Origin of the sequence: Curtobacterium sp. MCBA15_007, assembly GCF_001864905.1 — a bacterium.
In the GTDB taxonomy this organism is placed as follows: Bacteria; Actinomycetota; Actinomycetes; order Actinomycetales; family Microbacteriaceae; genus Curtobacterium; species Curtobacterium poinsettiae.
This window is the reverse complement of record NZ_MJGM01000013.1, coordinates 852-58,522: the sequence shown is the minus strand read 5'-3', so window position 1 is coordinate 58,522 and position 57,671 is coordinate 852. Positions and strand designations below refer to the sequence as shown.

44 protein-coding genes, 2 tRNA genes and 1 pseudogene are annotated in these 57,671 nt (G+C 71.7%); 16 read left to right on the top strand and 31 right to left on the bottom strand.

Annotation, left to right across the window (positions count from 1 at the left end; translation table 11 throughout):
* Positions 1 to 243 precede the first annotated feature (243 nt).
* Both BIU95_RS07225 and BIU95_RS07220 read right to left on the bottom strand, forming a co-directional pair.
* A complete protein-coding gene (locus tag BIU95_RS07225) occupies positions 244 to 897 on the bottom strand; it encodes a hypothetical protein (RefSeq protein ID WP_017886998.1) in 654 nt (217 codons plus the stop codon).
* Between the two features lie 70 nt (positions 898 to 967).
* A complete protein-coding gene (locus BIU95_RS07220) occupies positions 968 to 1,921 on the bottom strand; it encodes a DUF3097 domain-containing protein (RefSeq protein ID WP_017886999.1) in 954 nt (317 codons plus the stop codon).
* A gap of 80 nt (positions 1,922 to 2,001) precedes the next feature.
* Here BIU95_RS07220 and BIU95_RS07215 point away from each other — a divergent pair, with 80 nt between their 5' ends.
* Positions 2,002 to 3,051, top strand: coding sequence for a zinc-dependent alcohol dehydrogenase family protein (locus BIU95_RS07215; protein ID WP_017887000.1), 1,050 nt, complete (start codon positions 2,002 to 2,004; stop codon positions 3,049 to 3,051).
* A gap of 108 nt (positions 3,052 to 3,159) precedes the next feature.
* On the opposite strand, the gene BIU95_RS07210 is transcribed toward BIU95_RS07215, so the two are convergent.
* The 9 genes from BIU95_RS07210 to mnmA form a co-directional block, all read right to left on the bottom strand.
* A complete protein-coding gene (locus tag BIU95_RS07210) occupies positions 3,160 to 3,882 on the bottom strand; it encodes a methyltransferase domain-containing protein (RefSeq protein WP_083389285.1) in 723 nt (240 codons plus the stop codon).
* Positions 3,879 to 5,009: a type III polyketide synthase gene (locus BIU95_RS07205; RefSeq protein WP_368086287.1), complete on the bottom strand. Its 1,131-nt coding sequence runs from the start codon at positions 5,007 to 5,009 to the stop codon at positions 3,879 to 3,881. The genes BIU95_RS07210 and BIU95_RS07205 overlap by 4 nt, the downstream gene beginning before the upstream one ends.
* A 119-nt stretch (positions 5,010 to 5,128) precedes the next feature.
* Positions 5,129 to 6,634 carry an Asp-tRNA(Asn)/Glu-tRNA(Gln) amidotransferase subunit GatB gene (gene gatB / locus BIU95_RS07200; RefSeq protein ID WP_017887003.1) on the bottom strand — a complete coding sequence of 502 codons (1,506 nt, stop codon included), beginning with the start codon at positions 6,632 to 6,634 and terminating at the stop codon, positions 5,129 to 5,131.
* A complete protein-coding gene (gatA, locus tag BIU95_RS07195; protein ID WP_017887004.1) occupies positions 6,634 to 8,181 on the bottom strand; it encodes an Asp-tRNA(Asn)/Glu-tRNA(Gln) amidotransferase subunit GatA in 1,548 nt (515 codons plus the stop codon). The genes gatB and gatA overlap by 1 nt, the downstream gene beginning before the upstream one ends.
* An 11-nt stretch (positions 8,182 to 8,192) precedes the next feature.
* Entirely contained in the window at positions 8,193 to 8,492 is a 300-nt protein-coding gene (gene gatC, locus BIU95_RS07190; RefSeq protein WP_017887005.1) for an Asp-tRNA(Asn)/Glu-tRNA(Gln) amidotransferase subunit GatC, read from the bottom strand.
* A 190-nt stretch (positions 8,493 to 8,682) separates the two neighbouring features.
* Entirely contained in the window at positions 8,683 to 11,022 is a 2,340-nt protein-coding gene (locus BIU95_RS07185; RefSeq protein ID WP_071251182.1) for a transglycosylase domain-containing protein, read from the bottom strand.
* 248 nt (positions 11,023 to 11,270) lie between these two features.
* Complete coding sequence (locus tag BIU95_RS07180; protein WP_139179687.1) at positions 11,271 to 12,611, bottom strand: alpha/beta hydrolase; 1,341 nt, start codon at positions 12,609 to 12,611, stop codon at positions 11,271 to 11,273.
* Positions 12,612 to 12,825: 214 nt separating this feature from the next.
* Positions 12,826 to 15,156: an NAD-dependent DNA ligase LigA gene (gene ligA / locus BIU95_RS07175; protein WP_071251174.1), complete on the bottom strand. Its 2,331-nt coding sequence runs from the start codon at positions 15,154 to 15,156 to the stop codon at positions 12,826 to 12,828.
* Between the two features lie 66 nt (positions 15,157 to 15,222).
* The gene (mnmA, locus tag BIU95_RS07170) at positions 15,223 to 16,329 is read right to left on the bottom strand and encodes a tRNA 2-thiouridine(34) synthase MnmA (RefSeq protein ID WP_027464605.1); all 1,107 of its coding nucleotides are present in this window, start codon (positions 16,327 to 16,329) and stop codon (positions 15,223 to 15,225) included.
* 56 nt (positions 16,330 to 16,385) lie between these two features.
* On the opposite strand from mnmA, the gene BIU95_RS07165 reads away from it, so the two are divergent.
* From BIU95_RS07165 to BIU95_RS07155, 3 genes are all read left to right on the top strand, one after another.
* On the top strand, positions 16,386 to 17,693 hold the full coding sequence (locus BIU95_RS07165; protein WP_071251172.1) for an MFS transporter: 1,308 nt from the start codon (positions 16,386 to 16,388) through the stop codon (positions 17,691 to 17,693).
* A gap of 174 nt (positions 17,694 to 17,867) precedes the next feature.
* Positions 17,868 to 17,948, top strand: a tRNA-Leu gene (locus BIU95_RS07160).
* 145 nt (positions 17,949 to 18,093) lie between these two features.
* Complete coding sequence (locus BIU95_RS07155; RefSeq protein WP_017887011.1) at positions 18,094 to 18,801, top strand: DedA family protein; 708 nt, start codon at positions 18,094 to 18,096, stop codon at positions 18,799 to 18,801.
* 118 nt (positions 18,802 to 18,919) lie between these two features.
* Here BIU95_RS07155 and rdgB read toward each other — a convergent pair whose 3' ends face one another.
* Genes rdgB through murI form a run of 3 tightly spaced genes read right to left on the bottom strand, consistent with a single transcriptional unit; the run spans position 18,920 to position 21,089 of the window.
* Entirely contained in the window at positions 18,920 to 19,513 is a 594-nt protein-coding gene (gene rdgB / locus BIU95_RS07150; RefSeq protein WP_017887012.1) for an RdgB/HAM1 family non-canonical purine NTP pyrophosphatase, read from the bottom strand.
* The gene (gene rph, locus BIU95_RS07145) at positions 19,510 to 20,247 is read right to left on the bottom strand and encodes a ribonuclease PH (RefSeq protein ID WP_071251170.1); all 738 of its coding nucleotides are present in this window, start codon (positions 20,245 to 20,247) and stop codon (positions 19,510 to 19,512) included. Before rph ends, rdgB begins: the two co-directional genes overlap by 4 nt.
* Positions 20,244 to 21,089, bottom strand: a complete 846-nt coding sequence (gene murI, locus BIU95_RS07140) for a glutamate racemase (RefSeq protein WP_031259647.1) — start codon at positions 21,087 to 21,089, stop codon at positions 20,244 to 20,246. The genes rph and murI overlap by 4 nt, the downstream gene beginning before the upstream one ends.
* 106 nt (positions 21,090 to 21,195) lie before the next feature.
* Here murI and BIU95_RS07135 point away from each other — a divergent pair.
* Positions 21,196 to 22,494 (top strand): annotated as a pseudogene (locus tag BIU95_RS07135) (nicotinate phosphoribosyltransferase); the annotation flags it as partial.
* 189 nt (positions 22,495 to 22,683) lie between these two features.
* Here BIU95_RS07135 and BIU95_RS07130 read toward each other — a convergent pair.
* The 3 genes from BIU95_RS07130 to BIU95_RS07120 all read right to left on the bottom strand — a co-directional run bounded on the left by BIU95_RS07130 (position 22,684) and on the right by BIU95_RS07120 (position 25,871).
* The gene (locus tag BIU95_RS07130) at positions 22,684 to 22,944 is read right to left on the bottom strand and encodes a DUF3039 domain-containing protein (protein WP_017887016.1); all 261 of its coding nucleotides are present in this window, start codon (positions 22,942 to 22,944) and stop codon (positions 22,684 to 22,686) included.
* A 105-nt stretch (positions 22,945 to 23,049) separates the two neighbouring features.
* Positions 23,050 to 24,621 (bottom strand): hypothetical protein, encoded by a 1,572-nt coding sequence (locus tag BIU95_RS07125; protein WP_071251168.1) that lies wholly within the window; start codon positions 24,619 to 24,621, stop codon positions 23,050 to 23,052.
* On the bottom strand, positions 24,597 to 25,871 hold the full coding sequence (locus tag BIU95_RS07120; RefSeq protein WP_254783308.1) for an ABC transporter ATP-binding protein: 1,275 nt from the start codon (positions 25,869 to 25,871) through the stop codon (positions 24,597 to 24,599). The genes BIU95_RS07125 and BIU95_RS07120 overlap by 25 nt, the downstream gene beginning before the upstream one ends.
* 297 nt (positions 25,872 to 26,168) lie before the next feature.
* Between BIU95_RS07120 and BIU95_RS07115 the strand changes: the two genes are divergently transcribed.
* The 4 genes from BIU95_RS07115 to BIU95_RS07100 all read left to right on the top strand — a co-directional run bounded on the left by BIU95_RS07115 (position 26,169) and on the right by BIU95_RS07100 (position 28,922).
* The gene (locus BIU95_RS07115) at positions 26,169 to 26,864 is read left to right on the top strand and encodes an NTP transferase domain-containing protein (protein ID WP_017887019.1); all 696 of its coding nucleotides are present in this window, start codon (positions 26,169 to 26,171) and stop codon (positions 26,862 to 26,864) included.
* 134 nt (positions 26,865 to 26,998) lie between these two features.
* Entirely contained in the window at positions 26,999 to 27,733 is a 735-nt protein-coding gene (locus BIU95_RS07110; RefSeq protein WP_228499504.1) for an ABC transporter permease, read from the top strand.
* Positions 27,733 to 28,503: an ABC transporter ATP-binding protein gene (locus tag BIU95_RS07105; protein ID WP_042539197.1), complete on the top strand. Its 771-nt coding sequence runs from the start codon at positions 27,733 to 27,735 to the stop codon at positions 28,501 to 28,503. The genes BIU95_RS07110 and BIU95_RS07105 overlap by 1 nt, the downstream gene beginning before the upstream one ends.
* 116 nt (positions 28,504 to 28,619) lie before the next feature.
* Positions 28,620 to 28,922 carry a hypothetical protein gene (locus BIU95_RS07100; protein ID WP_017887022.1) on the top strand — a complete coding sequence of 101 codons (303 nt, stop codon included), beginning with the start codon at positions 28,620 to 28,622 and terminating at the stop codon, positions 28,920 to 28,922.
* Positions 28,923 to 28,969: 47 nt separating this feature from the next.
* On the opposite strand, the gene BIU95_RS07095 is transcribed toward BIU95_RS07100, so the two are convergent.
* The 5 genes from BIU95_RS07095 to BIU95_RS07075 all read right to left on the bottom strand — a co-directional run bounded on the left by BIU95_RS07095 (position 28,970) and on the right by BIU95_RS07075 (position 35,305).
* Positions 28,970 to 30,202 (bottom strand): CDP-glycerol glycerophosphotransferase family protein, encoded by a 1,233-nt coding sequence (locus tag BIU95_RS07095; RefSeq protein ID WP_071251166.1) that lies wholly within the window; start codon positions 30,200 to 30,202, stop codon positions 28,970 to 28,972.
* A 43-nt stretch (positions 30,203 to 30,245) separates the two neighbouring features.
* Positions 30,246 to 31,121 carry a glycosyltransferase family 2 protein gene (locus tag BIU95_RS07090; protein WP_042539222.1) on the bottom strand — a complete coding sequence of 292 codons (876 nt, stop codon included), beginning with the start codon at positions 31,119 to 31,121 and terminating at the stop codon, positions 30,246 to 30,248.
* Between the two features lie 44 nt (positions 31,122 to 31,165).
* Positions 31,166 to 31,987, bottom strand: coding sequence for a CDP-alcohol phosphatidyltransferase family protein (locus BIU95_RS07085; RefSeq protein WP_071251162.1), 822 nt, complete (start codon positions 31,985 to 31,987; stop codon positions 31,166 to 31,168).
* Between the two features lie 4 nt (positions 31,988 to 31,991).
* Positions 31,992 to 33,035 (bottom strand): glycosyltransferase family 2 protein, encoded by a 1,044-nt coding sequence (locus tag BIU95_RS07080; RefSeq protein ID WP_017887026.1) that lies wholly within the window; start codon positions 33,033 to 33,035, stop codon positions 31,992 to 31,994.
* A 182-nt stretch (positions 33,036 to 33,217) separates the two neighbouring features.
* The gene (locus tag BIU95_RS07075; RefSeq protein WP_071251160.1) at positions 33,218 to 35,305 is read right to left on the bottom strand and encodes a S1C family serine protease; all 2,088 of its coding nucleotides are present in this window, start codon (positions 35,303 to 35,305) and stop codon (positions 33,218 to 33,220) included.
* A gap of 191 nt (positions 35,306 to 35,496) precedes the next feature.
* On the opposite strand from BIU95_RS07075, the gene BIU95_RS07070 reads away from it, so the two are divergent.
* Positions 35,497 to 36,705, top strand: coding sequence for an aminotransferase class I/II-fold pyridoxal phosphate-dependent enzyme (locus BIU95_RS07070; protein ID WP_071251158.1), 1,209 nt, complete (start codon positions 35,497 to 35,499; stop codon positions 36,703 to 36,705).
* A gap of 31 nt (positions 36,706 to 36,736) precedes the next feature.
* Here BIU95_RS07070 and BIU95_RS07065 read toward each other — a convergent pair whose 3' ends face one another.
* From BIU95_RS07065 to BIU95_RS07050, 4 genes are all read right to left on the bottom strand, one after another.
* Positions 36,737 to 37,576, bottom strand: a complete 840-nt coding sequence (locus BIU95_RS07065) for a carbon-nitrogen hydrolase family protein (protein WP_031259658.1) — start codon at positions 37,574 to 37,576, stop codon at positions 36,737 to 36,739.
* A gap of 74 nt (positions 37,577 to 37,650) precedes the next feature.
* Positions 37,651 to 37,727, bottom strand: a tRNA-Met gene (locus tag BIU95_RS07060).
* 63 nt (positions 37,728 to 37,790) lie between these two features.
* A complete protein-coding gene (locus BIU95_RS07055) occupies positions 37,791 to 40,832 on the bottom strand; it encodes a UPF0182 family protein (RefSeq protein WP_254783306.1) in 3,042 nt (1,013 codons plus the stop codon).
* Positions 40,833 to 40,946: 114 nt separating this feature from the next.
* Positions 40,947 to 42,056 (bottom strand): PDZ domain-containing protein, encoded by a 1,110-nt coding sequence (locus BIU95_RS07050; RefSeq protein WP_017887031.1) that lies wholly within the window; start codon positions 42,054 to 42,056, stop codon positions 40,947 to 40,949.
* A 151-nt stretch (positions 42,057 to 42,207) separates the two neighbouring features.
* Between BIU95_RS07050 and BIU95_RS07045 the strand changes: the two genes are divergently transcribed.
* Complete coding sequence (locus BIU95_RS07045) at positions 42,208 to 43,626, top strand: zinc-dependent metalloprotease (protein ID WP_031259664.1); 1,419 nt, start codon at positions 42,208 to 42,210, stop codon at positions 43,624 to 43,626.
* 60 nt (positions 43,627 to 43,686) lie between these two features.
* Positions 43,687 to 44,544, top strand: coding sequence for a TOMM precursor leader peptide-binding protein (locus BIU95_RS07040; RefSeq protein WP_056072986.1), 858 nt, complete (start codon positions 43,687 to 43,689; stop codon positions 44,542 to 44,544).
* Here BIU95_RS07040 and BIU95_RS07035 read toward each other — a convergent pair.
* Together BIU95_RS07035 and nudC are read right to left on the bottom strand one after the other, a co-directional pair.
* Positions 44,435 to 46,201 (bottom strand): ATP-dependent helicase, encoded by a 1,767-nt coding sequence (locus BIU95_RS07035; RefSeq protein WP_017887034.1) that lies wholly within the window; start codon positions 46,199 to 46,201, stop codon positions 44,435 to 44,437. The genes BIU95_RS07040 and BIU95_RS07035 overlap by 110 nt on opposite strands.
* Entirely contained in the window at positions 46,198 to 47,133 is a 936-nt protein-coding gene (nudC, locus tag BIU95_RS07030) for an NAD(+) diphosphatase (RefSeq protein WP_071251156.1), read from the bottom strand. The genes BIU95_RS07035 and nudC overlap by 4 nt, the downstream gene beginning before the upstream one ends.
* 116 nt (positions 47,134 to 47,249) lie before the next feature.
* On the opposite strand from nudC, the gene BIU95_RS07025 reads away from it, so the two are divergent.
* A complete protein-coding gene (locus BIU95_RS07025; protein WP_071251153.1) occupies positions 47,250 to 48,248 on the top strand; it encodes a phosphotransferase in 999 nt (332 codons plus the stop codon).
* 452 nt (positions 48,249 to 48,700) lie between these two features.
* Here BIU95_RS07025 and BIU95_RS07020 read toward each other — a convergent pair whose 3' ends face one another.
* Positions 48,701 to 51,955: an ATP-dependent DNA helicase gene (locus tag BIU95_RS07020; protein WP_071251151.1), complete on the bottom strand. Its 3,255-nt coding sequence runs from the start codon at positions 51,953 to 51,955 to the stop codon at positions 48,701 to 48,703.
* Positions 51,952 to 55,107: a UrvD/REP family ATP-dependent DNA helicase gene (locus BIU95_RS07015; protein WP_083389283.1), complete on the bottom strand. Its 3,156-nt coding sequence runs from the start codon at positions 55,105 to 55,107 to the stop codon at positions 51,952 to 51,954. The genes BIU95_RS07020 and BIU95_RS07015 overlap by 4 nt, the downstream gene beginning before the upstream one ends.
* Before the next feature lie 128 nt (positions 55,108 to 55,235).
* Here BIU95_RS07015 and BIU95_RS07010 point away from each other — a divergent pair, with 128 nt between their 5' ends.
* Positions 55,236 to 55,460 (top strand): DUF3107 domain-containing protein, encoded by a 225-nt coding sequence (locus tag BIU95_RS07010; protein WP_031259670.1) that lies wholly within the window; start codon positions 55,236 to 55,238, stop codon positions 55,458 to 55,460.
* 4 nt (positions 55,461 to 55,464) lie between these two features.
* A complete protein-coding gene (locus BIU95_RS07005) occupies positions 55,465 to 55,761 on the top strand; it encodes a hypothetical protein (protein WP_071251150.1) in 297 nt (98 codons plus the stop codon).
* 87 nt (positions 55,762 to 55,848) lie between these two features.
* On the opposite strand, the gene BIU95_RS07000 is transcribed toward BIU95_RS07005, so the two are convergent.
* A complete protein-coding gene (locus BIU95_RS07000) occupies positions 55,849 to 56,562 on the bottom strand; it encodes a ferritin-like fold-containing protein (RefSeq protein ID WP_254783304.1) in 714 nt (237 codons plus the stop codon).
* Positions 56,563 to 56,753: 191 nt separating this feature from the next.
* Here BIU95_RS07000 and BIU95_RS06995 point away from each other — a divergent pair.
* A partial coding sequence (locus tag BIU95_RS06995) for a DEAD/DEAH box helicase (RefSeq protein WP_139179690.1) occupies positions 56,754 to 57,671 on the top strand: 918 nt, incomplete at its 3' end.

Genomic DNA, 57,671 nt, shown 5'->3' with positions numbered 1-57,671 from the left:
CGGCTCACCCCGTGCAGGCTCCGGGCACCGCGCACGGTGCGAGGTCGCGCAAACCGCGCACGATTCGTGATGCGGTGCGAGGTTCGAGAAGCACGCACGGTGCGAGGCTCGTCAAGCGGTGCCACCGTGGTGGCTCGGTGCGGCGCTACAAGCGCGCACCGAGCGGTCAACCTCGCACGGGCCGACACAGACAGCACCGTGCGGCTTCCGCCCACGGCCACGCCCGCAGCCGCCCGCCCCCGCCTAGAACAAGCCCGAGCGCGGCCCGTCCTCCGGACCGTCGAACCCGCGGAACATGTCGGACACGAGCGCCTCGATCTGCGGCTCGACCAGGCGTTCGACGGCTTCGGCGATCCGCGGCCGGTGGTCGATGAGCGCCAGGCACACCGCCGTACCGGTCGACCGAGCGCACTCGTCGGACAGCGCGATCTCGTGCCGGAGCGCAGCCTTCGCCTCGTCGGACAACGGCTCGCGCGGCGTCTGCTCCCCCGCGCCGGTGCCGGCCAGCTCGCCGAGCGTGAACAGGAACGGCGACCCCGGCGACGGCTCCGGGTCCACGTCGAGGCCCTGGAACTCCGGCGACAACCCCTCGGCCGGCTGGTACCCCGCGTGCCGCTTCCGGGCCGCCGCGCGCTCGAGCTCACGCTGCAGCAACGGCAGGTTCTTCGCCGTGTAGTCGTCGACGGCGTCCTCGACGATGGTCGAGATCCGCCCGATCAGCGCGTGCTGGACGGCGTGCGGCACGTCGGGTCCGAACCCCGCGGCCGCGGCGATCGGGGATCCGGTGCACTTCCGGCAGATGCGCGTGCGCGGGCGGGCGGTCCCGATCTGCCAGCGCGGCAGCCAGCGCAGCCACAGGTCGACCGCGCCCCGCACGCGCCCGTCGATGCCGTCCATCCCCCAACAGTAGGCCTGGAGGCGCGGATCACCCCCGGCGCACCGCGCCGGTCGGGCAATCCGCCGGTCCTCAGGCCTGTGGCTCGGTCACGAAGTCGATCAGCTCCTCGACGCGGCCGAGCAGCTCCGGCTCGAGGTCGGCGAAGGTGCGCACCTGCCCGAGGATCCGCTGCCACGCCCGAGCGATGTCGGCCTGCTCGGCGTGCGGCCACCCGAGCGCCTGGCAGATGCCCGCCTTCCACTCGATCGAGCGCGGGATCGTCGGCCACGCCCGCAGCCCGACCCGCGCCGGCTTGACCGACTGCCAGACGTCGACGAACGGGTGCCCGACGACGAGCACGTGCGCGCCCCACTTGCCGCGCATCACGGCGTCGGCGAAGCGGGACTCCTTCGACCCGGGCACCAGGTGGTCGACGAGCACCCCGACCCGCCGCTCCCGCGTCGGCTGGAACTCGTCGAGCACCGCGGCCAGGTTGTCGACGCCGGAGAGTTCCTCGACCACGACGCCCTCGACGCGCAGGTCGGCGCCCCAGACCTTCTCGACGAGTTCGGCGTCGTGCTTGCCCTCGACCATGATGCGGCTGGGGAGCGCCACCCGAGCACGCTGCGACTCCACGGCGAACGATCCGGACGCGGTGCGGAGGCGACCACCGTCGGACGCCTGCCGCACGGCGGGCGCGGCCCCGGGCCTCCAGTCCGCGTGCACGGCACCGACGGAACCAGCAGCACCAGCCCGGCCAGCGGCACCCCCGGCAGAACGACCGACCGGCGCCGACGGCCGCCCCAGCGTCACCAACTCACCCTCGAGCAGGAACTGCCCGGTGAAGGGGAAGGAGCGCGTGCGGCCCTTCCAGTCCTCGAGCGCGATGTTGCCCGCCTCGAGCCCCACCACGGCACCGGCCCACCCGGAGTCCGGGTCCTCGAGCACCATGTCCCGTTCGAGCGGCACCTGCCGCACCTTCTTCACCCCGCGCGAGCGCCAGTCCCCCGAGAGCACATCGCCGCCGTACCGGTCGTCGTCCACCCGCACGAGGGTACTGTCGACGACGGCCCGGACGACGTCGACCGCGCCGGTTCCCCACCATCTCGACGGAAGGCCCGCCCGTGCGCGCAGCGATCATCCACGCCCCGAACGACATCCGCGTCGAGGAGCGCGACCGTCCCGGACTCCTGTCCGGCAAGGACGTCGTCGTCAAGGTCCTCGCGGCCTGTGTCTGCGGGTCGGACCTCTGGCCCTACCGCGGCGTCACCGAGACGAAGCAGCCCCGGCCGATCGGGCACGAGCTCGTCGGCGAGGTCGTCGCCGTCGGTGACGACGTCACGGGCCTGCACGAGGGCGACTTCGTCATCTCCCCCTTCACCATGAACGACGGCACCTGCCAGGCCTGCCGCAACGGCATGACCACCGGCTGCGACCACCTGTCCGGGTTCGGCAGCACGGACGCCCACGGCGACCCGGTCGGCGGCGCGCAGGCCGAGTACGTGCGGATCCCGGACGCCGACGCCACGCTCGTCGTGGTGCCCGGCCCGGTCGACCCGGCGCTGGTGCCGTCGCTGCTCACCCTGTCCGACGTCTTCTCGACCGGCCACCACGCCGCCGTGTCGGCAGCGGTCGGCCCCGGAAAGACCGTCGTCGTGGTCGGCGACGGCGCGGTCGGCCTGTCCGCCGTCCTCGCGTCGAAGCGGCTCGGTGCGGAGCGCATCATCGCGATGAGCCGGCACGCCGACCGTCAGGCGCTCGCCCGCGAGTTCGGTGCCACCGACATCGTGGCGGAGCGCGGCGACGAGGGCGTCGCGGCGGTCCGCGCGCTGCTCGGCGGCGACCTGGCGGACTGCGGCGTCGAGGCCGTCGGCACCGAGGAGAGCATGGACCAGGCGCTGCACTCGGTCCGGCCCGGCGGCAACGTCGGCTTCGTCGGGGTCCCGCACGGAGTGCCGACGATCGGCACGCGCTACCTGTTCGACACGAACATCGCGATCGCGGGCGGCATGGCCCCGGCCCGGAAGTACATCCCGGAGCTGCTGCCGGACGTGCTCTCCGGCGCGATCGACCCCGGTCGCGTCTTCGACCTGGAGCTGCCGCTCGACGAGGCCGCCGAGGCCTACCGCGCGATGGACGAGCGCCGGGCCATCAAGGTGCTGCTGCGCCCTTAGCGGCGTGCGTCGTGGACGCAGCGGCAGACGGACGGGAGGCCCGTGGCGGCGTCGCCACGGGCCTCCCGTCCGTCGTCTGGTCGCGTCCGACCACCGGACACCGCCCGGTCACGCGTCGCGGATCGCCAGCACCCGGTGCGGCGCAGCCGCCTCGGCCCACCACCCACCGGGCAGCACGTCGCGGAGTTCGGGCACCGTGAAGCTCCGTCGGATCGACCGCAGGCCGTCGACCCGGACGAAGGTCCCCGCCGCGACGAGCGGTGACGCCAGCGCGTACGCGCGGTAGGCGGCCGACGACCGTCGGATGTCGGAGTGCAGGCTGCGTCCGCTCGCGAGCAGCTCGGAATCGGCCAGGAACCCCCGCCGTTCCTCGTCGCCCAGGTGGTGCAGCACGTGGTTCGAGACGACGACGTCGAACCGCTCGCCCGCCGCGACCAGGTCGCCGCTCGACTGCTGCCGGAACGTGACCCCGGCCGGTGAGGACCGCCGTGCGGCGGCGATGGCGCGTTCGTCGGGGTCGACACCGACGACCTCGAGGTCGAAGCCGTCACTCGCCGCCCACCGCACCAGCGACCGGGCCAGGTCGCCGCCGCCGCACCCCAGGTCGAGCACGCGGCCACGCCCCTGTGCGGGCAGCGCGGGCACGACGTGCGAGCGCCAGGCCGCGCGCCAGCCGCTGACGAGCGCGTTCACGACGGCGAAGCGCCGGAAGGTGCGGGCGAGCGCGCGCGGATCGCAGTCCGGGTCGTCCATCAGCTCGGTCAGGTCGAGCGCGCGGGTGCGCAGGTCGACGGCCGGGAGGCCCGTGGTGCCGCCGTCCGGACGGCTCACGCCGCGCCCGTGGTCGCGACGGGCACGCGCAGCGGCTCTCCGGCGAGCGACGCCTCGGTCCGCACCGCGGTGAGCCGGGCGCTCTCCACCGTCAGGCCGGGACCGAAGGCCAGCGCGACGACCGCGCTGCCGTCAGCCATGCCGGCGTCGACGGCGTCACGGAGCACGAAGAGCACGGTGGCGCTCGACATGTTGCCGTGTTCCCGGAGCACCCGCCGGCTCGACTCCATCGCGCTGTCGGGCAGGCCGAGCGACTCCTGGGTGCGGTCGAGGATGGCCCGGCCGCCGGGGTGGACGGCCCACACCGGCACGGCCGAGGCCGACCCGCCGTCGAGCAGCGGCTGCACGGCGCTCGGGACGTGCAGGCCGACGAGCTTCGGCACGGCGGTGGACAGGACCATCTCGAAGCCCTCGTCCCCGATGTTCCACGCCATCTCGGACGCGCCCTCGGGCACCACGGCCGTCGTGAAGTCGTCGAGTCGCAGGCCGGCGCCGTCACGGGCGACGACCGCGGCCGCGGCACCGTCCCCGAAGACGCTGTTCGCGACGATCTGGTCGGGGTCGTTCGACGCGCGGACGTGCAGGGTGCAGAGTTCACCGCACACCACGAGCACGACGGCGTCCGGGTCCTGGTCGACGAACGCGGCGGCGATCCGGAGCGCGGGGAACGCGGCGCAGCACCCCATGAAGCCGATGTGGTGCCGGAAGACCCCGGCGGGGAGTCCGAGCTGCTCGACGACGTCGATGTCGGGCCCGGGCTGCGTGAACCCGGTGCAGGACACGGTCACCAGGTGCGTGACGGACTCGGGCGCGATGCCGGCACGTTCGACGGCGTCACGGGCGGCGCCGACGAACAACGGCGGGGCGAGTTCGCGGTACCGGTCGTTGCGTGAACCGGTGGACGGCGAGCGAAGGGTGCCGTCGTCGTCACGGAAGGCACCACCGGCACGTGCGGAGTCGAGTTCCTCGAGGACGGTGTGCCGCTGGTCGACCGCCGACCCGTCGAACGCGGCGGGGACCAGGCGCTGGCCGAGCCGCCCGAGGTCGGGTTGGGCAGAGAAGAGGTCACGCACCCGGGGCTGGTCGAGGGTCGTCTCGGGGACGGCGGTTCCGATGGCGCGGATCATTGCGGACACGGTTCATCCTGTCACCCGATCGCTGACGTGTCCCCAGGATGCACACGGCAACCGGGACGCACGGAGGGCACGGCACCGACCGGTACCGTGCCCTTGCGAGGTGGGACCGCCTACGACTGCTGCGCGCGCTCGAGCACGAGTTCACGCACGCGTGCGGCGTCGGCCTGGCCCTTCATGGCCTTCATGACGGCACCGATGATGGCTCCGGCCGCCTGGACCTTGCCGTCCTGGATCTTGGCCAGCACGTCGGGCTGCGCCGCGAGCGCTTCGTCGACCGCGGCGGTCAGGGCGGAGTCGTCCGAGACGACCTTGAGCCCCCGGGCCTCGACGACCTGGGCCGGCGAACCCTCGCCCGCGATGACGCCCTCGAGCACCTGGCGCGCCAGGCGGTCGGTCAGGTCACCGGACTCGACGAGCGCGATGACCTCGGCGACGTGCTTCGGCGACACCAGGTCACCGGGGGCGGCGTCCTGCGCGTTGGCGACGCGGCTGATCTCACCGGTCCACCACTTGCGGGCGGCCTGCGGTGCGGCGCCGGCGGCGACGGTGCCCTCGACCTCGTCGAGCAGCCCGCCGTTGACGACGTCCTGGAACTCCAGGTCGGCGAAGCCCCAGTCCGCCTTCAGACGACGGCGACGTGCGACCGGGGCCTCGGGCAGCGAAGCCCGGAGCTCTGCCACGACGGCCGGGTCGGGCACGACGGGCAGCAGGTCGGGCTCCGGGAAGTACCGGTAGTCGTCGGCGTCCGACTTCGGGCGACCGGCCGAGGTGCGACCGGTGTCCTCGTGCCAGTGGCGGGTCTCCTGCGTGATCGAGCCACCGGCGGCGAGGATCGCGGCCTGACGCTGGATCTCGTAGCGGATCGCACGCTCGACGGCACGGAACGAGTTGACGTTCTTCGTCTCGGTGCGGGTGCCGAGCTTCTCCTGCCCGCGGGGACGCAGCGAGATGTTCGCGTCGCACCGCAGGTTGCCGCGCTCCATGCGCGCCTCGGAGACACCGAGCGCCCGGACGAGGTCGCGGATGACCTGCACGTACGCCGCACCGAGCTCGGGGGCGCGGTGCTCGGCACCGAAGATCGGCTTCGTGACGATCTCGACCAGCGGCACACCGGCACGGTTGTAGTCGACGAGCGAGTACTCGGCACCCTGGATGCGGCCGGTGGCACCACCGACGTGGGTCAGCTTGCCGGCGTCCTCTTCCATGTGGGCGCGCTCGATCGGGATGTTGTAGATCGTGCCGTCGGCGAGCTCGACCTCGACCTCGCCCTCGTAGGCGATGGGCTCGTCGTACTGCGAGACCTGGTAGTTCTTCGGGTTGTCCGGGTAGAAGTAGTTCTTCCGGGCAAACCGCGAGGACTCGGCGATCGAGCAGCCGAGCGCGAGCCCGAGCTGGATCGAGTACCGCACGGCCTGCGCGTTTACGACCGGCAGCGACCCGGGCAGCCCGAGGTCGACCGGGGTGACGTTCGTGTTGGGTTCGCCGCCGAAGAAGTTCGGGGCGTCCGAGAACATCTTGGTCTTCGTCGCGAGTTCGACGTGGACCTCGAAGCCGAGCACCGGCTCGTAGCGCTCGAGCGCCTCGTCGAAGTCCATCAGCGCGTCCTTCTGCGCCATCAGATCACACCTTCCTGCGCAGCGGACTGCTGACTCTGGTCGAGGTCCGGGACGGACGCGATGAGCGGTGCGCCCCACTGCTGTTCGAGCAGACGCTCGAGCGCGGCACCGTAGCGGTACAGCCGGGCGTCCTCGCGCTGGGGCGCCATGAGCTGCACGCCGACGGGCAGGCCGTCCTCGGGCGCGAGACCGTTCGGGATGCTCATGCCGGGCACGCCGGCCAGGTTCGCCGGGATCGTCGTGAGGTCGTTGAGGTACATCGCCAGCGGGTCGTCGATGCGCTCACCGATCGGGAACGCGGTCGTCGGCGCGGACGGGCTGACGAGCAGGTCGACCTGCTCGAACGCGGCCTGGAAGTCGCGCTGCACGAGCGTGCGGACCTTCTGCGCCGAGCCGTAGTAGGCGTCGTAGTACCCGGCGCTCAGGGCGTAGGTGCCGAGGATGATGCGCCGCTTGACCTCGGGCCCGAAGCCGGCTTCACGCGTGGCGGCCATGACGTCCTCGACGGTGGCACCGTTCTCGGGCGTGACGCGGAGGCCGAAGCGCACCGAGTCGAACTTGGCGAGGTTCGACGACGCCTCGGCCGGGAGGATCAGGTAGTACGCGCTGATGGCGTACGCGAACGACGGCGCATCGATCTCGACGACGACCGCGCCGGCCGACTCGAGCAGCGCGACGGTCTCCTGGAAACGCTGCGTGACACCGGCCTGGAAGCCGTCACCACCGGCGAGTTCCTTGACCACGCCGACCCGCAGGCCGCGGAGCGTGTCCGCCTGCAGCCCTTCGCGTGCGGCGGCGGCCATCGAGGGCCAGGCGTCCGGGATGGACGTGGAGTCCTTCGGGTCGTGCCCGCCGATGACGTCGTGCAGGAGCGCGGCGTCGAGGACCGTGCGGGACACCGGACCGATCTGGTCGAGGCTGGACGCCAGGGCGATGGCGCCGTAGCGGCTCACCCCGCCGTAGGTCGGCTTCACACCGACCGTGCCCGTGACGGCACCCGGCTGGCGGATGGAGCCACCTGTGTCGGACCCGAGGGCCAGCGGTGCCTCGTGCGCCGCGACCGCAGCGGCCGAGCCACCACCGGACCCGCCGGGGATCCGGTCGAGGTCCCACGGGTTGCGGGTGGGCCCGTAGGCCGAGAACTCGGTGGTCGAGCCCATCGCGAACTCGTCCATGTTGGTCTTGCCGAGCGGCACGAGGCCGGCGGCGCGGAGCTTCGCGACAGGGGTCGCGTCGTACGGCGGCACCCAGCCTTCGAGGATCTTGGACCCCGAGGTCGTCGGCATGTCCTGCGTGCACAGGACGTCCTTGACGGCGATCGGCACACCCGCGAGCGGACCGAGGTCGTCGCCCGCGGCACGGCGCGAGTCGATCGACTTCGCGGCTGCCAGGGCGTTCTGGTTGACGTGCAGGAACGCGTGCACGTCGCCGTCGACGGCGGCGATCCGGTCGAGGTGGGCCTGGGTGGCCTCGACGCTCGAGACGTCGCGGGCCACCAGGGCGTCGGCGAGCGCCGCGGCGCTCAGCTTGGTGATGTCGTCGGTCACTGTTCTTCGCCCTACTGTTCTTCGCCGAGGATGGCGGTCACGCGGAACCGTTCGCCGTCGGAGTCGGGCGCCCCGGAGAGCGCCTGCTCCTGCGTCAGCGTCGTGCCGACCACGTCGGGTCGGGTGACGTTGCCGAGCGGCACGGGGTGGCTCGTCGCCGGGACGTCGTCGGTCGCGACCTCGGCGACCTTGGCGACGCTCTCGACGATGTGCGACAGCTCCCCGGTCAGCTTCTCGATCTCGTCGGGCGTGAGTGCGATACGTGCGAGGTTCGCCAGGTGCGCGACCTGCTCGCTCGTGATGTCAGGCATGGTGCTCCGTCGATCGGTTCGTGGAATGCCCAACAGTCTATTGGCTGCGTCGAGCGCGCAGGCGCGGCTGTGGACAACGCACGCCCGGCCCGGTGCCGGGCGTCCGGACCGGCAGCGGGCCGCGCCCCACGGGCACGGCCTGCCCGACGCTGGCGCGTCGTTCAGGAACCGGCGGCGTGGACCCGAGCGGTCACTTCCCGTCCTTGCCGCCGCCAGCCGGCGCGGCCGGCGCCGCCGGAGCCGCCGGTGCCGCGGGAGCAGCCGGTGCGGGAGACGCGGCAGCACCCCCTTCGGGCGCGGACGTCGGCGCCGGAGTCGCCTGGTCGTCCTGCGCGTTCCCCTGCCCGGACGAGGAGCCCGACGACGAGGAAGACGACGAAGACGAAGACGACTTGCTCGCCTGCCCGATCATCGCCTGGCTCGGTGCCGGCAGCGCTCCCCCGCCGACGGTCTGGTCCAGGTACGCCATCATCGACTTCCCGACCCCGAACTTCGCGCTGTACCCGGTCGTGCCCTGCAGGAACGGCCAGTGCGCCAGGCTCACGCCGCCCTGGACGTTGCCGATCCAGGTGGCGTTCGTGTACTTCGTCGACGACGCCACCAGCCAGTTCTGCACGTCACCGTCGGTGGTGCCGGTCTTCGCGAACTTCGGCACGCTGTCCCCGGGGTTCGCGGTCGCGGCGGTCCCCGATCCGGACAGCACACCCTGCAGCGCGTAGTCGACGGTGCCCGCGACGTCGGCGGAGACGCCCTGCGTGCAGGACGACGGCGTCGGGGTGATCTTCGTGCCGTCGGCCTCGGTGACCGAGTCGATCGCGGTGGGCGTGCAGACGACGCCGTCGTTGGCGAAGCCCGCGTAGGCCTCGGCCAGGTCGATCGGCGACAGCTCGTTGACGCCGAGGATCGACGACGGCGTCTGGCCGAGGGCGGCCCCGTCGGCCCGGTGGATCCCCATCGCCTGCGCGAGCTGGGCGATCTTGCACAGGTCGAGCTGCTTGCCCATCGCGCCGAAGGCCGTGTTGATCGACTCGACGGTCGCGGCCTGCACGGTCATCGACGTCGGCACCGTCTCGGCGTTCGCGACGGGCCAGACCCCGCCGCTGACGTTCTGGCACGAGTTCGTGAACTCGGAGTTCTGGAACGTGTGCTCGGTCGTGGAGACGGATTCGGACAGGGTGTGGCCGCTGGCGAGCCACTCGGCCAGGGTGAACACCTTGTAGGTCGAGCCGGTCTGGAACCCGCCGGAGTTGCCGTACCCCGAGTCGGCGCTGTAGTTGACCGCGGTGGCACCGGCGCCGGCGTTGTCGCCCTGCGTGTACGTGGTGTTCTGCACCATCGACATGATCCGCCCGGTCCCCGGCTCGACGGTGACGTTCGAGCCACCGACGTCGACGCCGGCCATGGTCGCCGGCACGTAGGTCGACAGGGCGTTCTGCGCCTGGCCCTGCAGGTCGAGGTCGAGCGAGGTGTGGATCTGCAGGCCCTTGGTGTCGAGCGTGGCGATGCGTGCCGCTGCGGTCTTGCCGAACGCGGGGTCCTGCAGCACCTGATCACGGACGTAGTCGCAGAAGTACCCGGCGTCGTAGCTCGTCGCGGCCGCCGAGCACCCGTTGGCGGTCTCGGTGATCTTGGGCGTCACGGGCGTCGCGATCGCCTTCGTCATCTCGGCCTTCGTGATGGAGCCGTGCACCTGCATCCGGCGGAGCACGTAGTCGCGGCGCTCCTTCGTCAGCGCGTACCCGTTCGCCTTGCCGTTCTCCTTGTCGCCCGGTACGTCGATGCGCAGGTTCGACGGGTTGTTCAGGATCGCGACGAGCGTGGCGGACTGCACGAGCGACAGGTCCTTGGCGTGCACGCCGAAGTAGTACTCGGCCCCCGCCTCGGCACCGTAGACCCGGCCGCCGAGCCCGACGAGGTTCAGGTACCCGGTCAGGATCTCGTCCTTCGAGTACTTCTTGTTGACGGCGATGGCGTACCGCATCTCCTGCAGCTTGCGCTGCGGGGTGACGCCGGCGACGTCCAGGTAGCACGCGTCGATCTTCTTCTTGGTCGCGGCCTGGTCCTTGCCGGTGAGCTGTTCGCACTGCTGCACCAGGACGTTCTTGACGTACTGCTGCGTGATGCTCGAGCCGCCCTGCACGTCCCCGCCGACGACGGTCGCGGCGACACCGCGCAGGGTGCCGAGCACGTCGATGCCGCCCTCGTCGTAGTAGCGCGGGTCCTCGGTGTCGATCGCGGCTTCCTTGAGCGTGTCCGCCATCTGGTCGGCCGTCACGTTCGTGCGGTTCTCGGCGTAGAACGAGGCGATCTTGACCTGTTTCCCGCCCTGCTCCGCGTACACGGACGACACCTGCTGCGGGGTCTGCACGTCGAGGTAGGTCGGCAGGTCCTCGAAGAACGACACCGCCCCCGACGTCCCCTCTCCCGCGACGGCGACCGCCGGGGTCACCGCGACGGCGACGAGCATGCCGGCGAGCACGGACATCACCACGAACATCAGGAGAGCACCAGGCCATCGCACCACACGCATGACGGAACCGTAGGCAGCAGTGCTGTACTGGTTCTGCCCTGGAACGAGTGCAGGCTGCGGTCGCGTTCAGGTTGCCACCCAGGCGGCCTTCGAGGCGGCGTCGCGATCCGCACGTGTGCACCGATCCGGCCGGGAGGCCCGCGGCGGCCCCGGCACGTCGGCCGGCGGTCACGATCGGGTCACGCTCACCGCGTCGTCAGGATCCGCAGGGCACCGCCCGTCGGGCACGGCCCGTCCGGCACGGTCCGTCAGTCACGGGGCTGCAGGTCCTGCGGGCGCACGAGGTACATGTCCGGCGAGGCACCGACGATGCCGTCACCACCCGACCGTCCGCGCCGGATCTGCTCGCGCACCAGGTCCCCGCGCCCGATCCCGATCAGGGCGACGTCGTGCAGCGACGCCGTTCCGGGCTTCAGGTAGTCGTTGTGCCCGACCGGTCGGCGGAACACGTCCCCGGCGGACAGAGCGTCGGCGCCGCCGGCCAGGTCGAGCACGGTGGACCCGAACGAGGCTCCGCCGGGGTCGGTGCCGAAGTACCCGGAGCCCGCGATGGGGTCGCTGTGCGCGCCGCCGACGAAGACCTGCCCGGTGGCGACGGCGAGGTCGGACGCGGAGCGGACGTCGCTGCCCGGTGACCCGAGGACCGTCAGGGTGTCCGCGGTCATCCGGCCCGACGCCAGGGCCATCATCGCCGCCGTCGACCCGTACGAGTGCGCGACGATGTTGACCCGCGGTCGGTCGTCCGCGCGGAGCGCACGCAGTCCGGCGACGGTCCGTTCGAGCCGCTGGGCCCCGGTCCGCGCGAGTTCGAGCGACATGATGTTGGACAGGTCCGGCGTGCGGTACCCCATCCAGGCGACCACGGCGACACCCGACCCGTTGCCGGTCGCGGCGAGCGGGGCGAGGGTGGCCTGCTCGCTGGACAGGTCGTTCGCCGTGTTCGTGAAGTCGGTCATCTGTCCGGTGACCGTGAAGAACATGCCCGGCACCACGACGGTGACGTCGGCCGCCGTGTCGAGGTCACCGATGCTGATCGCCGCACGCCCGGAGTCCCGGGTGTCCAGCGTCACGAGGAAGCGCCGCGGGTCACCCGGTTCGTGCACCAGCGAGTCCCGCACCTGCCCGAGCATCGCGGCCCGGGCGGCACCGACGTGGGCGTCGGCGAGACCGGAGTGCAGCGTCGCGCGGTTCGCCTGGTCGCGGACGACGTAGGGCACGCCCTCGAGGTTGCCGACCAGAGCCGGTGCGTGCACGAGGAGGCGGTCCTGCTCGTCGGCGGGCAGGTGCGACCACCACTGCGCGACGGTCTGGGCGGGCGGGGGGTCGTCCTGCACGGCTGCTACGACGCGGCGGTCAGTGGCCGCACGGCGCAGGGCTGCGGGCCCGAGTGCACCGAGGTCCTCGACGAACGCCCGCCCGTGGGCGACGGCGAGGTCGTCGACCCCGACCCGTCGCAGCGACGCCGACGTGGCGACGACGGTGAGGTCGTCGAGCGGCACGATGCGTGACGGGGCCGTTGCGACGGCGGTGGCCCTGGCGACCGGGACCGGGGGCACGCCCGGGGCCTCGATCACTCCGAGCGAGTGCATCGATGCGGTGAGCAGAGCCGCGGCGATGAGCAACAATCGGATCTCCCCCGGGAAGGCCGTCCCGACGTCCCCCTGCAGACGACGGGTGATGCTCCGCCGAGTCTACGGAGATGTCCGCGGATCATCCATGCGTGATGCAACTTGTCCCCCGGACTGGGCGCCGTCGGCTCCGCGCCGCGCGCAGCGGATCGGATCCCGTGTGCTCGCGCCCCGCTCAGTCCTCGGTCGCGGGCGCCTCCGGCTCGGCGAGCGCCGCAGGCCCTTCGGTGACGAGCAGGTGGAACTGCTCGGCGTCGATGATCCGGACCCCGAGCTGTTCGGCCTTCGTGAGCTTCGAACCGGCTCCCGGTCCGGCGGCCACGAAGTCGGTCTTCTTGCTCACGCTCGAGGCCGCCTTGCCGCCGGCGGTCATGATGGCCTCGAGCGCACCTTCGCGCGTGTAGCCCTCGAGTGAACCGGTCGCGACGACGGTGACGCCGCTCAGCACGCCGCCCTCGACCTCGGCGCTGCCGGGGCCGGGGTGGCCCGGGGTGGTGAACTGCACGCCGGCCGCGGTCCACCGGTCGATGATCTCGCGGTGCCAGTCGACCTCGAACCAGGCGAGCAGGGCGTCGGCGATGATGCCGCCCACCCCGTCGACGGCGGCGAGGTCCTCGCGCGAGGCCGACCGGATGGCGTCGAGGGAGCCGAAGTGGTTCGCCAGGGCACGGGCGGCGACGGGTCCGACGTGGCGGATGCTCAGGCCGACCAGGATCCGCCACAGCGGCTTCGTCTTCGCGGCGTCGATGTTCGCGAGCATCTCGAACGCGTTCTTCGACGGGTAGCGGCTCGGCTCACCGGTGTAGTCGGCACCGCGTGCTCCGGGGTCGAACGGCGGGTCGGTCTTCTTGCGCGCCCGGCTGAACGGCGTGACGCGCTTGGGTGTGCCGTCGTCGTCGACCTTCTCCATGCCGGTCTCGGCGTCGCGGACGATGACCTCGATCGGGACGATGTCCTGCATCGTCAGGTCGAACAGTCCGGCCTCGGTCACGAGCGGCGGGGTCTCCGGGCGGAGCGGCTGCGTCAGAGCCGCGGCCGCGACCTCGCCGAGCCCCTCGATGTCGAGCGACCCGCGCGAGGCGATGTGCTCGACCCGGCCGCGCACCTGCGCCGGGCAGCTCTTCGCGTTCGGGCAGCGCAGGTCGATGTCGCCTTCCTTCGCGGGGGCGAGCTCCGTGCCGCACTCGGGGCAGTGGGTCGGCATCACGAACTCGCGCTCGGAGCCGTCGCGGAGCTCGACCACCGGGCCCAGGACCTCAGGGATGACGTCGCCGGCCTTCCGCAGCACGACGGTGTCCCCGATCAGCACGCCCTTCGCCTTGACGACCTGCTGGTTGTGCAGTGTGGCCTGGCGGACGACGGAACCGGCGACCTCGGCCGGGGCCATCACGGCGAACGGGGTGGCACGGCCGGTCCGACCGACGCTGACCACGATGTCGGTGAGCGTCGTGTGGACTTCTTCCGGCGGGTACTTGTACGCGATCGCCCACCGCGGCGCACGCGAGGTCGACCCGAGTTCTTCGTGCAGGGCGAGGTCGTCGACCTTGACGACGACGCCGTCGATCTGGTGCTCGACCGACGATCGGCGTTCCCCCGTGGTGCGGACGAAGCCGTTGACCTCGTCGATGGTGTCGAACACCCGGTAGTGGCTGCTCGTCGGCAGTCCCCAGGTCTGCAGGAGCTCGTACACCTCGGACTGGCTGCGGACGTCGGTGCCCTGCTCGAGTTCACGGACGGGCCACGCGCCGATGCCGTGCACGAGCATCCGCAGACGCCGCAACCGGTCGACCATCAGTGCCCGCTTCGCCTCGGACTTGCCTTCTTCCTTCTGGCGGAGCGACCCGGCGGCGGCGTTGCGCGGGTTGGCGAACACCCGCTCCCCCGCTTCGCGCTGGTTGGCGTTCAGCTCGTCGAACTCGGCGACCGGGAAGAAGATCTCGCCCCGGACCTCGACCAGGGGCGGGTGACCGGTGCCGGACAGGCGGTCCGGGATCGTGCCCATCGTGCGGACGTTGCCGGTGACGTCCTCGCCGACCACGCCGTCGCCGCGGGTGGCCGCCGAGACGAGCCGACCGTGCTCGTACCGCAGGTTGATCGCCAGACCGTCGATCTTCAGCTCGGTCAGGAACCGCACCCGCTCGGCACCGGCGTCGCGCTGCACCTTGGCGGCCCATTCGGTGAGCTCGTCCGGGCTGAACACGTTGTCGAGCGAGAGCATGCGTTCGGCGTGCTCGACCGGCGCGAACTGCGTCGTTTGTGCCTGCCCGCCCACGGTCTGCGTCGGGCTGTCGGGCGTCACGAATTCCGGGAACCGCCGCTCGATCGCATCGAGGCGGTGCACCAGCGCGTCGTAGTCGGCGTCGGACAGGGGCGAGGCGTTGCCCTCGTAGTAGTCGTGCCGCAGCTCGTTGACGCGGGCGCGCAACCGGTCGACTTCTCGCGCGGCCTGGGCGGCGTCGAGCCCGTCGGGGGCGATGGTCTCGAACGTCGCGTCGGTCTCGCTCATGGCATCAGTTCTACCGTGCACCACCGACGCGGCGTGCAGCGGGCGTGTGCCCCGGGAGCGGCGGGGTCAGGCGTCGACGGGGACGGCGCTGACCGTGGTGTCGATCGTGCACTGGCCGAGCACCCGCGTGCCGACGTAGACCACGGCCGTCTGTCCGGGAGCGACCCCGTGCAGCGGCTCGTCGACGTCGATCACGAGCACGTCGTCCTGCACCCGGGCGGTCGCCGGCACCGGGTCGGCGTGCGCGCGGATCTGCACGTCGCAGGCGAACGGCGTGGCCGGGTCAGCCGGCGCCGTGCCCGCCCACGTGAAGCGCGAGCCCGACATCGAGGTGACGGCGAGTGCTTCCTTCGGGCCGACGACGACGGTGTTGTCCTTCGGGCGGATCTCGAGCACGAACCGCGGCTTGCCGTCCGGCGCCGGACGACCGAGGGCCAGGCCGCGACGCTGTCCGACGGTGTAGCCGGTCGCGCCCTCGTGCGAGCCGACGACCGTGCCGTCCCGCTCGACGACGTCGCCGGGAGCCGTGCCGACGCGGTCCGCCAGCCAGCCGCGGGTGTCGCCGTCCGGGATGAAGCAGATGTCGTACGAGTCCGGCTTCTGGGCGACCGTCAGCCCGCGCTCGGCGGCCTCGGCCCGGACCTCGTCCTTCGACGGGGTCGCGCCGAGCGGGAACATGGCGTGCTGCAGCTGCTCGGCGGTCAGGACCCCGAGCACGTACGACTGGTCCTTCGCCCAGGCGGCCGACCGGTGCAGCTCGCGGGAGCCGTCCGGGCCGGTGACGATCGAGGCGTAGTGCCCGGTCGCGACGGCGTCGAAGCCCAGGGCCAGGGCCTTCTCGAGCAGCGCCGCGAACTTGATCCGCTCGTTGCAGCGCATGCAGGGGTTCGGGGTGCGGCCGGCCTGGTACTCGGCCACGAAGTCGTCGACGACGTCCTCCTTGAACCGGGCCGAGAAGTCCCACACGTAGTACGGGATCCCGAGGGCCGACGCGGCGCGCTGGGCGTCCATCGAGTCCTCGATGGTGCAGCACCCGCGGCTGCCGGTGCGCAGGGTGCCGGGCATCCGGCTCAGGGCCAGGTGCACGCCCACCACGTCGTGGCCGGCGTCGACCGCCCGGGCTGCGGCCACCGCCGAGTCGACACCACCGCTCATCGCCGCAAGAACACGCATGCCCCCAGGGTAACCCGCCGACGAAGCGGTACCGCTGGCGTACGGTTGGTCGAGCGATGGCCACGACGGGGAACGACTCATTCGACTTCCGGTCCGTCCTGCTGTCCGGGTTCCTGCCCGCAGCGCTCTTCGCGATCGGCGAGGGCGCGATCATCCCGATCATCCCGATCGCCGCCGACTCGCTCGGTGCCAGCCTGGCGTTCGCGGGCTTCGTCGCCTCGCTCATCCTGGTCGGCGAGCTCATCGGCGACGTGCCGTCCGGCATCGTCGTCGCCCGCATCGGTGAGCGGAACGCGATGATCGGCGCCGCACTCGTCTCGGTGGTCGGGCTCGTGGTCGCCACGACGGCCACGAACGCCTGGGTCCTGGCACTCGGGGTGTTCCTGGTCGGCGTCTCCACCGCGGTCTTCGCCCTCGCTCGGCACGCCTACATGACCACCGCGATCCCGCTGCGGATCCGCGCCAGGGCGTTGTCGAGCCTCGGCGGCGTCTTCCGCTTCGGCTACTTCGTCGGGCCGTTCATCGCCGCCGGTGTCATCCACCTGACCGGCACCACCAGCAGCGCCTTCTGGATCCACGTCGTCTGCTGCCTGGCGGCAGCGGTCGTGCTCCTGGTGCTGCGCGACCCGGCGACGGGCACACGCGGTCTGCGGTTGCCGCCACGGGCCTCCAGCCGGTCGACCGGCCACGGGGCGGACGCGAGCGGCCACGCGACCGAACCGCCCGCCGACACGGGCGCGCAGTTCGTCCAGCAGGAGGCGCAGGGGCTCTTCCGCACCATCCGCGCGAACGGGGCGGTCCTGCTGCGGCTCGGCAGCGGCGCCGGCCTGATCGGCGCGATGCGCGCCGGGCGGCAGGTGGTCCTGCCGCTGTGGGCGGTGAGCGTCGGCCTCGACGACTCGACCGCGGCGCTGGTGATCGGCATCGCCGGAGCGGTCGACTTCGCGCTGTTCTACACGAGCGGGCAGATCATGGACCGCTGGGGGCGGCTCGCGAGCGCCCTGCCCTGCATGCTCGGCCTGAGCATCAGCTACTTCCTGCTCGCCTGGAGCGGCCACCTGGACGCCCGGGTCGGCTGGTTCGTCGCGATCGCGATGGGCATGTCGCTGGCGAACGGCGTCGGTTCCGGCATCCTCATGACGCTCGGCGCGGACCTCGCGCCGCGCGACGCCCCGGCACCGTTCCTGGGGGCGTGGCGGTTCACCGGCGACTTCGGGTCGGCGGCGGCACCGCTCCTCATCTCCGGCGTGACCGCCGTCGCCTCCATCGCGGTCGCGAGCGGTGTCATGGGCGTGCTCGGCCTGGTCGGCGCGGGCATCCTGCTCCGCTACGTGCCCCGGTACCTGCCGCGCCCGTTGCGCTGACGCACGGCGCGCACCGTGCGCGCTGACGCTTCGTGGCGCACCATGCGCATCCGCAGTCCCGCACCCAGCCGCCAAGGTCGCACCGGGTGGCGGATCGCGCACAGTGCGTCCCACGGCCTGGAGGCCCGGTGCACGTCCGCCGCGCACCCCGCGCTCGGTAGACTGCCGCTGCTCGCGGGAGTGGTGGAATCGGTAGACACGCAGGATTTAGGTTCCTGTGCCCCAGGCGTGAGGGTTCGAGTCCCTCCTTCCGCACCGAGTCCCTCCTGCCACACGGTTGCGGTCATCCGCACGCCTCGAGCAGGTCATTCCCGCGAGGGATGGCCCGGCCACTCCCGGGCGGTACCCTCGTCCCGCGGGTGTCCTCCCCGTGACCCCCGCCTCCACGACCGGAAGAACCATGCACTCCGTCGCACTCGCCCTGATCCCGTGGCTCGATCCGCAGTACATCCTCGACCACTTCGGGGCCATCGCCGTGCTCGTGGTCTGCGCGATCGTGTTCGCCGAGACCGGCCTGCTCATCGGCTTCATCTTCCCGGGCGACAGCCTGCTGGTCATCACCGGCCTGTTCGCCTTCGACCGCGGCGGCGAGATCGGCGGCATCCCGATCTGGGTCGCAGCGCTGATGATCGGCGCTGCCGCGTTCCTCGGCGGCGAGCTCGGGTACTACATCGGCAAGAAGGCCGGGCCACCGATCTTCGAACGCAAGGACAGCGGGCTCTTCTCGAAGGCCAACGTCGAGCGCACCAACGCGTTCTTCCACCGCTTCGGCCCCCTCGCCGTGATCCTGGCGCGCTTCGTGCCGGTCGTCCGCACCTTTGCCCCGATCGCCGCGGGCGTCGGCCGGATGGACTACAAGAAGTACTCGCTCTACAACGCCATCGGCGCCGTGGTCTGGGGCGTCGGGGTGACGTTCCTCGGGTACTTCATCGGGCACATCCCCTTCGTGGCGCACATCGTCCGCGAGTACATCGACATCATCCTGCTGGCCGCCGTCGTCGTGACCGTCGTGCCGATGGCGCTGACGTACCTGCGCAACGCCCGCAAGGCGAAGCACGCGAACGAGGCCGAGGCCGCCGCGACCCCGACGGTCGACCCGACGCTCTAGTCGCAGCACCGACTGTCCGGCGCGTCCGCGCGTCGACGGACAACGAAGTCGCCCCGGACCACGTGATCGCGTGGTCCGGGGCGACTTCGGTCGTTCGGAACGGAACGGGCGCCGGCGCTCAGACGCCGAAGTGCTCCCGGACGACCGGCGCGATCCCGCGGAACGCCTTGCTGCGGTGCGACAGCGCGTTCTTCTCGTCGCGGGTGAGCTCCGCCGACGAACGATCCGCGTCGTCCGGCCGGAACACCGGGTCGTAGCCGTGGCCGCCGTCGCCGACGGGTTCGGTCAGGACCTCGCCGTTCCAGACGGCCTCGACCACGTGCTCCTGACCGTCGGGTGTCACGAACGCGGCCGCGCACACGAAGGCGGCGGTGCGCTCGACGACGCCGTCCAGGTTCTGCAGCAGCATCGCGATGTTGTCGGCGTCCGACCGGGTGCCGGCGTACCGGGCCGAGTGGATGCCCGGTGCGCCGTCGAGTGCGTCGACGGCGATCCCAGAGTCGTCGGCGAGCGCCGGCAGCCCGGTGTGGGCGACCGCGGCACGGGCCTTGATCAGGGCGTTCGCCGCGTAGCTGTCGCCGTCCTCGACCGGCTCCGGACCGTCGTACCCGACGAGTTCGACGCCCTCGCCCAACGCCGACCCGAGGATCTCGCGCAATTCGACGACCTTGCCCTGGTTGTGGGTGGCCAGCACCACCTCGCGGGACGTCACGCCAGGCCCAGGACCGAACGCTGGATCGCCGCGAGCGACTGGTTGCCGGCCAGGCCCAGGTCGAGCAGGACGTTCAGCTCGTCGCGGTCGAACGGCGCGTGCTCGGCGGTGCCCTGCACCTCGATGAACTTGCCCGACCCCGTCGTGACGATGTTCATGTCGGTGTCGGCGGCGGAGTCCTCGGTGTAGGCCAGGTCGAGCATCGGCTCGCCGCCCACGATCCCGACCGAGATCGCCTGCACGCTGTCGGTGAGCGGCGTGGCCTTCTTCGCGATGAAGCCCTTGGCGCGGCCCCACTCGATCGCGTCGACCATCGCGACGTACGCGCCCGTGATCGACGCCGTGCGGGTGCCGCCGTCGGCCTGCAGCACGTCGCAGTCGATGACCAGGGTGTTCTCGCCCAGGGCCTTCGTGTCGACGACGGCCCGGAGCGACCGGCCGATCAGGCGGGAGATCTCGTGCGTGCGGCCGCCGACCTTGCCCTTGATGGACTCGCGCTGCATGCGCTCGTTCGTCGACCGCGGCAGCATCGAGTACTCGGCGGTGACCCAGCCGGTGCCCTTGCCGGCGAGCCAGCGGGGCACGCCGTTGGTGAACGACGCGGTGCAGAGCACCCTGGTGTCACCGAACGAGATGAGCGCGCTGCCCTCGGCCTGCGAGCTCCACCCCCGCTCGATCGTGACGGGACGGTGGTCGTTGGCGGTGCGGCCGTCGACGCGGAGTGTGTCGGTCATGGGGTCCTTTCGGTGCGGGGCAGCGTGATGGCCCCCGTCTGGAGGTGGCCGACGCTCGAGACCTCGGGTCCGAGGAAGCGCCGGGCGAGCCGGATGAAGCCGTTCTTGTCGTCGCCCGTCGCCTCGAACGAGTAGGTCGGGGCGGTGGTCGCGGTGCGCTCGAGCCCGTGCTCCACGAGTCGGCGGTAGACGTCGTTCGCGGTCTCCTCGGCGCTGGAGACGAGCGTGACCTCCGGACCCATGACGAACTGGATCGCGGCGGACATCAGCGGGTAGTGGGTGCAGCCGAGCACCAGGGTGTCGACGTCGGCGGCGCGGATCGGGTCGAGGTACCCGGCCGCGACCGCACGGAGCGACGGCGACGAGGTGTCACCCGCCTCGACGAACTCGACGAACCGCGGGCACGCGGCCGTGGTCAGCCTGACGTCGGCGGCGACCGCGAAGGCGTCCTCGTAGGCGCGCGACGCGATGGTGCCGACGGTGCCGATGACCCCGATGCGGCCCGTCCGGGTCTGCTTGACGGCGGCGCGGGCAGCCGGCTGGATGACCTCGACCACCGGGATGCCGTACGCCTGCTCGTAGCGTTCGCGGGCGTCCCGGAGCACGGCGGACGAGGCGGTGTTGCACGCGATCACCAGCGCCTTGACACCCTGCTCGACCAGGTCGTCCATGACCTCGAGCGCGTAGCGGCGGACGTCCGCGATGGGCTTCGGACCGTAGGGCGAGTGCACGGTGTCCCCGACGTACCGGATGCTCTCGCGCGGGAGCTGGTCGATGATGGCGCGGGCCACCGTGAGCCCACCGACCCCGCTGTCGAAGACTCCGATCGGTGCATCCGTCACGGCACCAGCGTACCGACGCCCGCCGACGACCACCGACGCGACCACGCGCGCCACGCTGGCCGGGCGCACGGGGTGATCCGGGCCTCCCCACCGGCACGTCACTAGTGTCGGAGACGTGACCAGCGCGCTCCTGACGGACCAGTACGAACTCACCATGGTCGACGCGGCCCTGAAGGACGGGACCGCCGACCGGCGATGCGTCTTCGAGGTGTTCGCCCGGCGGCTGCCGGACGGCCGCCGCTACGGTGTCGCGGCCGGCCTCGGACGCTTCCTCACCGCCCTCGGCGACTTCCGCTTCGGCGACGAGGAGATCGGGTTCCTGCGCGACCGCGGCGTCATCGACGCCGGTACCGCGGCGTGGCTCGCCGACTACCGGTTCACCGGCGACGTCCGGGCGTACCGCGAGGGCGAGGTGTACTTCCCGAACTCCCCCATCCTGCAGATCGAGGGCACCTTCGCCGAGGCAGTCGTGCTCGAGACCCTCGCGCTGAGCATCTACAACGCGGACTCCGCGATCGCCTCGGCCGCCGCCCGCATGGTCTCCGCCGCAGACGGCCGCCCGCTCGCCGAGATGGGTTCCCGCCGCACTGGCGAGTGGAACGCCGTCGCCGCCGCCCGTGCCGCGTACATCGCCGGGTTCGGCGCGACGAGCAACCTCGAGGCCGGGCGCACCTGGGGCATCCCGACGATGGGCACCGCCGCGCACGCCTTCACGCTGCTGCACGACTCCGAGGAGCAGGCCTTCCGCTCGCAGCTCGACGCGCTCGGCAACGCCACGACCCTGCTCGTCGACACCTACGACATCGAGGCAGCCGTGGAGACCGCCGTCCGGCTCACCGACGGCAAGCTCGGCGGCGTCCGGATCGACAGCGGTGACCTGCCGTCGGTCGTCGCCGCGGTGCGCGCACAGCTCGACCGGCTCGGCGCGACGAGCACGAAGATCACGGTGACGAACGACCTCGACGAGTACACGATCGCCGCACTCCGAGCCGCCCCGGTGGACTCGTACGGCGTCGGGACCTCGGTGGTCTCCGGCTCGGGGCACCCCGCCGCCGGCATGGTGTTCAAGCTCGTCGCACACCGGGACGCCGACGGCGGTGACTGGGTCCCCGTCGCCAAGAAGTCGGCCGACAAGGCGTCGATCGGCGGCCGGAAGGAGGCGGGGCGACGCCTCCGCAACGGCGTCGCCACCGCCGAGGTCGTGCTCACCGGAGCGCAGGTCGGTCCGGATGAGCGACCGCTCCTCGTCCCCGTCGTCACCGGCGGCGAGGTCGACCCGGCGTTCCTCGGCACGCAGGGCGTCGAGGCCGCACGCGCGCACCACAAGCGCGCGAAGGCGGAACTGCCCGCCGACGCGTCGCGCATCGGACGTGGCGACCCCGCCATCCCGACCCTCGTGATCTGACGTCGCGGCGCGCGCCGCGCACATCGTGTCGCGTCGCGTCGCGTCCCCCGCTTGGTGAGCAGGAATGGTCGCCTGCCCGACGGCGACCCGACCGCTTCTGCTCACGATGCGCAGCCGGCGGACGCGGCAGACGGACAGGAGGCCCGTGGCGGCGTCGCCACGGGCCTCCTGTCCGCCTGTCGGTCGCGTCTACTCGGACTTCATCTTCTCGTAGATCGCCTTGCAGTCCGGGCAGACCGGGAACTTCTCCGGGTCGCGGCCCGGGATCCACTTCTTGCCGCACAGGGCCTTGACCGGCTTGCCGGACAGGGCCGACTGCAGGATCTTGTCCTTCTTGACGTAGTGCGAGAACCGCTCGTGGTCACCGGGTTCGATCGCTTCTTCTTCGAGGAGCTTCTCGAGCTCCCGGTCCATCACGTCGAGGCCGCCGCCTGGTTCCGTCATGCTCATGGCTCCAGGGTACGACGGTCCGCCCTCGGGCGCGCCGCCCGTCCCGCTCGTCGCGCTGTGCCGCTGGGCCGTTAGTCGCGCTGTGCCACTGGTTGCGTCGTGCCGCTAGTTGCGCTGTGCCGCGGCGAGCAGGTCGGGGCCGCGTCGGTCGAACAGGCGTCCGCCGACGGAGATACCGATGACGAGCACGACGGCACCGACCCCGATGCCCACCAGGAGCGTCAGCACCGACCACGGCTCCGGACCCTGCACGACGGCGAGCACCGCGAGACAGGCGGCGGGGACCGTGCAGAGCACGATGCCGATCACCATGGAGGCCTGCGCCACCGTCGCCGTGACGCCGGCGGCCTGCGGCTGCTGGAACGGGTGATCGCCCGGGCGCACCGTCGGGTACGGCATCAGCACCGACAGGACGCTCGACAGCCCGAGGCCGGACAGCAGTGCACTCGCACTCACACCGATGAGCAGCGGGAACGCCGCCCAGTCGCCGAACAGCCGTGCGGAGAGCGCGGCGCCGGCGACGATCGCGGGCGCTCCCACGACCAGCACGGGCACGACGCGACCGAGCCGATCGCTCCACCCGGGCGCACCGGAGGCGACGTGCAGCCACACGGCCGTGTTGTCGTAGGAGACGTCGTTGTGCGGCAGGAACCCGGCGATGAGGGCCATCAGCGGCAGCGGCACGAGCGCGGTCCACTGCCACGGCACCCCGGCGACACCGAGCGGGATCACGACGATCGGCACGAGCAGGATGATCAGGTACGACGTGCGGTACCGCGGGTCGCGCACCCAGTAGGTGAGCGCCCGGGCGGCGACGGCGGACACCGGGGCCGACCCGAAGCGGTCGAACCAGCCGAGGCCCTGGTACCGGCGAGTGCGGGGTCGGTCGTCGACGGTCTCGAGGGCACGGCCGACGAGCGACCACCACGCCCACGCGAGGAGTGCGACGACGACGACCGCGATCAGGAGCTTCAGGAGGCCGGCACCGACGTGGCCGCTCGCGACCTCGGCCGGCACGGCCCAGGCGGCGCCCCAGGGGGTCCACCCGGCGACGTCCGCGACGCGCTGCATCTCGGCGCCCTGCGGGTCGAGCCACTCGACGCGCAGCAACAGCGCCACCGTCGGGATCGAGAGGACGACGATGACGAGGGCCACCAGCCACCCGGCGTCCCGGGAGCGGTCCGGGCCGATCAGCCGCGAACCGACGGTGCAGCACACCCGGATCAGCAACGCGCAGGTCGCGACGCCGAGCAGACCACCGACGACCGCGAGCAGTCCGAGCCCGGGGTCACGGGCCCAGGCGACGACCTGACCGGCCGCGACGACGAGCACACCGATGACGGGGATGCCGACGAGTCCGGCGACCACGAGCCCGATCGCCAGGCGACGTCGCTCGATCCCGAACACGGCGAAGCGCCGCGGGTCGAGCTGGTCGCTCCGCCCGACGACGAGTGGCACGACCGTGAACCCGAAGGCGATCAGGGTGCCGACGGGCACGACCACGGCGCGTGCGACGTCCGGGTCGGCATCGCCGAGCGCGATCGTCCGCGACGCGACGAACACGGCGGCGAGGAGACCGACGAGGCTGGCGAGCACGACGGCGACGGAACGGCGGGCGGTGCCGCGGACCTCGCCCGCGAGCAGGTCCGCCCTCAGCCGGAGAAGCTGTGCAACCATTCCATGCTCTCTGCGACGACACGACCGCCGGCGAGTTCGACGAACTTGTCCTCGAGGCTCTTGCGGCCGCGGACCTGGGCCATGGTGCCGGACGCCAGGACCTTGCCGCCGACGATGATGGCGACCGAGTCGCAGGTGCGCTGCACGAGCTCCATCGAGTGGCTCGACAGCACCACGGTGCCGCCGCCCCGGGTGTAGCGGCGCAGGATGTCCGTGATCGTCGCGGCGCTCACCGGGTCGACCGACTCGAACGGCTCGTCGAGCACGAGCACCCGCGGTGAGTGGATGAGGGTCGCGGCCAGGGCGATCTTCTTCGCCATGCCGACGGAGTAGTCGGCGACCTGGCGTCCGAGCGCCTCGCCCAGCCCGAAGGCCTCGGCGAGGTCGGCGCTGCGCTTCCGGGCGGTGGTGCCGTCGAGCCCGCGGAGCGTGGCCGAGTAGTACAGCAGCTGCGCACCGGTCAGCCGGTCGAACAGGCGGAGCCGGTCCGGCAGGACCCCGAGGCTCCGCTTCGCGGCCGTGGGGTCGGCCCACACGTCGTGGTCGAGCACGGTCACCGAGCCGGCGTCGGGGCGCAGCAGTCCGGTGATCATCGAGAGGGTCGTCGTCTTGCCGGCGCCGTTCGGGCCGACCACGCCGAAGATCGAGCCCTGCCGGATCTCGAGGTCGACCTCGTCGACGGCCAGGGTCTGTCCGTACCGCTTCACCAGGCCGCTCGCCGCGAGCACCACGGGCTGGAGCGTCTGGGGTTGCTTCGGCGCGGCGGCGCGGGGTGCACGCTTCTTCGCCGCGGGCGAAGCGGCGGTGGTCGCCTGGTCGGCGTCGCCCGTCGCGTCGTCGGCGGCCGTCGGCGCGGGAGGCTCGGCCTCGGTCCGCGGGGCGGCCTTCGTCGGGCGCTTGGTGCGTCCCTTGCCACCGCGCGCCTTCGCGGGGCGCGGCGCCGCTGCCGGGGTCGGGGCGTCTGCCGGGTCCGAAGCCTCGTCGGAGCGGGCGTCCGTCACGCCGTCGGCGCGGGTGCCCGTCGTCTCGTCGGTGCTGGCGTCCGTCGTCTCCCCGGTGCGGGTGACCGTCGTCTCGCCGGTCATCGCGTCATCAGTGGCGGTGTCGTCCGCATCCGTGTCCCCCGTGTCGTCGTCTGCTGCGTCCTCCGCAGCCGCGGCGGTGTCCGCGTCGTCGGCGTCCCCCGCCTCGGTCATCCAGGCAGCGTCGGCCGTGGCGTACACGTCCTCGTTCTCTGCTCGCGCTGGCATCGACCCACCGTACCAACGCTCTCCGACCGGCGGGGACCGAGCCGGCCAGGGTCACGAATTGAGTACGAAGCGCGCCGACCCGTACCCAGCGAGGGGGTGTTTCCGTATCATTCACCAGGGCACGAAGGAGTGTTCACCACTTGGAAACCTGCTCCAGCAGGCGATCCCGGCGGCCTCCTCGCAGCGACTTCCACGTCGACGCGACCGGTTCTCGGGCAACTCGGACGTTGGAAGCGCAGACTCGACGAGGCCCGCCCGTACCCCAAGGTGCGCGGGCGGACACCAGAAGGGACCAGCATGACCACGCAGATCGTGATCCTCGCAGCGGGGATGGGCAGCCGGCTCGGCCGCAGCCTGCCGAAGCCGCTCACGGAGCTCAGTGACGGCCGCACCATCATGCAGCAGCAGTTCGACAACATCCGCGCCGCGTTCGGTTCGAGCGCCCGCGTGACGATCGTCGTCGGCTACAAGTCGGAGCACATCGTCGAGGCCTTCCCCGAAGCGAACTTCGTCTACAACGAGTCGTACGACTCCACGAACACCTCGAAGAGCCTGCTGCGCGCCCTCAAGGCCACCGGCAAGAGCGGTGTCCTCTGGATGAACGGCGACGTGGTCTTCGACCCGATGGCGCTCGTCCGTGCGGCCGACATGATCGACGAAGGCCGTTCCTTCGTCAGCGTCAACACCGACAAGGTCTCCGACGAAGAGGTCAAGTACACGGTCGACGCCGAAGGCTTCATCCACAAGCTGTCCAAGCAGGTCGTCGGGGGTCTCGGCGAAGCCGTCGGGATCAACTACGTCTCCGCGGCCGACAAGCAGGCCCTCATCCGTCAGCTCGGTCGCGTCGACGACCAGGAGTACTTCGAGGGCGGCATCGAAGCTGCCATCGCCGAGGACGGGCTACGCTGGACGCCGATCGACATCTCCGACCTGTACGCGGTCGAGATCGACTTCGCCGAGGACCTCGAGCGCGCGAACAACCTGTTCGCCTGAACCACCCGTCAGGACCCCTCGGCGTGTCCGCCCGAAGGGAAACCGTGACCACAGCGAGTGCGCCGACCGCGCCCGCGGCTGCCGCACCTGCGAGCGCCCGGAGCGCCGGTCGGCGCTATCGTCAGGCCCTCTGGCTGCTGACCGTCCGCGACCTCCGCGTCCGCTACTCGACGTCAGCGCTCGGCTACGTGTGGTCGATCCTCGACCCGCTCGTGATGTCGGGGATCTACTGGTTCGTCTTCACGCAGGTCTTCCACCGCGGTTCCGTCGGTGAAGATCCGTACATCGTGTTCCTGCTGTCCGCGCTGCTGCCGTGGATGTGGTTCACCGGCGGGGTCTCGGACTCCACCCGGGCGTTCATCAAGGAATCGAAGCTCATCCGCTCCACCACCATCCCCCGCACGATCTGGGTGGCACGGATCGACGCGTCGAAGGGCATCGAGTTCCTGCTGAGCCTGCCGGTCCTGGCGGCCTTCGCGATCGCGACGGGTGCGCACCTGCACTGGCAGGTCGTGTTCTTCCCGTTGGCGATCGTGCTGCAGTGCGCGCTGGTCTACGGCCTGGGGCTCATCGTCGCGCCGCTCGTGGTCTTCTTCCGCGACCTCGAGCGGGCCACCAAGCTCGTCCTGCGGTTCCTGTTCTACGCGTCCCCGATCATCTACGGCACCCACGCGCTGCCCTCTGCACTGCGCGACATCGCCGCGGTCAACCCGCTCACCGGCATCTTCGGCATGTACCGTGCGGCGTTCTTCCCGGGCCAGCTCGACTGGCTCGAGGTCTGCGCGTCGGTGGTCGTGACCGGCATCGTGCTCGTGATCGGGTTCGCGGTGTTCCGCCGCAGCGAGCACCGCGTGCTGAAGGAGCTGTGATGACCGCGACCGACCAGACCCGGCGCACCGAGACCGTCGCACCGGTCATCTCCGTCCGCGACGCCGGCATCTGCTTCAAACGCAACCGTCGGGCGAGCCGGAACTTCAAGGACCTGTTCGCCGGGCGTGGACGCCGCAAGCGCGCCGACGAGTTCTGGGCCCTGCGCAACGTGTCGTTCGACGTCCGCCCGGGCGAGGCGATCGGGGTCGTGGGACGGAACGGCCAGGGCAAGTCGACCCTGCTGAAGCTGGTGGCCCAGGTCATGTTGCCCGACGAGGGCCGCGTCGACGTGGGCGCCGGCGTCGCGCCGCTCATCGAGATCACCGGCGGGTTCGTCGGCGACCTCACGGTCCGGGACAACGTGTACCTGACGGCCGGTCTGCACGGCATGTCACGGGCCGAGATCCGCGACGCCTTCGACGAGATCATCGAGTTCGCCGAGATCGCCGACTTCGTCGACACCCCGTACAAGCACCTGTCGAGCGGCATGAAGGTCCGCATCGCGTTCGCCGTGATCTCCCGGCTCGACGAACCGGTCATCCTGGTCGACGAGGTCCTGGCCGTGGGCGACAAGGCCTTCCGCGAGAAGTGCTACAAGCGCATCGAGGAACTCCTGGCCGGCGGTCGGACGCTGTTCTTCGTCTCCCACAGCGACAAGGACCTCCGTCGTTTCTGTGATCGCGGGCTCTACCTCGACAAGGGTCGACTGCAGCTCGACGGCACCATCGAGGCCGCGCTCGCCCGGTACGCGGCGGACTACGGCTCCTGACCGGCCGGGGTACTCCCCCGCACGAACGCGCGCACCGGTGGCCCCCTCCACAGCCCCCGGTCCTCGTGGCCGCAACCGGGGTCCCGCCGTCGGACCCTCCCCCTAGCGTTCCACCCATGCACCACCCACCAACCGCGTACGCCGTCCCGTTCGCCGTCGACCGATCGCACGCACCGCGCCGGTACGACCTCGTCAACACCGGCTCCGAGCCGGTCGACGGACTCTCCCTCACCCATCTGGGCAACGGCTACTGCCCCCCGCTCGCGGTGCGTCGCCTCGACCCGGGCCGTTCGCTGTCCCTGGCGGTCTTCGGCGCCGACCCCGAGGACACCGGGGTCGTCATCGTGCGGTGGCGCCGACCCGACCGCTCCGAGTACCTCTGGCGGATGTCGCTCGTCGGGCCGGGCCTCCAGCCGTGACGCGGCCCGAGCACCCGGCACCGGACGTCCGGGGTGACGACGGAGCGTCAGCGCCCGTCGCGTTCGGCGGCGACTGTCCGCCACCGTTCCAGCAGCCACTCCACGGCGGCGTGGAACCGCTCCGTGGCGGCGCCCGGCGTCGTGTCGCCGAAGTACCGGGCGACCCAGTGCTGCAGACGTGCGAGCTCCTCGGCGTCGCTCGCAGCGGCGTCGACGCGGGCGATCACCGATGTGGCGTCGGCCGCGGTCAACCAGTTCGCGTCGCTCAGGTACCCACGCTCGTCGACGTCGGCCTCGGGCGAGACCGGACGCGTGACGATGAGCGGCTTGCCCACCGCGAGCCGGTCGTAGATCATCGCGCTGATGTCGGTGATCGCCACGTCGGCGTCCGCCAGCTGCCAGCCCAGGTCACCACCGTCGTCGTACAGGTGGTGCGCCGCAGGGTCGGCGGTGTTCGCGGCGCTGATCGCCGCGACGATCCGTTCGTGCGCCGCGCGGTACGCCGGGTCGAGCACGCCGCTGCGCGGGTGCGGGCGGTACACCAGACGGTGTCGGGGCGACGCGAGCACCTGGTCCGCGATGACCGTGCCGTGCGACGCGATCGACCCGTACGCCGCGGCGCCGCGGTCGCCCTCCCACGTCGGGGCGTAGAGCACGACGGTCCGGTCGTCGTCCGGGTACGGAGCCGCTCCGGCGAAGTGGTCGGCCTGTGGGCGTCCGATCGCGATCGTCCGGGCGTCCAGGTCGTAGTCCCACAGCGCCTCGGCCAGTCGGTCACGCGCGGCATCGCCCGCGACCAAGGCGTAGTCGTACGCCTTGAACTGGTTCGTGGTCATGTACATCTTGTCGCTCTCGCCGTGGTTGACGAAGACGTGCCACATCCGCCCGTACCGCATCATCTGGAAGTTGCGGGCGTTCTGGTTGACGTACAGCACCACCTTCGGCGCCTGGGTGTCGACGAAGTGCTCGAGGTCGACCACCTGCCGGGCGTAGACCGCGGGCACGGGCGACTCGTCGAGCAGCGTCAGCATGGTCCCCGGGCTCCGCGAGATGATCGCCACCGGGTGCGTCTTCGCGAGCTCGGCCAGCGGTGCGTACCACTGACGCACCTGGTACATGTTGACCGGGCCGTCGGCGAAGTACACGGCGATCTCGATCGAACCGGGCTTCGGCTGCCGCGCGGACGGCAGTCGCTGTGCGAGCTGACGACGGCTCCGGCGTGACGTCAGGAGTCGCTCGGCGAGCCGCAGTGCGGTCCGTAGGTCGCTGATGATCGACATGGTGCTTCTTCCGGGTCTGCTCTGGCGGGACGGGGCTGACGGGTCAGACGACCGGTGGCCGCCCTGCGATGGTCATCCGTGCGACTGTGAGCCAGCCCATCGGGCGGGCCGGTCCGCAGTCGGTCGTCCAGCCTTCACGGATCGCTCCGAACCAGGTGGCCAGCCGGCGGGGATGACGCCACCAACGCGCGACCTGGATCACGGCCCACGACCCCACGTACAGCGGCCGCAGCACCGCCGGCAGGTTCCGGCGAGCGAGCCACACCCGGTTGCGGGCGTTCAACCGGTAGTACTCGGCGTGCCGTGCCGGGTCGATCGCGGGGTGGTGCGCGACGAGGTCCCCGGCGTACCAGGTCCGTCGCCCGGCGTCCCAGACGCGCCAGGCGAGCTCGATGCCCTCGTGGGCGTAGAAGTACTCGGCGCCCCAGCCACCGACGACCCGGTACACGTCCATCGGCAGCACGACGGCGCCTTCCCAGACCGAGAAGACCGGCGACGAGTGGTCCGGTTCGCCCTTGCGGATGCGCGGCACCCACCGGCGCGGGTTCGCGGCGCCCGTGGGGTCGACGACCCGTGGTTGCACGAGGCCCAGCGACGGGTCGTGCTCGAACAGCGCGATCGCGTCACGCAGGAACGTCGGCGACGGCACGGATGCGTCGTCGTCGAGGAAGAACACGTAGTCGCCGTCGACCGCCTCGGCCCCGGCGTTCCGCCCCGCCGGGATCCCGACGTTCTCGGGCAGGGCCAGCGCGCGCACGCCGTCCGGCAGCCCGGTCGGCGCCCAGCCGTTGCCGACGCAGACGACGTCGAGCTCGACACCCTGCTGCGCGAGCACACTGTCCAGACCGCGGCGCAGGTCGTCCGGCCGGGTGCCCTGCGACAGGCTCACGACGGCGACGCGCGGTCGTTCGCGGTGCACCACCGCGTGGCGACGGCCGGTGCCGGGGACGGTCGTGCCCTCGGTCACGCCTTGACCCGCTTCGACGCGATGATCGCCAGGAAGTGCCCGGCCGTCGCGAGCACGGCCAGCGGCAGCAGTGCACCGACCAGGATCCGGCTGGCCAGCGGGTCGCCGATCACCAGGGCGACCAGGGCGAAGACGAAGGCGAGCATGCTCAGCTCGACCGAGTGGTACAGACGATGGAACGGCAGGAACTTCGCCAGTCGGCGGAGCGAGGCGAGCTTGCGGCCGGACGGCGCGGTGGAGGCGTCCCGCCGGTCGACCAGCTTGTCGAGCCCGGCGTTCGCGCGGGCCACGTGCACCATGTCGTTGAGGGCCTTGTTCAGCACGATGACCAGGCCGAGTGCGCAGCCGATCGTGGTCCACATCCAGTCCGCGTCGTGGATCGGCCACGTGGCGGCCCGGATGCCGAGCGCGACCGGGATCAACCCCTCGGTCGTGTAGTGCCCGACCTTGTCCAGGAACACACCGGCGGGCGACTTGGTGCCACGCCACCGTGCGACCTCACCGTCGGAGCAGTCGACGAGCATCTGCAGCTGGCCGAGCACCAGCGCCAGTGCCGCGCCCCAGATGCCCGGGATCAGCAGGGCGGCAGCGACGCTCCACCCGACCAGGATCATCAGGCCGGTGACCTGGTTCGCACTGACACGGGTCTTCAGGAGCACCCAGGTCAGGTACGGCGAGACGTCGCGCAGGTACAGCGATGCGGTCCAGTGCTCGGCGTTGGCGCGCGCACGGACCTCGTCCGGCTGGGCGACGGCGCGGAGTTCGGCGATCGAGGTCGGCCGTGCGGATCCGCGGCCGGTCGTGGGCTGGTCGGTCATTCGGTCACCGTCCCGTGTGGGTGGTCAGCTCGGACGTGCGGGTCAGGAACCCGATGATGAACCCGAGCCCCCATCCCACGTGGATGCAGGGCAGCACGACGAGCAGCCAGAGGAGCGTCGGCAACCCGGAACGGCGCGCCACCGCGACCGACCCGAGCACGACGAAGAGCAGGTAGACGACGGGCACCACGAACCCGAGCAGCGCCCAGGCGAGCGGGGTGGCCAGCGCGGCGCCGACGATGCCGACGAGCCCGGCGACGATGCCCAGGGCCATCGCCGCGACCATGGCCGGCGGCACGAAGTACCGCAGCCCGTTGTTCGCCGGGAACCGACGGGCGAGCTCGCCGCGCCAGAGACCGGTGGCGACGAACTGCCGCACCAGGCGCTTCAGGCTCGGCCGCGGGCGGTACGTGACGACGAGCTCCGGCGTGAACCAGACGGTCCCGCCGGTCTGCCGCAGCCGCCGGTTGAGCTCCCAGTCCTGTCCGCGCTTGATGCCCTCGTCGAAGAGTCCGACGTCGAACAGCCGCTCCCGTCGGAACACCCCGAGGTAGGCGGTCTCGGCCGGGCCGGCGGTGCCGCCGACGTGGTGCGGCGTGCCACCCAAGCCGACGCGACTGCCGTAGGCCAGCGCGACGGCCCGTTCGAAGGGGGTCCGGCCCTCGGCGCGCATGATCCCGCCGACGTTGTCCGCACCGGAGTCCAGGAGCGTGCGCACCGCGATGCGCGTGTAGTCGGTGGGCAGGACCGAGTGCGCGTCGACACGGATGACGACGGGGTGCACGGACGCCCGGATCGCGACGTTCAGCCCGGCGGGCGTCGAGCCGATCGGGTTGTCGATCGCGCGGATCCGCGGGTCGGCTGCGCTCATCTCGGCGACGAGCTCGTTCGTGCCGTCGATCGACGGTCCGAGCGCGAGGATGACCTCGAACGGGCCCGTGTAGTCCTGGTCGAGCAGACTGCCCACGGCGGCCCGGACCTCGGTGACCTCGTTGAGCACGGGCATCACGTACGAGACGCCCGGCAGGGGCTGTCCGTCTGACTGCATGCGTACCTCGGGGTGCTGGCTGGCGGCACGGGACGCACCGGGGCGGTGCCGCCCCGCAGAGCGACCATGAGCCTATCAAGAGGCCGAACCGCTCACCTGCGTCGGCGCGGGACGCACCCCGTGACGGACGGGAGGCCCGGCGCACGTCGTGCCCCGGGCCTCCTGTCCGCCGTGTGGTGGCGTCAGCCCTTGCTGTCGAACGTCCCCAGCTTCACGTCGGCCTGGCGGGTCTGGCCGTCGCGGATGAAGCTGATCGTCGTCGAGGCGCCACCCGCGAAGAAGCGCACCTGCGCGGTCAGGTCGGTGGCGTTCGAGACGGACGCCGAGCCGATCTTGGTGACGACGTCGCCCTTCTGCAGACCGGCCTTCGCCGCGGCACCGCCGTTGGAGACCGACTTGATGAGAGCGCCCACCTGCGTGGCGCTGGCCTCGTCGGTGGCGTCGCCGACGGTTGCGCCGAGGAGACCGTGGGTCGCCGAACCGTTGTCCTTGATCTCGTTCGCGACCCGCTTGACCAGGTTCGCCGGGATCGAGAAGCCGACGCCGATGCTGCCGGCGGCCGACTCCGACGACGACGAGCTGCCGGCCGAGGCGATGGCCACGTTGATGCCGATCAGGCGGCCCTTCGAGTCGAGCAGTGCGCCGCCGGAGTTGCCCGGGTTGATCGACGCATCGGTCTGGATGACCGGGAGCGAGACCGTGGTGTTCGCCGACGAGCTGCTGCCGTTGTCCCCGTTTCCCCAGAAGTCGAAGGGACCCGAGCCGCCGTTGCCGCCCTCGTTCGAGTCGCCGCCCTCGCTGGGGGCGCTCGAGGTGACCTGGATGCTGCGGTTCAGCGTCGAGACGATGCCGTCGGTGACGGTGTTCGACAGACCGAGCGGAGCGCCGATCGCGACCGCGGTGTCGCCGACGTTGAGCTTGGACGAGTCCGCGAACTCCATCGGCTTGAGGTCGGTCGCGTCGATCTTGATGACCGCGAGGTCGACCGTCGGGTCGGTGCCGATGAGCTTGCCCGCGTAGATCTTGCCGTTCGAGGTCGTCACGGTGATGCGGCCGTTCGAGCTGTCGCCGTCGAGGGTGACCACGTGGGTGTTGGTGACGATGTAGCCGTCCTTGCTCATCACCACACCGGAACCGGTGCCGGCCTCGTTGCTCGCGGACACGTTGATGGTGACGACCGACGGGGTGGCCTGTGCCGCGACGGCGGTGACCACGGTGGCGGAGTCGTAGTCGTTGACGGTCAGGTTGCCGCCCTGCGACGAACCGGAGGACACGACGCTGCCCCCGTCGTTGGTCGCCGACGAGGCGAGCCACCCGGCGCCGCCACCCACGAGCCCGGCAACGACGACACCGGCGATGATCGGCAGGAGCAGCTTGTTGCGGCCCGAGCGGTCCTTCGTCGTCGTGGTCGCGGCTGCGCCGGAGGCGTCGTCGCTGAAGTAGTGGCCGTTGCGCTGGTTCGAACCGTCGACGTCACCGAAGCCGCTCGTGGCCGACTGCGGGGCCGGTGCGGACGCGGTCGCGTACTCGGAGGACGAGCTCGGCGCGGCCGAGGACGTCGGCTGGGCGTACTCGCCGTAGCGGGGACGGTCGCCGACCGGCTGGCCGTACGGCGACTGCTGGCCGTACGGCGACTGCTGGCCGTACGGCGACTGCTGGCCGGCGGGGTTCTGGGGCTGCTGGCCGTACTGGCTCTGCTGGCCGTACTGCGACGGCTGGCCGTACTGCGACGGCTGGCCGTACTGGCTCTGCTGGCCGTACGGGTTCTGGCTCTGCTGGGCCTGCTGGCCGTACTGCGACTGCTGTCCGGACGGGTTCTGGCTCTGCTGCGGCTGCTGGCCGTACTGCGACTGCTGAGCGGAGGGGTTCTGGCTCTGCGGAGCCTGCTGACCGGACGGGTTCTGGCTCGGCTGCGACTGCGACTGGCCGTACGGCGACGTCTGCTGCCCGTAGCCGCCCTGCTGCGCACCCGAGGAGTCACCGGAGACGGCTGGGTACGGCGCGGTGTAGCGGTCGGTCGGGTGCTCCGTCGACGACGGGATCACGTCCGTGTTGTCCGGGGACGTCTCGTCGCTCCGGTTCTGGTTCTGGTTCTGGTTGTGGTTCTCGTCCTGGTTCGGGCGAGGGGTCTCGTCCGGCTGGTCGGAGTCGTTCGGCATCGACGTGTTCCCTCTCGTGGCCGCTGCTGCGGCGTCCTCACTGGCGGCAGGCGGAGCCGCATCGTCCGGACGGCGGTCGTCGCCCTGCCCGTTGGGCGTGGTGTCGGTCATGCTGGACGTGCTCCTTTCAAGCTCGTGCAGTCTGTCGCAAGCACCTGAGCGGTCCTTCTGTCGAGGCTGCGAGCCACCCCTGGCGATCTTATGCGTGCGCTGAACGGCGGGACCCAGTCCACCGCGGGACGGACAGCTAGGTTGGGGACCGTTCAGCGCGACACGTCGTCGCCCGCACCGGAGGGAACCACATGCGCCAGGCAGGACCGTGGCTGCGAGCCGCCGACGGAGCGATGCTGCTGGGCCCCGACGGGGTCCCCGCACCGACGGTGTTCGCCGAGATGAGCGCCCTCGCCGCCACCACCGGCGCGGTCAACCTGGGGCAGGGCTTCCCGGACGAGGACGGTCCGGCCGCGGTGCTCGAGGCCGCGGTGCAGGCGATCCGCGACGGCGCGAACCAGTACCCGCCGGGCCGCGGTACCCCCGACCTGCGAGCGGCGATCGCCGAGCACCAGCAGCGGTGGTACGGCCTCCAGGTCGACCCCGACCGCGAGGTCCTGGTCACCGCCGGCGCGACCGAGGCGCTGGCCGCGACGCTCCTCGCCCTGGTCGAGCCCGGCGACGAGGTGATCACCTTCGAGCCGTTCTACGACGCCTACGGGGCACTCGTCCGGCTCGCCGGCGGCGTGCACGTCACGGTCCCCCTCACCGCACCCGACTTCCTGCCCGACGAGCGGACGCTCCGGGCGGCCTTCACCGACCGCACCCGCGCCGTGCTCGTGAACACCCCGCACAACCCGACCGGACGGGTCCTGCCCACCGAGGTCCTGCAGACGATCGTCGACCTGGCCACCGAACGCGACGCCGTGATCATCACCGACGAGGTCTACGAGCACCTGACGTTCGACGTCCCGCACACGCCCATCGCCACCCTGCCGGGCGCCGCCGAGCGGACCGTCTCGGTGTCGAGCGCTGGCAAGACCTTCAACACGACCGGCTGGAAGATCGGCTGGCTCACCGCTCCCCCGGCACTCGTCGACGCGATCACGACGGTCAAGCAGTACCTGACGTTCGTGAACGGCGCACCCTTCCAGCCGGCCGTCGCCGTGGGCCTCCGTCTGCCCGACACCGTGTTCACCGGCATCGCCGCCGACCTGCGCGCGAAGCACGAACTGCTCGCCGACGGGCTGACGGCAGCGGGCTTCGACGTGATGCGACCGGACGGCGGGTACTTCGTCCTCGCCGACGCCGCCCCCCTCGGGTACGACGACGCCCGCGCGTTCTGCCTCGAGCTGCCCGCCCTGGCCGGGGTCGCCGGGGTGCCGGTCTCGGCGTTCGTCCGCCCGGACCACGTCGCCGGGTACCGGTCCCTGGTGCGCTTCGCGTTCTGCAAGCGTCGGAGCGTGCTCGAGGACGCCGCCGCACGCCTGGCGACCCTCGGAGCGCGCCCACGCGCCTGAGACGCGACCGCGTCGGGACGCGACGGACGTGTCAGCGCTGCCCCGGGCCTCCAGGCGGGGTGCGCACGGACACGTCGTAGCGCCGCAGCGACAGCGACGGGTTCACCCGACGGACGGTGTCGGTGACGGTGGTGTCGATCGTGGCGGTGAGCAGGCCCGGCGCGGCGCCGGCCGAGGCGACCGCGACGCCCGACGGGTCGAGGACGACCGAACCGCCGATCCCGATCGGCGGCGTCTGGCCGACCCCGACGACCCAGACGGTGTTCTCGATCGCACGTGCGGTGAGGAGCGTTCGCCAGTGGTGTTCCTTGCCGGGGCCACGCACCCACTCGGCAGGGAGCACGACGACGTCGGCCGCACCGGTCTCCGGGGCGGCGAGTCGACGGGTGACCTCCGGGAACCGCAGGTCGTAGCAGGTCTCGAGACCGATGCGGAGCCCGCCGAGTGTGAAGACCGGGAGCTGCTCCGGGTCGCCGGACTCGATGCGGTCGGACTCCCGCGACCCGAACGCATCGTAGAGGTGGACCTTCCGGTACGTCGCCGCCAGGTCCCCCGAGGGGAGCACCGCGACCAGGGTGTTCCGGAAACGCTGTGGCGTGTCCGCCGACTCGGCGACCCCGACGACCAGGGCGATGCCCGTCGCCCGGGCGATGTCGCGGAGGCCCGTGACGAACGGGCCGTCCAACGGCTGCGCGGCGGCCACGAACCGATCGTCGATGTCTGCGGAGAAGTACGAGGTGTACTCCGGCGTGACGAGGAGGTCCGCGCCCCGGGCTGCCGCGTCGACGGCGGCGGTGCGCACGGTGGCGAGGTTGGCGACGGGATCGTCCACGGGGGCGAACTGCGCCGCCGCGATCGTGAGGGTGGCCATGCGGCGAGCGTACCCGGGGGCCGGCACACGAAGAAGGCCCCGGTCCTGTTGGACCGGGGCCTTCATGTGACGCTTGGTTGCGGGGGCAGGATTTGAACCTACGACCTCTGGGTTATGAGCCCAGCGAGCTACCGAACTGCTCCACCCCGCGGCACGTTTAGAAGCCTACACGGGGCCGTGGCGGGACACAAATCGAGTGCCCCGCCACGGTGTGTCAGTTGTCGTTCTCGGCTGCTGTCGCTGCCTCGATCGCGTCCTGGAGGCGCTGGTCGGCTTCCGCCGCAGCGACCAGGTCGTTGTCGGCGTAGGCCTCCTGGCGGTCCTGCAGGGCCGCCTTGGCCTCGGACAGCGCCTTCTGCAGCGCGTCGTTGTCGGTCGAGCCGGAGCCCGTCGAACCACCGGTCGAACCCTCGCCCGACCCGGACGAACCCGAACCGGAGCCCGCGTCCGAGCCGGATCCGCTGCCGGAACCGGAACCAGAACCGGACCCGCTGCCGCTGCCGCTCGCACCGGAGTCACCCGCTGCGGCGCCCGAGTCACCACCGAACAGCGAGTTCAGGGCCTCGTCGAGGGTGTCCTCGAACGCGATCTTGTCACCGAAGGCCACCAGGACCTTCTGCAACAGCGGGTAGGAACCACTCGAGGTCGACTGGACGTAGACGGGCTGGACGTAGAGGAACCCACCACCGACCGGGAGCGTGAGCAGGTTGCCCTGCTTCACGGTCGAGTTGCCGCGCTTCAGGATGTTCAGCTCCTGCGACACGTTCGAGTCACCGTTGAACAGGCTCTGCACCTGTCCGGGCCCTGGGATGTTGTCGGTCTTCGGCATCGTCAACAGCGTGAGCTTGCCGTAGCCCGACCCCTTCTCGCCCTTGCCGGCACCACCTGCATCGGAGTTCACCGCCAGGTAGCCGGTCAACACGTTGCGGTTGTTCGCGCCCGCGGTCTGCTGTGGGATGTACGTCGTGTACAGCGAGTAGGCGGTCCCCTGCCCCGGCACCTTCATGGTCAGGTAGTACGGGTCCTGCAGGTTCGCGCGGTTGGCCGTCGTCGTGGTCTGCGCCCCGAGCGCGTTCGTCGACGTCGCCGCGGTGTCGGCGTCACTGTCCGACGTCGCCGTGCTCGTCGGTTCCTGCGGGGTGTTCCACGCGTCGTCACCCGAGTAGAACGAGTTGGCGTTGGTCACGTGGTACGTGCCGAGGATCGAGCGCTGCACCTTGAACAGGTCGGTCGGGTACCGCACGTGGTCGAGGAGTTCGGCGCTCATGCTCGACACCGGCTTCATCGACGTCGGGAAGATCTTCTGCCACGTCTTCAGGACCGGGTCCTTCGTGTCCCACGTGTACAGGGTCACCTTGCCCGTGTAGGCGTCGACCGTGGCCTTGACCGAGTTCCGGATGTAGTTCACCTGGTCGGTGCGGTACGTCGAAGACTCGGCACCCGCGATGCTGTCCGACAGGCTCTGGCTCTGCGAGTACGGGTAGGCGTCGCTCGTGGTGTAGCCGTCCACGACCCACTGGATGCGGTGGTCGACGATCGCCGGGTAGGCGTCGCTGTCGACGGTCAGGTACGGCGCCGCCTTCTGCACGCGGGTGATCGGGTCGCGGTCGTAGAGGATCTGCGAGTCCTTGTTCACCGCGTTCGAGAGCAGGATCTGCTCCGACTGGAACTTCGCGGCGTAGACGAGCCGGTTGAAGAAGTTGCCGAGGCTCGGCCCGCCGTTCCCGGCGTACGTGGTGGTGGCGTTGCCGCCGTTGTCGTCGTCGGAGCCGGACGGGTAGTCGAGCTCGACGTTCTTCGTGCCCTTCGGCGCACCGACGATCGAGTACGGCGGCGAGGTCTCACCGAAGTACACGCGCTGCTGGAAGTCGCCCAGCGCACCGTTCGACGGGATGCCGGACTCGAGGAACACCGGCTTGCCGTCACTCGCGCGCTGGTTGCCGTAGGCCGCGGTGACGCCGTACCCGTGGGTGTAGACGAACGCCCGGTTGTACTGGGTGTTCGCGGCCGAGCTGAGGCCGTCGAGGTCGATGTCGCGGACCGCGATCACGGTGTCCTCGGTCTCGCCCTTGACGTCGTAGCGGTCGACGTCGAGCTCCTTCGGGAACTGGTAGTACTGCCGGTACTGCTGCAGCTGGCTGAACGTGTCGGAGACGATCTTCGGGTCGATCAGGCGGATGTTGGCCGTCGTCTGGGCGTCCTGCGCCAGTGCGCCCGAGCTCGCCTCGGTCGTGGCGTCGTAGTTCTGCTCCTCGACACCGGCGACCCCGTACGCGTCACGGGTGGCCTTGATGTTCCGCTCGATGTAGGCGGACTCGAACGTCCGCTCCGAGGGCTTCACCTGCAGCCGCTGGACGACCCACGGGTAGATGCCGCCGATCACGATCGCGGCGACGAGCAGCAGGCCGGTGCCGACGATCGAGATGCGCCAGCGGCCGATGACCGCCGTCAGGATGAAGAGCAGCGCGACGATCGCTGCGATGCCGGCCATGATCTCGCGACCCGGGATCACCGCGTTGACATCGGTGTACTGGGCACCGGTGATGAGCGAGTTCGACTTCGTCAGCGCCGCGTACTGGTCGAGCCAGAGGCTGACCGCCTGCAGCGCGATGTAGAGCGCCGCAGTGACCGCGAGCTGGATGCGCGCAGCGCGGGAGATCCGGACCTCACGACCACCGAAGCGGAGCGCGCCGTAGAGGTAGCTCGCGGCGAGCGCGGCGAGTCCGGCGATCAGGACGACGGCCGACGAGTAGGCCACGATCGAGCGCCAGAAGGGCAGCTCGAACACGTAGAACCCGATGTCCAGGCCGAACTGCGGGTCGGTCTTGCCGAACGGCGTCCGGTTGAAGTACTCGAGGACCATGCTCCAGCGGCCGGCCGTCGAGAGCCCCGCGAAGATGCCGAGCACCACGGGGATGCCGATCATGACGGCGCGTCGCAGCGGCTCGATGACCTGCTGGTAGCGGTCGAGCTGCGAGTTGAGCTTCGCGTAGACCGGACGGAACCGGAACGCGAGCGCGATGCTCACGAAGACCGGGACCGCCATGCCGAGGAAGCCGGCCACGAACATCAGCGTGCCGGCGATCCACCGGGTCGTGAGGACCTGCTGGAATCCGAGCTGCGCGAACCACGCGTAGTCGGTGTACAGGCTGGCGAAGATGAAGAAGGCGATCACCAGTGCGGCCAGCACGATGATCGTGACCACGATCGGGACCCGCGGCGAGCGCCGCCCCGAGGTGGACGAGGTTGTCGTCACTTGATGTGCTCCAGACGTGTCGGACCGGCGGGCCCGGCTCGCGGCGGGCCGTCAGTGACACTGATCCTATGGGACCGGACCGGGCGTGAAGCTGTACGGGGGCTCAGGGACGGGTCAGGAACCACAGCGGGCGAGCTTGGCGGTGCTCTTGCCGTCGGCGATCGTCTGCAGGTCGGTGACCGCCTGGTCGAGGGTTGCCACGCTGTAGACGTCGAGCCCGTCCGGCACGTGCCCGACGACCTCGTCGCAGTTGTCCGCGGGGGCCAGGAAGACCGTCGCACCCGCGTCGGCCGCCCCGTAGAGCTTCTGGCGGATGCCGCCGATGGGACCGACCTCGCCGTCGGCGGTGATCGTTCCGGTACCCGCGACGTGCTTGCCGCCGTTGAGCTTGCCCGGCGTGATCTCGTCGATGATCCCGAGCGCGAACATCATGCCGGCGGACGGCCCGCCCACGTCCTGCAGCCGGATAGACACCTTGAACGGGAAGTCGTAGCGCTCGGTGACGCCGACGCCGAGCAACGCCGTGCCCTGCTCGCTGCGGGGCGTGACCCGGAGCTCCTTCGTCGCGCCGCCCCGCTCGACGGTGACGGTCGCGGGTCGCGAGGTGCCGTGCTGCGCGACGGCTTCGCGCAGGCTCGTGGCGTCGGCGTTGGTCGTGAGCGACTTGCCGTCGAACGCCGTGATCACGTCACCCTTCTCGATCGCACCGTCCGCTGCCGAGCCCTCCTGCACGGCGCTGACCTCGAGCTCGGTCGGCAGGTCGTTCCCCTGCTGGATGAGCGCGGCTGCGACGGCCGACTGCTGCGACGCCTGCATGTCCGCGGAGTCACGCTCGTTGACCTGCTCGGTGGTGGTGCCGCTCGGGTAGATCGCCTCGACCGGGATCACCGCCTGCGACCGGGTGAAGATCGCGCGGATGACGCTGGTCCACGACGGGCGGTTCGTCGCGTCGCCCTGGATGCCGACGGTGAGCATGTCGAGGGCACCCGCCGTCGGGTACGTCTCGTGCCCGGAGACCTGGATGAGCTTGACGTCCTTCGCGTCCTTGCCGGTGCCCTGCTGCTGCGTGCCGATGGTGTTGTAGACCGGTCCGGGCACCTCGATGAGGTACGGACTGGGCAGCAGGCTCGCCAGCAGGCCCAGCACGACGGCGCCGATCAGGAACGCCCACCCGACCCTCCGGGCACGCGAGCGACGACGGGGCGCGGGGGCGAAGAGGGTCACGCGGGGTCCTTCCAGATGGGCACCCGCGCCTGGCGGCAGGGTGGTCGCCCACGCCTGGCAGCGGGGCTGTTCGCCCTGGGCGCAGCACTTCGGGCGTTCCCACGGGGGCATCCCAGGTGCGGCCCCGTGAGCAGCGATTAGCGTAGTCGGCATGCCTGATGAACCACAGCCGGGGCCGGACGACGACTTCCAGGAGATGCTGCGCAAGCTGCTCTCGGGCGAGGGGCAGATCGACCCGTCGCAGCTCGCCGGTGCCGCCGGTCTGCCGAACGACCCGGCCTCCGTGGCGAACCTGATGAGCCAGCTCCAGCGCGCCGCGCAGTCCGGCGGCGACGGCATCGACTTCTCGGCCACCGCCGAACGTGCAACCGCCATCGCCCGCGACGGCGGCCACGCAGTCGACCCGGCCACCTCGCAGGCGGCCGACCAGGCGTTCCAGGTCGCCGCACTGTGGCTCGACGAGGTGACGACGGTCGCCGAACTGACCGCAGCCCCGAGCCTCTACACGCGTGAGCAGTGGGCGAAGGCCACCACCCCGGTGTGGACGCAGATCGCCGAGCCCGTCGCCTTCAGCATCGCCGACGCCCTGACCGAGGCGATCGACCAGCGTGCGCCCGAGCAGCTCAAGGCGATGCTCGGGGACGTCTCGAAGGCGATGCGCGGCATCGGCGGAGCACTCTTCGCGATCCAGCTCGGCCAGGTCGTCGGGCAGCTCTCAAAGGAGGTCGTGTCCGGCGGCGACGTCGGCGTGCCGCTCCTCGACGAGCAGGTCGCCGCGCTCCTGCCGCAGAACGTCGCCGAGTTCGCCGAGGGCCTCGACGTCTCCGAGGACGAGGTCCGCATCTACCTCGCCGTCCGCGAACTCGCGCACGCCCGGCTCTTCCGGTCGGCACGGTGGCTCCGGCTGCACATCATCTCGTCGATCACGGACTACGCGCGGGGCATCCACATCCCGTTCGACCGCGTCGAGGAGCTCGCGGCCGACATCGACCCGACCAACCAGGAGCAGCTGCGCGACGCACTCGCCTCGGGTGCCCTCATCCCGCCGCGCACTGCCGAGCAGGACGCCGCACTCGCGCGGCTCGAGACGATGCTCGCGCTGGTCGAGGGCTGGGTGGACACGGTGACCGCCGCGGCGACCGTCCGTCTCCCCAAGGCCGGAGCGATTGCGGAGATGGTGCGACGTCGTCGGGCCGCCGGTGGCCCGGCCGAGTCGGCGTTCGCCACGCTGGTCGGCCTGGAGCTGCGTCCGCGCCGTCTGCGCGAGGCCGCGGCGATGTGGCAGCGGGTGACCGACGAGCTCGGTGCCGAACAGCGCGATGCCCTGTGGGCACACTTCGACCTCGTGCCGACCTCGGACGACGTCGACGCGCCCGACGCCCTCGTCGCACGGCTGCGGAACCCGTCACAGACCGACGAGGACGACGCGTTCGACAAGGCACTCGAAGACCTGCTGAACGACTCGACCGGGGCACGCCCGCACGAGGACGAGTCCGGCCACGTGGCCGACGACCCCGAGGGCGGATCGGGCGACGGTCCAGGGGACCACACGGGCGACCAGCCCCGCTGAGTTCTCCACAGATCCGCTCCGTGACCCCACGCGTGCCGCCCACTCCGGCACCGTGGGGTCATGGGCATCCGCATCGATCCGACACTCGAGTTCGTCTGGCGTGACCCCGCCACGGTCCAGCTCGGGGTCGATCCCCCGCGTGCCGTCGTCGCCGTGCCCACCACCGGGGAAGAGCGGTTCCTCAACGGCCTCCGGCGCGAGACCGGGCACGACGTGCTGTCCGGCCTCGCGGTGGCGTCGGGCTGCTCCCCGGAACGTGCGGCCGGGGTGCTCGGCGCAGCGTCGCCCGCAGTGGTCGAGGTCCTGCCCGAGCCGCTCGAACGCATCGAGGTGCACGGCCCCGGCACGCTCGCCGACACCGTGGCGACGTTCCTGACCGGCGAGGGCGTGACGGTCAGCCGAACCACCGCCCCGGCCGGGGGTCCCATCACGCTGCCTGACCCGGAACCCCGGCTCGCGGTGGTGGTGGCCGACCACGTGGTCGACCCGGCGCTCCGTGCCGCGTGGACCCGTCGTGGCGTGCCGCACCTGGCGGTCGTGGTGGGGGACGGCCGGGTCCGCCTCGGGCCGTTCGTCGTGCCGGGAGCCGGACCCTGCCTGCAGTGCGCGGAGTACGCACGCGTCGACGACGACCCGGCCTGGCCGGCCATCGCGGCCCAGGTCTGGGGTCGGCACCCGGCGCCGCTGTCGCCGTGGCGGTCGGCGGCGGTGGCCGCAGCCACGGCACGGATGCTGCTGGAACGGCTCCCGCTCCGGACGCAACGTGCCGAGCCCGACCAGGTCGTCTTCGAGCGGGACGACCTGTCCGTCAGCCGTTCCCCGGTCCGGCCCCATCCGCGATGTGCGTGCCGAGCGCTGCCAGGAACCGACTCGGAGCCCGGGCTCCCCCACGCGTGGACCCCTGTTGCGACCACGTGATCGTGACGGATCGGCGGGCGCGGGTCAGCCCGACGTAGAACAGCCGTCGTTCCTCGTCCACCTCGGTGTCGGTCGACGCGTGCGAGATGGGCAGCAGCCCCTCGGCGGCGCCGGCGATGACCACGTGCGGCCACTCCAGACCCTTCGACGAGTGCAGCGTCGCGAGCGTGACGGCGTCGACCTCGGGTTCGTGGTGCGTCGCCGCGCGATCGACCAGGTCCTGGGTGAACTGCTGCATCGTCGTGCCCGCGGGGGCGTCCTCGGCCAGGCCCATGATGGCCTGCAGCGCCTCCCACTGCTCACGCACTGCGCCCGTGCCCTCGGGCGGCGTCTCCGTCCACCCGCTGACCTGCAGCACGAGCCGGACCCGTCGGGTCAGCTCGTCGTCGGTCTGCCGGATCGCCTCGCCGCGCATGTGGTGGACGGCGAGCTTGACCTCCGGGCGGTTGAAGAACCGCGTGCCGCCCTGCACCCGGTACGGGATCCCGTTCCGGCCGAGGGCGGACTCGAGCGCGGCCGACTGCGCCCCGACGCGGAAGAGCACGGCGCAGTCCCCGAAGGACGCGCCGGCCCCGACGAGCTCCGCGATCCGGCGGGCGATGGTCTGCGCCTCGTCACCGTCGTGGACGCAGGCCAGCACGACCGGGTCCGGGCCCGGTTCCTGGCTCTGGGCCACCAGGTCGAGCGCCCCGGGCTGACCGCGCATCAGCGTGTTCGCAGCGGACACCACCTCGCGCGTGGAGCGGTAGTTGCGTTCGAGGCGCAGGACCGATCCGCGCGGGAACTCCGACCCGAACCCGAGCAGGTAGTCGCTCGACGCCCCGGCGAACGAGTAGATGGTCTGACTGGCGTCGCCGACGACGCACAGGTCGTCGCGCCCGCCGAGCCAGGCGCGCAGCAGGTCGTGCTGCACCGGCGAGACGTCCTGGTACTCGTCGACGACGAAGAACCGGTACTGCTGCCGCACGTACGACGCCACACGGGGCTCGGACTCGACCATGCCGAGGGTCGCCAGCAGGACGTCCTCGAAGTCGAGCTGCCGCCGGTCGTCCTTCAGCCGCTCGTACGCCTTCATCAGGTCGATGACCCGGCGCGGCGTGGTGTCGCGCGGCATCACCCGGTCAGCGGCGGCGGCCTCATACTCGTCGAGCGAGAGCATCTGCACCTTGCGCCACTCGACCTCGGCGGCCAGGTCGCGGAGCACCGGGGTGTCGACGTGCATGCCGACCGTGTCGGCGGCGTGCGCGATCATCCGCCCCTTGGACTCGACGATCTTGGGGGCGTGCCCGCCGACGGTGTCCGGCCAGAAGTAGCTGAGCTGCGCCATCGCTGCGGCGTGGAAGGTGCGTGCCTGCACCGTCCCGGCACCGAGCGCGCGCAGTCGCGACCGCAGCTCACCAGCGGCACGGCTCGTGAACGTCAGCGCGAGGACGTGGTTCGGGGCGTAGGTCCCCGTGGCGACCCCGTAGGCGATGCGGTGCGTGATCGCACGCGTCTTGCCCGTCCCGGCACCGGCCAGCACCGCGACCGGTCCGAGCAGTGTCCGGGCGACCGTCCGCTGCTCGGTGTCGAGCGCGGCGAGCAGTTCGTCGGGCGACGGCGGCCGGGGTTCGACAGCCCCTGCGCCGGCTGTGCCGCGCGGACCGGCGACGCTCACGGCAGGTCCAGCGGCCCGCCGTACCACTCCTCGATGATGGCGCGGGCGATCGAGGTGCGTCCGGGCAGCAGCAGGGTGTCCCCGGCGCGCTCGCGGATCTCGTCGCGCGAGAACCACCGCACGTCCAGGATCTCCACACCGTCGGGGCGGGCGGTCGTCGGGTCACCGCCCGCTGCACGCGCACGGAAGCCCACCATCAGCGACGCGGGGAACGGCCACGGCTGCGAGCCGAGGTACTCGGGCTCCTCGACGCGGACGCCGGATTCCTCCCAGACCTCGCGGCGGACGGCGTCCTCGAGCGACTCCCCCGGCTCGACGAACCCGGCGAGGAGCGAGTACCGGTCGGCGTCCCACGCGGCGTTCGAACCGAGCAGGATCCGGTCGTCGGCGTCGACCACCCCGACGATGATCGCCGCGTCGGTTCGTGGGAACAGGTCGTGCCCCTCCGGGTCGCGACGGACCCATCCACCGCTCACGACGGCGGTGGGCGATCCGGTGCGCGGGGAGAAGCCGTGCACTGCGTGCCAGTTGGCCATCGCGACGGCTTCGACCGCCAGTCCCTGGTCGCGCGGCGAGAGCTCGGTGCCGAACATCCGGAGGCTCTGCCAGGCGTCGTCGTCGGGTTCGATGGCGGTTGCCGTCGCGCTGTCGATCAGCGCAGCGACGAAACGGGTCCCCGCCGCGGCGTCCGGGGCGTCCGAGACAGCTCGGCCGAGGTACAGGGTGACGGTCTCGACCGGGATCTGGGCCGCGGTCACGAAGCGCAGGGTCCCGTCCGTGTTCCGGAGCATCTCGGCGCCGCGGACCGGCAGGTACCGGGTGCGCTCGTCCTGGCGCAGGACGCGCTCGATGTCGTCGGTCGTGCGGAACTCGGCGTCGCGGTCGAGTTCGTTGCGGGAGAGCGGGAGCCGGGCGGCGAACTCGACGGTCACGGCGGGGGAGCTCCTCGGATCGGGTGCGGACGTGCAGGAGACGTGCGGTGGGCGTGCGGGCCGCCGAACAGCGTGGCGTGCAGCCGTGCACGCGTCACGCGCCTACCCTGAGGGGCATGGCGGGATCCCAGTTCACTCTAGCCGCGTTGGCGACGACGGCCGTTCCAGGTCTCCTCGTCACGGGCACGCGCACGCTCGGCTCGGCCGCGGCCGGCGACTACGAGTCGGCGCTCCTCCGCGACGCCGACGGCACCGAGATCGTCATCCGCCGCCCCCGGAACCAGCGCGCCGAGGCCCGCCAGTCGGCCGACCTCGTCGCCATCCGGGCGCTGAGCGCCGGGATCCGGACCCGCCTGCCGTTCGGCGTCGTCGAGTACCGCGGCCAGGCACCGATCGGATCGACGCGCGCCATCGTCACGACACGGTTGAGCGGGACCCACCCGACGCTCGCGTCACTCGTCGAGCGCCCCGACCTCGCCACCAGCGTCGGCCGTGCCGTCGCCGCGATCCACCAGCTGCCGACGAGCTTCGTCTCCGACGCGGGCCTGCCCTCGCTCACGCCGTTCGAGGTGCTCCGGTCCGCCGTCTCGGTGATGGACCGTGCCGTCGCGACCAAGCTCGTCCCCGCCGCGCTCGTCGAGCGTTGGGAGGGCGCCGCACGCGACCAACAGCTCTGGCAGTTCACGCCGACCGTCGTGCACGGCTCGCTCGGCACCGGCGCCCTGCTCGTCGACGGTGACGCGGTCACGGGGATCCTCGACTGGGGCGAGCTGCGGCTCGGCGACCCGGCCAAGGACCTCGCCTGGGTGCTCGCCGGCCGTCGCGACGCGTTCGACACCGTCCTCAGTGCCTACGAAGCGAACGGCGGCGGTCGCGACCGCCAGCTCGCACAGCGTGCACGTGTGCACCACGAGCTCGAGACAGCGCACTGGCTGCTGCACGGCGTCCAGGCGAAGAGCACCGAGGTCGTCGACGACGCCGTCGCGATGATGCACCGCCTGGTCGACGCTGTGCACGCCCCGAGTGCGGAGCCGCTGCAGTCCGTGTCGCCGGAGACGATGGAGATCGGCGAGGTGGAGCAGCTGTTGTCCTCCACCGAGCGTCGCCACGGCTGACCCCGGATCGCGCCGCCGCACGTCGGTCACGACTCCCCGCTCGGTTCCGCGGGGCGGTCACAGATCGTCGGCTGCGTCGCGTCCATCCGACGGTCTGTGACCGCTCGCTGCGCCGAAGGCGGGGTGTCGTGACCGGTTCCGGTCGTCGGCTCGCGTCCGGGACGCGACCGTCTGGAGGCCCGGTGCCGGTCCGGCGGACCGGCACCGGGCCTCCAGGGCGGAGTACGACCGGCGGAGCACGACCGGCGGAGCACGACCGGGCGGAGCACGACCGGCACAGCGCGCTGCAGGCGCAGGGCGGCGACACGGCAGGTGCGGTTCTTCCGGCACGTCCCGTCAGGCGCGTCCCGCGGCGGGCGCCGCGCGCGACACGGCAGGCTCGGCAGGTCCGGCGCGGCCCGCGCCGGACGCACCGCGGGCGGTCGCGCGCGCCTTCCGCCCGCCGCGGGACGTCAGCTGCCGATGGCCTCGGACCACGCGCGCTCCAGGCCGGCGCGGTCCAGCAGCTCGGACGGACGGACCTCGAGGTCGTCGGCGACGAAGTAGAACACCGCGTCGACCTTGTCGAGCGGCCGTCCGGTGAACTCGGCGTACGCGACGCGGTACAACGCGAGCTGCAGGGTGCGACGAGCCAGGTCGTCTGCCCCCGAGGGAGCCTTGCCCGTCTTCCAGTCGACGACCTCGGCACGCCCGTCGATCTCGTAGACGGCGTCGAGCTTGCACACGACGCTGTGCCCGAGGAACGGGATGTGGATCTCGCGTTCGACCTCGATCGGTGTCAGCCCGGCCCACCGTGAGCGGGCGAACGTCGCCTGGAAGTCCGCGAGTCGGCGGGCGTCGTCGGCGGTGACCACGGCGTCCGGCGATGCGTCGACGAGGTCGTCGGCGTCGAGGTCGAGCTCGCCGTCCCAGACGTCGAGGGTCTCGAGCCCGCCACCGCTCCGCGCCCGCTGCTCCACCCACTGGTGGAAGAGCGTGCCGAGACGGGTGGCACGGTACGGTCGCTCGGGCATCGGCCGGCGGAGCCGCTCGGCCACGGAGTCGGGTTCGGTCAGGTAGTCCTTGAAGCCCGACGCCGGGACGCGGTGCGGGACGGCGACCGCGTGCTTCGCGTTCCGGGTGGCGTGCCGTTCGGCGAGCAGCAGGTCGATGTCGGCGGCGAAGCGCCCGGCGGCTCCGGGGTTCGCGTTCCGCACCCGCTCGGCCGCAGCCAGGACCCGCGGCGCCCGCTGCCCGAACGGCACGTGCGGCCAGGTCTGGGTCGCGCCGCTCTCCCCCATCGGGTTCTCGTCGTGCACCGTCGTCTCCGGGATCGCCGCGCCGTCGACGACGTCGGCGTCCACCAGGTCGCGCAGGTAGCGGCTCGGTTCGGTGGGTCGGACCCCGCCGGCCCAGAACGAGCCGGACACCAGCAGGTCGTGCTTGGCGCGGGTCAGGGCGACGTAGGTGAGCCGGCGTTCCTCGTCCTCGTTGCGGGCCTTCACCTGTTCCTTGAAGGCGTCGATCGCCGTGGTGACGTCCTTCTGGGTCTCCTGTCCGCGCCAGGCGAGCCGGGGCAGCTCCGCGGCGTCCCCGCGGAACTCGTACGGCAAACGGCCGAACCCGAGCCAGCCGGACGAGCCCTCCTGCGGACGCGCGGGCAGACCGCCCTCCACCATCCGGGGCACCGCGACGGCGTCCCACTCGAGCCCCTTGGACCCGTGGATCGTCAGGATCTGCACGGTGCCGGCCTCGGGCTCCTCGGAACGCGGGCCCATGTCGTCACGCCGGGCTGCGGCGTCGATCCAGCCGAGGAACGAGCCGAGGTCGGCGCGGTCGTCGGTCGACACGAAGCCGGCGAGCTCGTCGATGAAGGCGTCGAGGTACGCGCCGCTGCCCTGTTCGTGCGCGGCGACCTCGATGTCGAGTCGCATCTCCTGCACGACGAGCGTCACGAAGTCGACCAGGTCACTCCCCGCGCGTGAGCGGAGCATCGCGAGCTGCCCGCCGAGCGCGCGCATCCGGCTGCGACCGGCGGCGGTGATGCCCTCGAGCGCACCGTGCTCGTCGGGCGCGGTCGCGACGAAGTCGAGCGCGTCGACGATCGACCCGTGCTCCCCTGCGGCGACCGAGGCCCGGAACGCCGCGGTCAGGTCGTCGTCGAGACGCTGCTGGGTGTGGTCGCGCTGGAACAGCCACCGGGCGAGCTGGTGCAGGGCGACGATGTCCGCCGCCCCGACCCGCCACCGCGAGCCCGCGAGCAGCCGGATCAGGTCGTTGCCGGCCGCCGGGTCGTGCAGCACGCGCAGGCATGCCACCAGGTCGACGATCTCCGGGCGCTGGAGCAGTCCTCCGGTCCCGAGCACGTGGTACGGCACCCCGCGGGCACCGAGCGCCGCTGTGAACGCCGCGAGGTCCTTCCGGGCCCGCAGCAGCAGCGCCATCGAGCCCGCCGGGGCCCGCCGGCGGTGGTCCTGGAACCACGCCGCGACCTCGTCGGCCTCTTCCGGCAGGGTCTCGGGGAACACCACCCGCACGGTGCCGGCGTCGGCGCCCGGTCGTGGCGAGAGCCGTTCGACGTCGACCTCGGACGCCTCGGACAGCGGCGCCACGATCGCGTTCGCCCCCGCGAGCACGTCGACCGGGTTCCGCCAGCTCGTCGACAGCGCGAAGGTCACCGGCTCGGCCACGCCGGGTTCGTCGCCCCCGAAGTCGTGCGGGAACCGGGCGAGGTTCGCCGCACTCGCCCCACGGAACCCGTAGATCGACTGGTGTGGGTCGCCGACCGCCATCACCGAGTGCCCGCGGAACAGCCGGGCGAGGAACCGGGTCTGCACCACCGAGGTGTCCTGGTACTCGTCGAGGAGCACCACGCCGTACCGGCTCCGCAGGTCGTCGACGACGCGCGGTGCCGACTCGGCCGCAGCGAGCGCCAGGGCGATCTGGTCGGAGAACTCCACGAACCCGCGGTCGACCTTCTGTCGACGGAACTCGGCGACCAGGTCGGCGAGGGGTTCGAGGGCGCCGATGGCGGCGACCGCGTCGGTGATCGCCTTGTACGGCTTGCCCCGGTTGCCGGGGAGTTCGAGCAGCTCGGAGAACTCGATGGCGAACCGGCGCAGGTCTTCTGGTTCGACGAGGTGTTCGGAGGTGGCGCCGGCGAGCGCGACCACGGCGGCGGTCAGGGTGTCGACGTCGCGGTCGAGTCCGGCGAGCCGGTCGTCGCGGGCGGCCACCACGACCCGACGGGCGAGCTGCCAGGCCGAGGGTTCGGTCAGCACCTGGGACTCGCCGTCGCGGCCGACGAGCAGGGCGTTCTCGCGGAAGACCGCGTTCGCGAAGGCGTTGTACGTCGAGACGGTGGGCGCTTCGAAGGCGTCCCCCGGGGTGATCAGCCCGACGTCCTCGAGCGCGCGGATGCGGTCGTTGATGCGGACCGACAGTTCGCCGGCGGCCTTGCGGGTGAAGGTCAGGCCGAGGACCTCGTCGGGGCGGACGAGCCCGTTGGCCAGCAGCCAGACCACGCGCGAGGCCATCGTCTCGGTCTTCCCGCTGCCCGCTCCGGCGACGACCAGCGCAGGCACGAGCGGCGACTCGATGACGGCGCGCTGCTGGGCGGTGGGACGGGGGCGGCCCAGCGCGTCGGCGATGGCGTCGGCACCGTGCCGGATGACGGGCGGCGCAGCAGCAGCAGCAGCCGTGTCGGTCGTCTCGGTCGGGTCGCTCACCAGGTCACCTCCGCCACCACGTGGATCCGGCACTCGGCCCCGGTCCGGGCCTTCTCGCAGTGGTCGTCCACGTTCGCCACGAACGTCCGGCCGGCCATGCCCCGCGCCACACCGTGCAGGCGCTCGCGGTACGCCTCGCGCGCCTCGGCGTCGAACGCGTGCTGCGTCCGCTCCGAGAAGGCGTGGCCACCGCGGGGGTTCTGGACGAAGACCAGCCGCGCATCGGTCATCGGGGAGCCGGCGGGTACACCGTCGACCGCGCCGTCCTCGACCGCGAGTTGGTAGGCACCGAGCTGCGGGTGTTCCGGCATGTCGTTCTTCTCGCTGGGCATCGAGCGGCCGGTCTTCAGGTCGACGACGCTGACACGGCCGTCGGGGTCGACCTCGATGCGGTCGATGCTCCCCCGGATGCGTGCTGGACCGGTCACGAGCGCGAACGAGGTCTCGGCGCCGAGCAACTGGCGCCCGGCGCTGGCGAAGGTGCGGAGGTAGTCGCTCAGTCCCTCGATCATCCGCCGCGTCCGCGCGCGCTCGCGGTCGGCGACCCAGGGCGACTCGAACGTGAGCTCATCCCACCGTGACTCGACCCGCTCCCACAGCGACTCGACGTCGATCTCGGTGGCGTGCTCCATCGCTTCGTGCACGATGGTGCCGATGCCCATCGCCGGGCTCGGGGCACCGCCACCGAAGGTCTGCGCGAACCAGTGCACCGGGCACTCCTCGAAGGTGCCGATCCGTGACGGCGACACCGACACGGCCGGCGCGACGGGCTCCCCGCCCTCGACCTCGGGCACGGGCTCGGCGTCGAGGTCGACCAGGGGTTCGTCGGTGGTCGGCTCGGCGAGTCCGTACCACTCGTCCGGAGCCGCCCCGGGTACCTCTGCCTCGGCCAGGCGGGCCAACGCGGACGCGGCCTCGTGGTCGCCGGAGCCCACCACCCGTCGGCGCAGCGACCCGGCGAGCCCGCGCAGCGACAGTGGATGAACGGTCGGCTGGCGGTCCGGCGGGACCGGGACGAGACGGACGAAGGGCGACGGTGACTCGTCGTCGTTCGCGACGGTGCCGATGACGACCTGCGTGGTCGCGCGGGACACCGCCCGGGCGAAGAGTCGGAGTTCGTCGGCGACGACGGCGGCGCGGTCGTCGATGGGCGAACGCTCGACACCGGCGGCCGCGCGCACCAGGCCGTCCGGGTCGAGCAGGCTGCCGCGCACCCGGGTGTTCGGCCAGACACCGTCCTGCAGGCCGAGCACCACGACCACGTCGCACTCGAGTCCGATCGTCGCCGAGGGGGTCAGCACCCGCACACGGCCGGCGGTCCGGTCGGGGCCGATCGAGTCCTCGGGCAGGTCGGCACCGAGCAGGTCGTCGACGAAGACCCGCGCGGGGGCGTCCGGCGTGCGCTCGACGAAGCGCTTGGCGGCGGTGAACAGGCCGACGACGGCGTCCAGGTGGCGGTCGGCCTCCCCCGCACCCACACCACCGGCGGCGGACTGGGCACCCCACGACTTCGCGAGGCCACTGCGTTCCCAGAGCCCCCAGAGGATCTCCTCGATGCTCGACCCCGCATCGGCGTCGGCACGCGCCTGTACCAGGCTCCGGGCAAGTCGGGTCGCACGCCGCGCGAACCCGGCGTCGACCGTCGCCAGTCGCTCCGGTGCGCCCAGCGCCTCGACCAGCAGTTCGTCGGCGGTGCGGCTGCCGTCGCCCGCGAGCTCCTCGCGCCGCAGTGCGAGCCGGAGTCTGCGCATCGCCAGGGTGTCGAGGCCGCCGAGGGGACCCGTGGCGAACGCGGTGGCCAGGGCGGCGTCGAGCGGCAGGACGTCGAGCGCCACCGCAGCCGCGTCGAGCAGCGCCCGCGCCGCGGAGTCGTCGCGCGGACGGACGGGCGCCGCGCCGGCGGTCGCCGGGACCTCGGCCACGGAGAGCGCCCGAACGAGTTCCGGGATGGCAGCGCCGCTCCGGGTGACCACGGCCATCCGGTGCCACGGCACGCCGTCCAGCAGGCGGTGTTCGCGGAGTCGACGAGCGATCGCGACCACGAGGGCGGACCGGCTGGCAGCTTCGAGGTGGACGACGGCGTCGGACCGCGCGTCCTGGTGGCTCGCCGCGGCGCTTCTCTGTCGCCCGGCCGCCGCGGTGCCGATGCGGCCCGTGACGCCGGAGACCAGGGCGCGGATCGGCGCGGGGTGCCGGTGGACGGCACCGAGGAACAGCTCGTCGACGCGGTCCACCCCGAGTCGCACGGCGAGCCGTCCGAGCACGTCCGGTTCGGCGCCGCGGAACGCCGAGGCAGCGATGTCCGGGTCGCCGAACGCGACGATCTGCACCCCGGAACGCGCGAGGGCTCCGAGCAGGGCGATCTCGCCCTCCACCAGTTCTTGCGTGTCGTCGACGACGACCAGCCGCAGGGCGGCGATGCTCGCGGGGAGCTCGTGCCGCAGCACCGCGGCGGTGGCGTACGCCACGAGCTCGCCGGAGTCGAGTCCGGTCGGCCGGAACGCGGTGACCGAGGCGCGGTAGTCGTCGACGAAGTCACCCACGGCGTGCCACTCGGGTCGACCGAGCTCGTCGCCGAGTTCGCGCATGTCGTCGGGCTCGACACCAGCGGCGACAGCGCGCATCATCACGTCGCGGAGTGCGGTGCGGAACCCGGCGCGTTCACGGACGACCGCGGTGATCGGGTCGGGCCAGGCCGGACCGGCTGCGTCGAGTTCGTGCCCGGCGAGCAGGTCGGCGATGATCCGGTCCTGCTCGCCACCGGTCAGCAGCGTCGGGGGTTCCTGCCCCTGCACCGCCGCCGCGTGCGTGACGATCTGGAACGCCAGGGAGTTCACGGTGCGTGCGAGGGCCCCGGGAACGACCCGGTCGACCGTCCGCGCCAGTCGGTCGCGCAGCGCCGTCGCCGCTGTGCGTGCAGAGGTCAGTGCCAGGACCGTCGCGTGCCCGTCCGGGGTGATCGCATCGGGGCGGTTCAGGCGGTCGGCGACCAGGCGAGCGAGCGTGGTCGTCTTGCCGCTGCCCGGGGCGCCGATCACCGCACCGTGGCGGCCGTCCGGCAAGGCGAGCACCGCAGCCTGCGAGGGGTCGTCGACCAGTGCGCGCGCGAACCCGGTGTCTTCGGGAGCGGGCATCAGCGTGGTCTGCGGCACGCTCGTACGGTACCGAGGACCGCCGACAGCACCGCCCCGGACGCGCGGGGCACCGGTCGTCCGACCGCCCGAGTGCGCCCGCGGCGAACGGCCGATGCCGCACGGGACCGCTCGGATACGCTGTGCTCGTGGACATCAAGATCGGCATCATCAACAGCCCGCGCGAGATCGCGTTCGAGACCGCCCAGACCGCGGACGAGGTCGAGAAGGCCGTGTCCGAGGCGCTCACCGCGAAGTCGACGCACCTGTCGCTGCAGGACGACAAGGGCCGTCGCTTCATCGTCCCCGTCTCGGCCCTGGCGTACGTCGAGGTCGGCGCGGAAGAGGCACGGCGCATCGGCTTCGTCGCCTGACGACGTGGAACTGCTCTTCGCCGTCCTCGGCGGCATCATCATCGGCGCGGTCGCGCATGTGATCCTGCCGTGGCGGTCGAACCGCGGCGTGCTCGTCGGCCCCGCTGCCGGCGGCATCGCCGCAGCCGTCCTGTGGGAAGCGCTGACCTGGGCCGGGTGGCGGTACGACGGCACCTGGATCTGGGTCGTGGCCCTCGTGGGGGCCGGCGTGGTCGCAGTCGTGGTCGAGTGGCTCCTCGGAGCCCGGCGCGACAAGGGCGACGCCGCGTACTACGAGCAGCTCAAGACGCGCGGCGCCTGACACTCGGGCAAGCCCGACACCCGAGCAAGCCAACGATCGAGCAAGCGTGACGCTCGAGCAAGCGTGAAGCTCGAGCGGGCCTGCCGCTCAAGCCGTCAGGCCGAGCGCGTCCATCCGTCGGGTGTGCGCGGCGATGAGCTCGGTCCAGACCGGCTCCAGTCGCTCCTGGTCCTCACGGGCGTGCGACGCCAGGGCGGACCGGGCGACGAGCAGGGTGTCGCCCACCAGACGCCGTCCCCACATCGCCAGGCGCGATCCGATCCGCGGGTCGTCCTCGATGTGGGCAGTGAGCTCCTCGACGACCGCCGCTTCCTCGCGCGCGTCGAACACCGAACGCAGCCGCTGCCGCACGTCGATCGGCAGCGAGCGGAGCAGGTTGCCGAACAGGTCGTTCAGGATGCCTGCCGTCACGTAGCCGGTGAGCATCGACTCGTACCAGTCGGCACCGCTCGTCCGTTCGAGGAACAGGTCGATCGCCTCGCGGTGCGGTGCCATCAGCGCCGCCGGGTCCCCGCCGGTGCGCTCGATCTCGGCCACGATTGTGCGGTGCCGCTCGAGCGCCGTGGTCGCGAGCACCCCGGTGACCAGACGGCCGGAGAGCGTCGGTGCCGAAGCACCGGCTCGTCCCATCGTCTCGTAGACGGAGAGCTGCAGGTAGGCGGCCTGCCCCAGGTAGACATCGAGCTCCGGGGTGACGTCGTCGAGCGCGAGCCGCTTGACCTGTGCTGCTCCGCGCGGGTTCCGCGACGCGAGCCATGCGGCAGCGAGCTGCGCCGCGCGCTTCCGGTTCCACCACGACACCACCCGACCAGCATAGAGGGCACCCGCCGGTCACCCGCCCGACGCCCAGCGGCGCCCGCAGGGCGCCCGCCCCGACGTCCAGCGGCACCCGCCGGGCGCCCGGCCCGACGCCCAGCGGCACCCCGGAGTGCCCCGGACCACGCGCCCGTCGGTAGACTGGCCCGGACTTCCACCAGAACTAAGGTGATTCTTTGACTTTCTCAGACCTCAACATCGACCAGGACATCGTCGATGCACTGGCCGGCAAGGGCATCATCGAGCCCTTCCCGATCCAGGAACAGACCATCCCGCTCGGCCTGACCGGCCAGGACATCATCGGCCAGGCCAAGACGGGTACCGGCAAGACCCTCGGGTTCGGCCTGCCGCTGATCCAGCGACTCGGTGCCGACCCGGCCCACGGTGTGAAGGCGCTCGTCGTCGTCCCGACCCGTGAACTCGCGGTCCAGGTCACCGAGGACCTCGAGCTCGCGGCGTCCAACCGCCCGACCACGGTCGTCTCGATCTACGGCGGCAAGGCCTACGAAGGCCAGGTCGAACAGCTCAAGGCCGGCGCCCAGATCGTCGTCGGCACGCCCGGGCGACTCATCGACCTGCAGCGGCAGCGTCTGCTCGACCTCTCCCACGTGCAAGAGGTCGTGCTCGACGAGGCCGACCGCATGCTCGACCTCGGGTTCCTGTCGGACATCGAGCGGATCTTCCAGGCGGTCCCCGAGGTGCGGCACACGATGCTGTTCTCGGCGACGATGCCCGCGCCGATCGTCGCGCTCGCCCGCCGCTTCATGAGCCGTCCGGTGCACATCCGGGCGACCGACCCGGACGAGGGCCTCATGCAGGCCAACATCAAGCACCTCATCTACCGTGCGCACTCGCTGGACAAGGACGAGGTCATCGCCCGCATCCTGCAGGCCGAGGGTCGCGGCAAGACCGTGATCTTCACGCGCACGAAGCGTGCCGCGGCGAAGCTGGTCGAGGAGCTCAAGGACCGCGGGTTCAACGCGGCAGCGGTGCACGGTGACCTCAACCAGGAGCAGCGCGAGCGCGCCATGGCGGCGTTCAAGGCCGGCAAGCGCGACGTGCTCATCGCCACCGACGTCGCCGCCCGCGGCATC

What these genes read in the sequence shown, in the direction of transcription:
- BIU95_RS07025 (WP_071251153.1), top strand. Translation starts at nt 47,250, where the DNA reads ATGGCGGGATCCCAGTTCACTCTAGCCGCGTTGGCGACGACGGCCGTT.
- BIU95_RS07100 (WP_017887022.1), top strand. Translation starts at nt 28,620, where the DNA reads ATGCACCACCCACCAACCGCGTACGCCGTCCCGTTCGCCGTCGACCGA.
- BIU95_RS07115 (WP_017887019.1), top strand. Translation starts at nt 26,169, where the DNA reads ATGACCACGCAGATCGTGATCCTCGCAGCGGGGATGGGCAGCCGGCTC.
- BIU95_RS07130 (WP_017887016.1), bottom strand. Translation starts at nt 22,944, where the DNA reads ATGAGCATGACGGAACCAGGCGGCGGCCTCGACGTGATGGACCGGGAG.
- BIU95_RS07085 (WP_071251162.1), bottom strand. Translation starts at nt 31,987, where the DNA reads ATGACCGACCAGCCCACGACCGGCCGCGGATCCGCACGGCCGACCTCG.
- BIU95_RS07095 (WP_071251166.1), bottom strand. Translation starts at nt 30,202, where the DNA reads ATGTCGATCATCAGCGACCTACGGACCGCACTGCGGCTCGCCGAGCGA.
- BIU95_RS07105 (WP_042539197.1), top strand. Translation starts at nt 27,733, where the DNA reads ATGACCGCGACCGACCAGACCCGGCGCACCGAGACCGTCGCACCGGTC.
- BIU95_RS07165 (WP_071251172.1), top strand. Translation starts at nt 16,386, where the DNA reads ATGGCCACGACGGGGAACGACTCATTCGACTTCCGGTCCGTCCTGCTG.
- rph (WP_071251170.1), bottom strand. Translation starts at nt 20,247, where the DNA reads ATGACCGACACACTCCGCGTCGACGGCCGCACCGCCAACGACCACCGT.
- mnmA (WP_027464605.1), bottom strand. Translation starts at nt 16,329, where the DNA reads ATGCGTGTTCTTGCGGCGATGAGCGGTGGTGTCGACTCGGCGGTGGCC.
- BIU95_RS07205 (WP_368086287.1), bottom strand. Translation starts at nt 5,009, where the DNA reads ATGATCCGCGCCATCGGAACCGCCGTCCCCGAGACGACCCTCGACCAG.
- BIU95_RS07080 (WP_017887026.1), bottom strand. Translation starts at nt 33,035, where the DNA reads ATGCAGTCAGACGGACAGCCCCTGCCGGGCGTCTCGTACGTGATGCCC.
- BIU95_RS07125 (WP_071251168.1), bottom strand. Translation starts at nt 24,621, where the DNA reads ATGGTTGCACAGCTTCTCCGGCTGAGGGCGGACCTGCTCGCGGGCGAG.
- BIU95_RS07070 (WP_071251158.1), top strand. Translation starts at nt 35,497, where the DNA reads ATGCGCCAGGCAGGACCGTGGCTGCGAGCCGCCGACGGAGCGATGCTG.
- gatB (WP_017887003.1), bottom strand. Translation starts at nt 6,634, where the DNA reads ATGGCGCAGAAGGACGCGCTGATGGACTTCGACGAGGCGCTCGAGCGC.
- ligA (WP_071251174.1), bottom strand. Translation starts at nt 15,156, where the DNA reads ATGAGCGAGACCGACGCGACGTTCGAGACCATCGCCCCCGACGGGCTC.
- BIU95_RS07155 (WP_017887011.1), top strand. Translation starts at nt 18,094, where the DNA reads ATGCACTCCGTCGCACTCGCCCTGATCCCGTGGCTCGATCCGCAGTAC.
- BIU95_RS07075 (WP_071251160.1), bottom strand. Translation starts at nt 35,305, where the DNA reads ATGACCGACACCACGCCCAACGGGCAGGGCGACGACCGCCGTCCGGAC.
- BIU95_RS07180 (WP_139179687.1), bottom strand. Translation starts at nt 12,611, where the DNA reads ATGCACTCGCTCGGAGTGATCGAGGCCCCGGGCGTGCCCCCGGTCCCG.
- BIU95_RS07225 (WP_017886998.1), bottom strand. Translation starts at nt 897, where the DNA reads ATGGACGGCATCGACGGGCGCGTGCGGGGCGCGGTCGACCTGTGGCTG.
- BIU95_RS07185 (WP_071251182.1), bottom strand. Translation starts at nt 11,022, where the DNA reads ATGCGTGTGGTGCGATGGCCTGGTGCTCTCCTGATGTTCGTGGTGATG.
- BIU95_RS07065 (WP_031259658.1), bottom strand. Translation starts at nt 37,576, where the DNA reads ATGGCCACCCTCACGATCGCGGCGGCGCAGTTCGCCCCCGTGGACGAT.
- gatC (WP_017887005.1), bottom strand. Translation starts at nt 8,492, where the DNA reads ATGCCTGACATCACGAGCGAGCAGGTCGCGCACCTGGCGAACCTCGCA.
- BIU95_RS07040 (WP_056072986.1), top strand. Translation starts at nt 43,687, where the DNA reads ATGGGCATCCGCATCGATCCGACACTCGAGTTCGTCTGGCGTGACCCC.
- BIU95_RS07120 (WP_254783308.1), bottom strand. Translation starts at nt 25,871, where the DNA reads ATGCCAGCGCGAGCAGAGAACGAGGACGTGTACGCCACGGCCGACGCT.
- BIU95_RS07045 (WP_031259664.1), top strand. Translation starts at nt 42,208, where the DNA reads ATGCCTGATGAACCACAGCCGGGGCCGGACGACGACTTCCAGGAGATG.